Genomic DNA, 57671 nt, shown 5'->3' on the forward strand with positions numbered 1-57671 from the left:
TTCTCGTATGTTGCCGTCTTACAACTTTGTCGGCTTTGAACAGTACGAGCGTCTATTTAACAACGATCGCTGGATCGTTGCCCTGACCAACCTTGGTATTTTTGGTGGTCTGTTTATTATTATCTGTTTGTTCCTTGGCGTTGTATTAGCCATTTTCTTGGATCAAAAGATTCGCGCAGAAGGCGCCATTCGTACTATTTATCTTTACCCAATGGCGATCTCTTTCATCGTAACGGGTACCGCTTGGAAATGGTTGCTTAACCCAACAAACGGCCTTGAAAAAATGATGGTCGACTTTGGTTTTGTTAATTTCAAATTCGATTGGCTGATCAACCCTGACATGGTGGTTTACTGTTTGGTCATCGCTGCGGTATGGCAGGCGTCAGGTTTCGTTATGGCCTTGTTCTTGGCCGGTCTACGCGGTGTCGATGGCGACTTGATCAAAGCAGCGCATTTGGATGGTGCCAGCACCTTTACAACGTACCGTCGCATCATTTTGCCATCACTGAAACCTGTTTTCTTCAGCGCCTTGGTGATTTTGTCTCACATCGCGATTAAGAGTTTTGACCTTGTGGCGGCGTTGACAAACGGTGGCCCTGGCTACTCTTCTGATTTACCAGCCAACTTCATGTATGCCCACACCTTTACTCGTAGCCAAATTGGCTTAGGTTCTGCGTCTGCCATGGTGATGTTGGGTTGCGTACTAGCGATTTTGGTTCCTTATTTGTACTCAGAATTACGAGGTGAACGCCATGAGTAATAACACTGTGGGTCGTAAAACCTCTGGTTTGGATAAAGTATTACGCATTGCTTTGTATACGGTTTTGATCGTGGCGGCGGCGTTTTACTTAATGCCCTTTATCGTTATGTTGTTGACGTCTTTAAAAGACGTAGAAGAAATTCGCACAGGCACCTTGTTGTCTTTGCCTTCTGCATTGCAATTCGACTCTTGGATAAAAGCATGGTCGGACGCGTGTACAGGCAGCAGCTGTGGCGGTATTTCACCTTACTTTATGAACTCGTTTCAAATCGTATTGCCTGCCGTTGCAATTTCTACATTACTTGGTGCCATCAACGGCTATGTTATTTCCCTATGGAAATTCCGTGGTAGCGATTTGTTCTTTGCTGCTTTGTTGGTCGGCTGTTTCATTCCTTTCCAAGTGATCTTGTTGCCAATGGCGCGCACTTTGGGCTGGTTGGGCATTGCCAATACCACAACAGGCTTAGTGTTCGTTCACGTGGTCTACGGTGTGGCTTTTACGACCTTGTTCTTCCGTAACTTTTACCAGTCGATTCCAGGTGAATTGGTGAAAGCGGCACGTCTAGACGGTGCAGGCTTCTTCACTATTTTCTACCGCATTATTTTGCCTGTATCGACGCCGATTATCGTCGTAACGATCATTTGGCAATTTACGCAAATTTGGAATGACTTCTTATTTGGTGTGGCTTTTTCTGGTTTTGATACACAGCCAGTCACGGTTGCCTTGAACAACTTGGTTAACACCAGCTTTGGTGGTAAGGAATACAACGTCGATATGGCCGCTGCCATTATCGCTGCCCTACCTACTTTGGCGGTTTATGTGTTCGCCGGAAAATACTTCGTCCGTGGCTTAACCGCTGGTGCTGTAAAAGGCTAAAAGCGCGTTTAAACAACCGTTTCGGCGGTCTAAAGAACAATAGCACTCGTGCCTTTACACAACACCGCACGGGTGATTAGACAAAATTTGGAGTAATAACATGGCAAACCTAGTCATTGATAATGTTAAAAAACGCTACGGCAACACAGAAATTTTAAAAGGCATTAATATTTCCATCAAAGCGGGTGAATTCCTGATTTTGGTGGGTCCGTCTGGCTGTGGTAAATCCACACTGATGAACTCGATTGCGGGTCTTGAAGACGTGACCGAAGGTCGCATTTTGATCGCGGACAATGACGTAACTTACACCAGTCCAAAAGACCGCGATATCGCGATGGTGTTCCAGTCTTATGCCTTGTACCCAAACATGAGCGTAGCGCAAAACATTTCGTTTGGTTTGGAAATGCGCAAAGTGCCGAAAGAAGAACGTGATGTAGAAGTACAACGCGTTGCAGAATTGCTGCAAATCAACCATTTGTTAGATCGCAAGCCAGCACAATTATCTGGTGGTCAGCGTCAACGTGTTGCCATGGGTCGAGCATTAGCGCGTCGCCCTCAGCTTTACTTGTTTGATGAGCCGCTGTCTAACCTAGACGCTAAATTGCGTGTAGAGATGCGTACAGAGATTAAAAAGCTGCACAAAAAATTAGGCACGACCATCGTTTATGTAACCCATGATCAGATCGAAGCCATGACACTCGCAGACCGCATTGCGGTCATGAAAGATGGCCAAGTTCAGCAGCTTGGAACACCACAAGAAATTTACGACAACCCAGCAAACTTGTTCGTGGCGGGCTTCATGGGCTCTCCAGCGATGAACTTCATTCCTGCGAAAGTGGTTGAGCAAGATGGCGCGCCAATGTTGGAACTGGCCACCAGCACCACCGTTGCTTTGCCATTCCCTAAACCAGAGTCGCTAAAAAACTACGTAGGCAAAACCGTTCTACTGGGCTTGCGTCCAGAAATGATCACCGAGCCTCAACCGCACAAAGAAGGGCAACCTTTTGTGACCACAACGGATGTAGAAGTAGAAGTAACAGAACCCATGGGTGCCGATACCATGATTTTGACGCGTGTTAACGACGCCGAAATCAACTGTCGTTCTAACCCAATGTACCCAGCCGAGCCAGGGTCTATCATCAAAATGATGTTTGATACTTCTAAGGCTGTTGTTTTTGATCAGGAATCGGGCAAACGCCTTGATGTCTAAACCGTTTTTTTCATAACGTTTTGGCTTTTGTAAGCAAGCCTGTGACGGAGACTTTCTCCATCACAGGCTTTTTTTTATCTCAAAATCGCATGATTTTGCACAAATGGTCAAAATTGTTACACCGTCTCTCGAACTTGTCATAAATATAAGATACATTTTGAGAACCGTAATCAAACAAATCACTCCATAGTGAGATTTGGTTATCCATAATCAAAGAACTGCTGACTAATATCATGTAAGGAAAGGAACCATGAAATTTACAACGCGTTTAATCACCAATCTTGCCGTAACGGGCGTCGCTCTTTCAGTGACGGCTTGTTCCATGATGGGGCCACAAAAGCCCGATTGGCAAGAAGACAAAGAATACCGAGTCACTATTTTGCACACCAATGACCACCACGGTCGTTTCTGGCAAAACAACAATGGCGAATACGGCATGGCCGCGCGTAAAACTCTGATCGATAACATTCGTGAAGAAGTCGCATTGGACAACGGTAATTCACTACTGCTGTCTGGCGGCGACATCAACACGGGCGTGCCAGAGTCGGACCTGCAAGACGCAGAGCCTGATTTTCGCGGTATGAACATGCTGAAATACGATGCGATGGCATTGGGTAACCATGAGTTCGACAACCCGCTTGATGTATTGCAAAAACAACAAGATTGGGCAGGTTTTCCATTCCTTTCTGCGAACATCTTGGATGCGAAAACCGGCAAGCCATTGTTTGACGCGTACAAAATATTCCAAGTGGATGACCTTAAAATCGCAGTGGTTGGCTTCACCACAGACGACACAGCGAAACTGGGTAATCCAGAGTTCCTAGAAGGCATCAAAATTGAGTCGCCCATTACGGTGGCGAAAACCTTGATTCCTGAATTACGCAAGAAAGCCGACCTTGTTGTGGCCGTGACGCACATGGGCCATTATCAAGATGGCAATTACGGTGGGAACGCGCCGGGCGATGTGACACTAGCACGCACCGTTCCGGGTATTGATGTGATTGTCGGTGGCCACTCGCAAAACCCTCTTTTCCAACCGGATGAGCAAAACGGCACATTGATTCTTCAAGCGCATGAATGGGGCAAATACGTTGGCCGTCTAGACTTTGTGTACAAAAACGGCGCGATTGTTTGGTCTGAGTACAAACTGATTCCAGTGAACTTGAAGAAAAAAATCACCAATGCAGACGGCAAATCTGAACGCGTCTTCATTGAAGAAGAAATTGCTCAAGACCCCACCATGCTTGCAATGCTAACGCCATTCCAAGAAAAAGGTCAGACTGAACTGAACGTAGAAATCGGTTTTTCAAACACGGACTTTATTGGCGATCGCAGCGTTGTTCGTAATCAAGAAACCAACCTAGGTAACCTGATTTCATTGGCAATGAAAAACAAAGTCAATGCAGACATCGGTGTAATGAACTCCGGTGGTATCCGTGACAATCTAGAAAAAGGCGTCGTGACGTATAAGAGCGTCTTGAAAGTACAGCCATTCGGTAACATGGTGTCTTACGTGGACTTCACTGCCGCTGAGCTAACGGACTACCTTTCTGTGGCGGCGGCAAAACAAGCCGGTACTGGCGCATTTGCTCAGTTCAGTGGTGTGTCTCTGACGCTGAAAGACGATAAAGCCACGAACATCATGGTGAATGGCAAGGCATTAGAAGCGGGTAAAACCTACCGCATTGCGATGAATAACTACACAGCGTCCGGCGGTGATGGCTACCCTAAAATTGTCGATCATCCAAACTACGTCAACTCAGGCTATGTGGATGCCGATGTGTTAGTGGAATACATCCAAAACAACTACCCGTTAGATGGCGCTAAATTCGCACCAACGGGTGCGGTAAAACGTTAATCGCTGTTTCCTAATCAGCAAATAAAAAAAGCCCCAGTAGATTTCTACTGGGGCTTTTTTGACTACAAACCAAATGGAAGGCTTACGGCTTTTTATAGGTTAGCGACCAGGTTAACGGCGTTGGTAGTTTTTCGGACTCTAACTTCACGGTGAACTGCAATTCGTTTTCACTAATTTGCTTCCATGTATTGGTCCGCTTACCTCGTTCTGAGGTGAGCACCACAACCACACCATCGCTCATAGACTGATACGTGCCAGAAATCTCAATCCCTTCATCGTCTTTTTTAATCACCTCTCCGTTGGCACTGGTTGGAATAACATCGGCTATGGCATCATCGCATTGCCATTGAAACTGCTCCGCTTGCCACCCTAATGACCATTGCTGACAAATCTGCGTTTGTTTTTTCAACACAGGTCGCGCCAAGGCACGGATAAAAAAATTCATCTCTTGCGCCACATTCTCGACGGCTTCATCTAACGTAGCTTGTGTGCTGCTCGCATCTTGCAACCGCCACTTTCCAGCCAACGTATTGCTGGATGCATTCGCCCCCGTACTCAGTGTCATCGACAACATAATGCCAGCACAAACACCCGCCCCAATCAGTCTATTCACCTTGCTTCTCCTTATTGTTATTGTGAATAAATAATCGCAGAGTCAAACAGGCTTGTAAGGCGCAAAAACGCGCACAATGACTGACATTTAGCGCCAAACGATGGTACTAGACCTTGTGAGGCGCCATAGGGAAAAGTGTGCTGTGGCTTAAATATTGTGTCGCGAGGTCGCTTTTTACCGGTTTCGAAAAGTAATATCCCTGAAAGCGCGCGCAGCCAATGGCTTCCAAAATGCCTTTTTCTGCATAACTTTCAACCCCTTCCGCCAATACCGACAAATTCATGTGGGCTGCCATGGAAACAATGGTGTTAATAATGACATGGCTGTTGGGATCGCTTGATAGATCACGCACAAAGGACTGGTCTATTTTGAGCTGATCAATGGGAAAATGTTGAAGATAGCGTAACGATGAATACCCCGTTCCAAAATCATCGATCGAAAAACGCACTTGTTGTTCTTTTAACAACCACATTTTTTCAGCCACTGAAGCGATGTTCTCCACCAGCATGCCTTCGGTGATTTCAAAGTCCAACAAGCTCGGGTCAACGTGCGTGTTATCAATCACCTCTTTCACCGTATCGACAAAGCTGTCTTTGGCGAATTGATACGGGCTGATGTTGATCGCAATGCCTCTAAAAGACAACGGCAAACCTTTTTCTTGCCAAACGGTTAACTGCCGACATGCCGTGTCCATGACCCAATACCCTATTTCCTCGATCATGCCCATTTCCTCAGCAATCGGGATAAAGCGATCGGGCGGAACCAAACCCAGCTCGTCATTGCTCCAACGCAACAAGACTTCAAAGCCAATCAGCAAGCCATTTTCATTCACCTGAGGCTGATACACCAAATACAGCTCATCGTTACTCACTGCGCTGTGGAGTGCTTTTTCCAGCAAGGCGCGTTCTGTGACTTGTTGCTGCATTTCTTGTCGGTAGAAACGATACCCGTTGCGGCCACTTTCTTTCGCTTCATACATCGCCGTGTCCGCTTGGCGCAAGACTTGAACGTCGTTCACACCATCCAAAGGAAACAAGCTAATGCCAATACTGGCCGAGATAAACAGATCGGTTTTTTCTAAATGATAGACCTGACAAAGCTGCGCCAGTAATGTTTCTACCAGCGTTGTTGCTCGCCCCCGAGCTTCCTCAGACGTGTTTCCAAAAGAAGGAATCAGCAAAACAAATTCATCGCCACCAATACGCACCGCCACGTCAGAAGCCGACAAGCAAGCGACAATGCGTTTCGCGGCTTCAATCAACAAGGCATCACCAACATGGTGTCCCATGGAATCATTTACATTTTTAAACCGATCCAAATCAATAAACAACAAACCACCAATATGACCATTATTGCGTGCCTCTTTGATGACTTGCCCCATATTCTGGTTGAGGTAGCGTCGATTCGGCAGTCCTGTCAGCGCATCGTAATACGCCAACACACGCACCTGTTCTTGGTCTTTTTTACGCTGCGTAATATCACGAAAAGACGCCAAGAAAAACAGCTCATGATCCAATCGAATGATGTTGCCGCACACTTCAACGGGAAAAGCCTCGCCATTGCTGCGGTGGTATTGTGCTTCAAAGACTTTTGCCTCACCCTGAGAATAATCCGCCCACTCTTTCAACAAACTGGGGGTTTGCTCGGGGTCGATGGCTTGAATGGATAACGTCAACAAGGTGCGATTGTCGTAGCCCAACAGGCGACATGTTTCACTGTTGCTGTCCAAGATTTGGCCTTTGAGATTGGTCAGTAACATACACTCGCTGGATTGATGCAACACCGCTTTAAAATACGCCTCGCTTTTAGCCAGCTCGGTTTCTACTTTTCTGCGTTTGTGCCAAAGCGCCGTAATGGTGCGAGCCAAAATACCCAATTCATCGTCGCGCGAAGTCAGGTTCAGCTGCACTTGCGTTGGGGCTTTATCGACATTTTCCAAAATACTCAATTGCTCAATCAAACGAGAAAGTGGCCGAGACGTCTGCACATAAAACAGCATCAACATAGCCGCCCCCAGCAACAATGCCGAAAATAGCGAGGTCAGGAGTAAGCGAATATTACGACGAAGAAAGCCATTTGCCAGCGCTACCCTGTCGATGGTGACCGTTAACATGCCTACTTGAAAATGAGCGTCGCGATACAGCGGCAAGGTAAAATTCGACGGCAGGTCACTAAAAAGCTGACTGGATAACCCTCGCAAGAAAACCGCGGGCAACGGCTGAAACGCGCTTGCTAACTCGTTCCCTAAGTCATCGTCCAATCTGGCCGTATGAAAATTGTTCGACTTCATGAGTCCTGTTAGAACTTTTTTAGCCAGATCTTCGTCCAACGAATACGCGGCTTCAGTGGCAGAGTCTTTGACAATCTGCAGTGTCGACAACACCTGCTTTTGAATGGTTTGCTTTTCTTCATGCCAATCCGCTACGATCTGAAAAACACTCATCAACAGACTGAGCAACAGCAATAACAACAAAGCCCATTTGGCCTGTTTATAAGAAAGTCGCTTGCGCAGTGCTAACATAATCCCTCACTTGTTTAGGTCTCAATGTCCCGATGAAAATCCATATCGCTGAAAAATGGCGTCTCGTTGTCCGCTCTTATCCAACACATCGAGCCCTTTGTTTAAAATATCGCGCCACTTTTCTGCATCAGGAAAAGCCTTGCTAAAACACACGTCATAATGATCTCGCCCTACGCCTTCAACATCGTAGAAGCTAAGCTGATCAAACACGCCCATGCGCTTCGACGCAAAAATGGCGCTGTCACGTTCCGTCATGAAAATATCTTGATTGCGCCGCAACACCACATTGATACCCTGATCCAACCCAGACACCAAAGAATATGGCAGCTTAGCCCCATTCAAAATATCCGACTGTGCCCAGCCATTCACCGCGGCGACATTGTATTTATGCAATAAAGCCAGTGTTGGGCTTTGGCCATCCAAATGCCCTCGACGCGTCACGAAGGCATTCGCAGAATCACTCAGATGATCAGAAAACAGCGCAAACTTGTCACGAACTGGTAATTGCCGACAAGACACCGCCCCCAGCACCAAACCGGCCTCAACATCACGCATAATGCGCTTCCAGGGCGTGAGTTCAATGCGCACTGTCACACCCTGCGTTGCGTAAGCGGCCCGTAAGACATCCACGTCAAAGCCGTACACATCACCCACGTCCCCAAAGCTCGCTGGGGCAGGCAGTACATTGGAATCAATAATGTGAGGTGGCAAATGTATCGTATGCAACACAATTTCTTCTGCGTGCGCCATCGTCCCAGACGCACACACAGGCAGCAAAACACCAGCAAACAACGCACGACGCACAGTTATCATTAAACCCTATCCGTAATTAAACACTTCGAGTAAACAGCACGCCCAAACACACTGGAGTCATCTGCAATAAACTGACCAAATTTTAACCACAAACCAAAAAAAATCCAGCCGTAGCCAGATTTTTATACAACATAGATTCGTATTGGATTGTTTATTTATTAAACAATGCAGCGCGCTGCGCTTCAATAATTTCCGCAATGCCTTTACGCGCCACAGCCAACATCCCCATCATGTGCTCATCGCTAAACGCCTCGCCTTCGGCCGTGCCTTGAATTTCGATGAAACCACCTTTGTCATTCATAATGACATTCATGTCCGTTTCGGCATTGGAATCTTCAGGGTAATCCAAATCCAATACTGGAACGCCTTTGTAAACGCCCACCGAAATCGCAGCAATTTGCGACACGATTGGATTCTCTTTGACTTTTTTGTTCTCAACCAAGACACGCATCGCGTCTGCCAAGGCAACAAAGCCGCCCGTAATCGACGCGGTACGCGTACCGCCATCAGCTTGAATCACATCACAGTCAATGGTGATGGTATTTTCGCCTAGCTTTTTAAGATCCACTGCCGCACGCAACGAACGACCAATCAAACGCTGAATCTCAACCGTACGGCCGCCTTGTTTACCACGAGCCGCTTCACGATCCATTCGATTGCCCGTAGAACGAGGCAACATACCGTATTCCGCTGTGATCCAACCTTGGCCCTTACCTTTTAAGAAACGAGGCACGCCAGAAACAACAGTCGCAGTACAAATAACCTTAGTATCGCCACACTCAATTAAAACGGAACCTTCCGCGTGCTTAGTAAAATTACGAGTGATTTTAAGGGGACGTAATTGATCTACTGCTCTACCGCTTGGACGCATACTTGCTCTCTCTATCGATTAACCATAAAGCCGCAATTATAACCAACCCGCACAAAATTGCGCCCCCAGCGATAGGAAAACATGACATTTAGCAAACCTGTCGAACCCCGCCTCGTTAGGCTACAATGTCGCCTTTGTTCTTCTCTGAGACCTTTTTTAACAAAGTATTGGCAAGCACAGTAATCGTGCACGGGTCTCTCTATTTATTTTTTATGTAGGTACTTAACATGACAGCAAGCATGACCGCCTTCTCACGCCAAGAAGCCGTATACGATTGGGGCACCATCAGCTGGGAAGTTCGCTCAGTGAATCAACGCTACCTAGAACCCAGCTTCCGTCTACCAGAAAACTTCCGCGAGCTAGAGTTTGCGTTTCGTGATGTGCTGCGTAAAAAATTGAATCGCGGCAAATTGGAGTGCCAACTGCGCTTCCAAGGCGTCGACAAAGCCGCCACCAACTTAACCATTAACCCAAGCAACGCCCAAGCCTTGGCAAACGCCATCGACACCCTCGGCACGTGGTTTAAAGACCTTGATCCAGCCAACCCGCTTGATCTCCTGAAATGGCCAGGCATCCTCAGCGACGAAGGTAGTGACTTTGACCTGATGAAAAAAGCCGTAGTGGAACTCTTTAACAAATCGGTCGACGAACTGATCCAAGTTCGCCTACGCGAAGGGGCACAGCTCAAAGACATCATCGAACAGCGCTTAGACGCCATCGATGCCATCGTCGTAGAAGTACAAGCCAAACTGCCAGAAATCATCGCCGCACAAAAACAAAACCTACTCGACAAACTCGACGCCGCTAAAGTCGACCTAGACCCAATGCGCGTCGAAGCCGAAATCGTCCTACTGGCACAAAAAGCCGACGTCGCCGAAGAACTGGATCGCCTCGCCACCCACACCAAAGAAGTCCGCCGTCAGCTACAACAAAAAGGCCCCATCGGCCGCCGTTTAGACTTTTTAATGCAAGAGCTTAACCGCGAAGCCAACACCCTATCGTCTAAGTCTATTGTGGTAGAAACAACGCAAAGCGCCGTGGAATTGAAAGTCTTGATTGAGCAAATGCGAGAACAGATCCAAAACATCGAATAGTTTTTTAACCCGTCCAAGAATGTCTTAAAAGCCCTGTTATTTGCTTGTAAATACAGGGCTTTTTTATTTCCACCGTCCAAATCGGTTTGCAGATGTCCGTTACCAACTACCTGTTTAGTGGTGGGCAGAATGGTGGGCAGCCCCCTCATTTTGGCTCAATAAGCGTTTTGCGGTGAGCAAATTGGTGAGCAGTAAGTTGCCCAATTTTCGCATTTAACTCGCCACCACAACAGGTTAGCTGCTGATTCAATAAGCAAATCGGTGGTGGGCAGCCATTATTGCCCCCTCCATTATTTCAGCAACTATGGAGTAAACATGGGAAAACTCACAGCAAAACAGGTTATTGCTTACAGCAAAGCCGACCCCAAAAAATATTCAGACGGTGAAGGCCTCTACTTTTGCGTCCGCAAACAGGGCTCGCCTTATTGGATGATCCGCTACACCACAGCCAAAGGAAGACGAGAAGCAACCTTGGGGCAATTTCCTTTAATGTCGTTGGCAGACGCTCGAATTGCCGCCGCTTATTTTCGAAAGGAAGTACGTGACGGCATAGATCCTCTTCTGGAAAAACAGAAAATCGAGTTACCTGACATTGAAACCGTGGATCAACTGTTCCATGACTGGTATCGAACCGATCTGAGTCGACGACTAAAGCATCCCAAGATCCCGTATCGGGTTTACACCAAAGACATAAGCCCTGTCATTGGCATTAAGTGTATTGCTGAGGTGACTGCACGTGACGTGCGCGAAGTATTAGAGCGCATTCGAGAAAGTAACCGCCCTACCATCGCCAACGATACCTTGATGTACATGAAGCAGCTGTTTCGACATGCGATAAAGCTCGACTTAACCCTGAACAACCCAGCCGCAGCATTTACCGTGGACGATGCCGGTGGCGTAGAGTCCAGTAAAGACAGGATGCTCAGCAAAGAGGAAATTCACTACGCTTTTAGCGTGTTTCATACCCATATCAATAGCTTTGGCCGCGACAACTACCTCGCTTGCTGCCTGTTTTTGGTGTTGGGCGTGCGCAAAAGCGAATTGTGTGAAGCCATGTGGCGTGAAATGGATTTAACCACGGGCGTGTGGGATCTACCCAAAGAACGCAGCAAAACCGGCGTGCCGATCAGCATCCCCTTACCGCGCCAAGCCATTGCTTGGTTTAACGAGTTGCAAATCCGCGCTTGTGGCTCGCCTTATGTTTTCCCAGCCAGACGAGCAAGCCATCGTCCGCATATGGGACCAGATACACTGAACCGTGCCATTTCTAAGCTGTTTGGTCGCGAGCCTGGGCGCAAAAAACAGCCACCCAATAAAATGGGCAAACTTGAACACTTCACCGTACACGATTTGCGCCGCACCTTTCGCAGCCTTGCTGCGTCTTTAGGCATTGCAGGCAACGTGGCCGAACGCTGTCTTAATCATAAGCTAAAAGGCGTTGAGGGCATCTACGACCGACACGATTACTTTGAAGAGCGCCGTATTGCCCATCAAACCGTGGCTGATGTGGTTGAACCACTGGTGAACTTTGAGCCCGCTTCACAGCACAACACAGGAGGACGTTAACATGCAACTGATGATGCGACTCGCCCCCATTACCTTTCCAATAGCCATGCTGGCAGGCCTTGGTTGGTGTATTGGCATTGCCCTACTCGAACAGCCTCATGGCATAGGCTACGCACTTACCCGGCATTGCCTGATGGTATTCGTGGTACTCGCTCCTTGGCTGACGTTAAAACTCACGTTCTACGTGATTGTCAGCCTAGGACGTAAACTGGGGATTATCCCGCCTGCACGCCCAACGTACAGTCTAAGTTATGAAGAATCGCTCTATTGGTTCAGAGTATTGGCGTTCTTCGATGGCAAACGCAGCCGTATGCCAAAAAAGCCAATCAGGCGAAATTAGCAAGCCCCCATTTGCTCACTTACTGTGGGCAGTTGGGACAATGGGGCAACACTTGATACCGCAAGCTTTAGAAGGTGAATAAGAGGAATTTAAACCGCCCCAAGGAATGGGGCAATCGGGGCTTGGATTAACAAAATAAGCCACCAAACAGACTTCTCAAACACAGCTTTCAAGCCACTATGGCCGACGCCTCTGCATTTTTGTACACGTCGGTTCTCATGTTAGCGTAACGGTATGCTTCGCAAGTGCGTATCTATGGCTTCAATCATCGACTTGGTAAGCGGTAAATGCGCTTTTTCTTTCGCCCAGATTTCATGAAAGCCTGCCACGGTTTGCTTGGCGGTATCTAACACCAATTTTTCTGGCAACATGGCTTTAGCGGCTAAGTGTGATAACTCATCCAGCGTGAAATCACTGAATTTCTTGCTACGGCTAACCTTTAACGACGCACTATCATCGGGGATATAGGGAATGGTCGAAACAAAGTCATAAGCGGGTGCTATCGATGCGGTGCGCTTGTCTTTGTAAATCACAGACCAGTTCTTCAAATGCATATCGGCATTGCCAATTAGGGTATTGAACACCAATCGACGGGTAAATTCTGCGATGTCCTCGTCTTGCCCTTCGATGCCGATAACCTGAGCAATATTGCGCATACTGGCTTTTTTGTACTTATCTTGAGGATAGACGCCAAACACTTGCGCAAAATCTTCAATATGTACGGCTTGCTCACCTGCACGATCAAAGCGCTTGATCACAAACGCCTGAGCATTTTTAAAAGCATCACCAAATTTACCAATACCATCTGGGATATTAGCAATCTGGTTAATCGGGAGTAACTGCGTTTCTGGCACGTCCATTCCCAGCATTCGAGCCAGTTCCATCATCGAATATTCATTTTCTGGCACAGCTTCAAAGCGAGACGACGGCAATTTCACAATCCAAGAGCCACCTTGACCGGTTGCTGGAATGGTCAAACCACCGTTTGCCTGTTGTACGGCTGAAAACTTCAACTGTACACCCGCTAATGAAAAACGCATTGGAACATCTATTTTCGTTTCTTCGTCAATGTCTTGATGCACATTAGGCGGTAGCGCTTCGCCATCAGCAGGTTCAACCGTGATCGCACCTGCTAAATCTTGTCCTAACACCCACAATAGAAAAAACTCCCGCGCTGGATTCACTCCGGCACGCTCTGCCAGGTAATGACGCATGGTTTCTTCTGGCAAAAGGTTAGAGAAAAACGGAGTTAACTTGGTTTGGGTCGGTTTAAAATTAGTCAGTAAGCCACCCAGTGCATCTTTAAAACCCAGCCCTAACACGGGCCGTGATTCATCATGAATGTACGAATCCATAAAGGCAAAAAGCGTTCTGTCATTGCCCACGTTGGTGATCGTTGCGATGGGTTCGCCATAGAGCAACACGTTGAGCGTAGAAACATGATTAGTCATCGTCGTCTTCCCCTAACTGATATGCCGGTGACATCTGCTCAGCTTCATCGCTGATACCGTTAATACCTTGGCTGCTTCGAATGATCGACTTGATGGCAGGAACTGACTTTTTAGGCGCAACCAATAGCTCTAGGTCGAGTACACGGGCAAGTGCAATTAAACTGGATATTCTTAAATCAACGCCGCCAGACTCGATTTTCGAAATATGACTTTGCGGCACCCCCGAACGCGCGCTTAGCTCTCTCTGGCTAAACCCCTTGCGTACCCGAGCTTCTCGAAGACTTTCTAGTATCTGCTCTGTTACATAGCTCATTTTGATACGCCTTAATGAATCAATTATGAATAATTATATACAAAAACATATCACCGCAATCCCACGAACACAAGAATGATTAGCTATTATGTATCACTAATCACTTCTTGATATACAATTATAGATAAACCGTAACGCGCGCGCTCACTTACTGTGAGCAGATGGGACAATGGGGCAACACCAGATATGCCAAGCTTTATAGGGTGAATAAGAGGAATTTGAACCGCCCCAAGGAATGGGGCAATTGGGGCTATCCAAAGTTTATAATTGGGTTAAACGCTGTTTTGCAAGCGCCCAAGGTAAGCGACGACCTGCTTTTGCCATTTTATCGTAGGCAGCTTGAGCTTCTTCAACTGATAATACACCATGGGTGACGAGCTGCTCGACAACCCATAGCGTACCTTGAACTAATATCGCTTCTTTTTCCGCTGCTTTTCTAAGTGCCATATCCCCAGTTAGCAATGGACACTGTTCTTGTTTCGCCAGTGCAAGCGCAAAGCAATCGTTCATGCTAGGGCCAGCATACTTTTGCCTCAGTTCAAATGAGTACATCATAGACTCAGGGCTTAACTCACCCAACAACAAGCCTAACTTGAGTAAATAGCCATGTTGATCGCTTAACTCTTCGTGGAATAACACATCTGGCACTTTGAACTGGTAAGGCAAATTGAAAAAGACTTCTAATAATTGGCCTTCTTCGAGATCAATGAGAATATTGGCATCACTGACCAACAAATACATTTACACCGCCTCAGCCAACATTTGACGCTGCTTATGCAATGCCATCACTGACATCTGTAACAGCTCAGCGGCTTTCGATTCACTAACAATTCCCTCTGCCAATGCACGATAAACCAACTGCTCAAACAATAATGTCTGTTCTTGTGGATAAGGATTCCCAGGCTCTTGCTTGCGCCAACCGTTTTTTGAGAACTGTATAAATATTTGGCGTTTTTTCTCTTCGGTGATCACACCAAGGTCGGCACTGCGATACAAACAAGCTGCCATGCTTAAGCCATATTCGTGTTTCAGGAAATATAGCTCTTTGGGGTCTACGTTCGAACGTCGCTCTCCTAGATGCTGAAAAAGGCCCACTTCGGGCAATAAAAACGCAGAAGCAAAGCGGTTGCAGGCCATCTCTTCGTCAATGGATTCATCTAGTATGCCATGTAAAACAAGGTGGCCAAGTTCATGCGCCAATGTGAACCGCTGGCGGCAACCAGGCCAATGAGAAGACACAACAACAATTGGCTGCCCTGATATTTTGGCTTGTAACCCATCAAATTTATCGGCTTGGGGTACGTTACTGACAATCACCAGAATACCTTTAGACTCAAGCAAGTCGATTAAGTCTGGTAATGGATTCATACCCAACTGCCAATCAGTACGGACTTTGGTGGCAACCTGTTCTACTGCGTCTAAAGTGCTTACAACAGGAACATCGGGGTGGTAGTTAAAACTCGCTATCGGGAAGTTTGGCCATACATTTTTAAGTGCTAACCAGCGCTCAGCCTGGTCAACCACATCGGACTCAATCTTCTTTAGCAACTTAGCTGAAGCTGAGGCTTTTTTACGATACTCCACCTCACCCAAAGTCACCTGTGCTGGGCGAAAGAAGTATTCAGTACGAACCGACAACGCCGTCGCCAATTTAAGTAAAACTCCCGACGAAGGCATACTCTGGTCGTGCTCGTATTTTTTAACCATGTTGGCACTAATACCAACTTGCTTACCTAAGGCCTGCATCGACAGGCCAGCGGCTGCACGGGCTCGTTTTATGCGCTCTCCAATCATACAGACCTCTGGTTTATAAAAACTAAAATAATTTTAAAAATATAAACCAAGATGGCGTTTTTGTCGATTGGTTTTGCAGGGCAATCATTCGCGTGTTCGCAAACACACTTCCCCATGCCTTTACCCCCATACGCCAAAACCACTATCCGTTTGGCTTTTGGATCGAAACGCCAAACAGGGAAATTAACCCATTTACTGTTTGGCTTCTCGATTGAAATCCAACGCTGCTAAGCCTTGCCGGTACTGGCGAAAAGTAAGGTTTGGCATTTTTAGCACCCTAAACCAACCTCGAACCCAAAGTGCAAACCGTTTGATTTTTTAAACCCAGAATGCAAACGATCGTTTGGCGTCTCGATTTTTTTGCACTAGCCAAATGCCGCCAAACAGCGCCGTATTGGACTATGTATATCAAACAGTTAGCCGCACACAGGCCATCAGGAAAAACCGTTTTGACTGGTTAGTTTGATGGCCATTTCTTTCATCTAATTCACCACCGCGTCTGCACCCGACGACTGAAAATAGACGGCATGACGAACCAACAAGGTGATAAGTGACGTGTTATGGGCAAGTGGTAACGATTGGGATAGAGAATGGATACAGCAGGTAGTCGATTTACTGGTTGGGCATGGCGCGTTTACCCTCTACCCTGCATTAAGCCAGTGCGATAATGCAGCCGAACGCTTAACCCGCTGGCTGACCTTTCAGTTACCACGCGTTAAACAAGCGCATCCTGGCTGCCCCATTCACCAATGGCTAAACAGCATTGGTGCAAAAACGATCTTAGAAAAATGGCAGTACCCCGAGCAATGGCCAAACCTGTATTGGCTACCTTTACCTGAGGTTGATGGGCATGCGCAAGGCGGGTTAGTTCTGTTACCGGCACATTTGTTACCGGTATATGGGGATGACACGATTCAACCAAGAACATTACCAGCAAACACACTGGCCAACGCCTGTATTTTTTGGTGCATCACGCCTTTATCTAAAACAGGAAAGCGCGCTACCTTGCACCCCAAACAGCAAAATCGCGCCTTTTGCCTGCCCAGTTCGCCGGAGCAAATAGGGAAATCATGCACGGGGTTATTACTGCGAGGCTTGAAAAAAGAGCGCCAAAAACGAAACGCCAACATGATCAGCCACCAAATCAACCTAGCGCTGCTGCACCACCTTTGTGGACCGGAGAATGATGTGTGGTTGAAAGCGAGTTTTGGTGCCCTCAATAATGAGGGTACCAACAGCAAAATACTTGGCGAATGCTATTGTCTAAGCAAAGCGCCAAGCCTTAGCGGCACGAAAAGTTGTTAACCTTACTCAGCTTTAGCAAACTGCTGGGTGAAGTAAGCTAATGAATTAGCTTCTTTCACTGAATCATGCGGAATGAGTAAGTACTTCCAAGGCTTGCCACCGTGTTGCGCAAGGTATTCACTGGCATGACTGCACCATTTCACTCCGCTACGTGCTTTTTCGGTGACTTCCTCATTCCAACTGCCATCTTGGTTTTGATGTTGGGTACTTTTAGTTTCAATCATCAATACATAGTCAGCGGTTTCAGCAACGAAATCCGGCACGTATTCAGGGTGCTCACTACCGCGTTTGTAATACATCTTGAATTGGCCTTTGGCGGGCTTAAACCACTTCTCGCAGTCACGCTCCAAGATCACAGCAAAGCGGCGCTCAGTGTCTGAATCAAACTTTTGCAGCGGGTATAAACACCGGCTAAAGCCACCAAAGAGCATTTGCTTGATGCGACTGACATCACGCACGGTATCACGGTAGCTTTGCACCGGCTGGTCTTGCGCTATGGTGTAAGCGCAGTCACGTAAGGTGCTAAAGCCACTGCGTACATCTACGACGTACTCAGTTGCTTCTTCAAAGAAGTGGTTGTTCAGTTGCGCATGGATTAACTTTGCAATAGCATCACTTTGGTTTTGTAGAATGTTCTCAACCACCTCTTCCTCGTTTTCAGCCGCCAGTGTGTTAACTGCTTGAGTAGCTAAATCAAACAACAGTTCAGCTTGCTCGTCGTAAGGAATATCGTCGTAATCGAACAATTTCTTCAAAATATAGTTTTGTTTCACCGGCTCGTAGTTACCCGAATCGCCTTCGCCACGAATGGTTTGGTGATTGTCTTGCAGGCTTTGTTGAATAAGCGTTCTATCAATTGGTTTTAAACCTTTAATGGCAGCAATGTCCAAATCAAACGGGTGATAGCCGGTACGCACTTCACCTGATGGTGAAACAATAATACGCGGAATATCTATGGTGTTATCCACCGTGAGCTTGGTGACTTGCTCAACAATCGCCGCAATATCTACCGATTCTTCAGTAAATAGCTCCCGTTGCTCTTGGGTTAACTGAGCTTTTACTTGTTCGGTGATCTGTGCTTTTACCTCAGTCGTTAACAGCGCTTTGCTGGTTGGCGCATCGGTAGGGCGTGTTTGATATTGCTTAATCACATCCAATGCGGCGCGGGCAACGGTTTGTTGGTTTGGCGTGGTATAAGTAGCTTTAGCTTCTTGCACCTCACGGTTACCGTCTGCACCGGTTGCGGTTACGCCGGAACCAGTAAGTTGCTGCTCTAGGTTCGATTTCACCTGCACACTTTGTTTGGTTACATCGTCTTCTGGGCGATCTAATACGCGTGTTTTCAGGCGCAGTGGGTTATTCGGGTCGTTAGCCTCATCAACAATCTCTTGGAACTTGTCGTGCGCAACAATACTCAGCGTATCAACGGCTTCAACACCAGTGCGTTTGCCATAAGGTAAACGTAAACCACGGCCAATTGATTGTTCAATTAGGGTTCTAGCGTTGGCGGCACGTAGCGGTACGATAGTGTACAGGTTAGTCACGTCCCAGCCTTCTTTAAGCATATTAACGTGAATAACAATTTCAGTGGGTTCATCCACATGCTCAACATTAAGCAGTGCTTGAATGGTTTCTTCTTCTTTTTTGCTGCTATCAACCTGAATTACTTTACCGCGATAGCGCCCTTCAAATACGCTTTCAAGCTTAGTTAGCAGCTCTGCGGCATGGGTGGTATCACGGGCAATCACTAACATAAACGGCTTAACTAACTTGGCATCGTTTTCATGTGCATAAGTGGTTAAATCCACCTTGGTTTGCTCATGCAGGCGAATACCGTCCATTAACTTAATGGTTTCTAGTTCGTCTTTATCATATTGGCTGGCATCAAAGTTACGCTGCGTAACGACAGCAGGCTCTTTTACAAAACCATCATCCATGGCACAGGCTAGTGGGTAGTCAATTACCACATTTTTAAAGTGCACTGGGCCGCGGCTTGATTCTGTAAATGGTGTTGCTGTAAGTTCTAATGCGAATAACGGATTAAGCTCGTTAAGCGCACGCATACCGGCATCGGCACGATAACGGTGCGATTCGTCCATTAACAGTACTAAGTCAGGTAAGTTCGATAAGTACTCAAAGTAGCTCTCGCCTAGGGTTTCGGCCAAGCGTTTAATACGCGGTGCCTTGCCGCCGCGCACCTCGGTATTAATTTTAGCAATGTTAAACACATTAATTCGTACCGAACCAAATAGGTCATTTTGTACCTGAGCGCCACGGCTTTCATAGTTGTCACCGGTGATCACTTCTGGTGGTGCCAGCACAAAATCGGTAATGCCTTTAAATACGTATTTAGGCGAAGCGGGCGAAAAATCGCTGATCAGCTTTTCATAAATGGTCAGGTTAGGGGCCAACACAAAATAATTGCGAATGCCATGTACCTGATACAAATAGGTAATAAACGCCCCCATCAAACGGGTTTTACCTACACCCGTTGCCAAGGCAAAACACAGTGAGGGAAAGTCGCGTTCAAAATCACTGAGTTTAGGAAACTGCGCTTTTAATGTTTCTAATAATTCTGGCACATCGCGTTTTGGGTTCAGTAATTTGTGTTCAGAAGTACTAATCGCCACCGCCAACGCACGTAGCGAGTCTTGCTGCGGCTGGCGTAAACTTAAACGGCCAATAACATTGTTGATGGCGCGTAATTGGTCAGGTTTTAAGCTTGATAAATCCATGGTCATTATAATTATCCTTGTTAACCGTTAATTTTGCACTGCATCGTCATCGACAGACACATCGTCTGTTAAATTAGCCACGTTTAACGAATAATCGTCCTGACCAAATTGGCACTTATCTAAAATGGCTTTTGGCAGTTTTTTCAAGGTTAAATTGGCAAAGCGGCCTGCTTCGCAGCGAAATGCGCCACACATCACCAATAAAGTTCGGTCACTGCCCACTTCCTCAGAAAGTGCTTCTAATTTATCTACCGATAAGCTTTGTGTGGTGACATAAATATGATCGGTCTCGGTTGAGTAACCATGATCCCACCAATCCACTTCTGAAGGCGCATAGGTAAATCCTTCCAGCTTGCAAACCGCTTCGGCGAGCATTTCCGGGTTGTACTCTTTATTGATCACTTCTAAACCAAATTTGTCTTTCACAATTAAAGACGGCGCAAGTTTGTAATAACGGAAACCGCCACCACCTTGCCAGTTTACAGCTTTAGAAATACCACCTTGATCGTCACCATCAATCACTTTTTGTAAGCGCGGGATAATATGGGTATGGCAATGATCACCTAACTCAACCATAATCCAACGGCGACCCATTTTATGGGCAACGGCACCAGTTGTGCCTGAACCAGCGAAGGAGTCCAGTACAATATCCCCTGGCTTTGTTGTCATCTCAATACAGCGCTTAATAAGCTTCTCTGGCTTTTTTCCATTTTTAAACGTTACGTCACCTTCTCTCGCAATACCATTCCATGGAATATCTAGCCATAAATTTGTTAGAGGCTTCGCAGGGACAAGCTCACCTTCAACTTCCTTCATTTTGTTTGAGTAAAAATAGATCTGGCGTCCGTTCAGAATATAAACATCATCGTAGTCATCTCGGGGAAATTTATATACAACTCCAGGATTAGACTTAGACTCATCCCGCATTTCAACTATTGCTCTTCCCGCAGCATTACTTATAGCAGTTGCTTGGTAGACTGAATCCGAGTTTTTGTTTGCAAATTCAGCGACCAATACTTCAAAATCCAGCTTACCTATGGCCTTTCTTGCTGCTCTGGCATCCTCATATCCATGATTTTGGGCAACTATCTCGACTAGAGAGCAGCTTTCCCAATCAGAATAATTCTCTTCAATATTTTTGATATATTTACCATAAGATGCGTCGTATTCAGCTTTTATATATTGTTGCTCGTATTGATAACTCTGCCTATCTCGGCAGTACATAAGAATATATTCGGTTTGAGAATATGGAGAAGGGTTAACAGTTTTGTGGCCAGATGGGTCTGATGTTTTAACTACCATCATATTAAGGAAGTTTCTTCTTTCAAATACTTCGTCCATTAAAATACGAAGATAAGCCATTTCTTTATCATCTATTTGAACGAAAATAACTCCCTCTTTATGCAAAAGAGATCTTAGTATTAGCATCCTGTCTTTCATCAAAGACAACCACGTTGAGTGCTCTAATCCATCATCATAATGCTCGAACGCTGCGCCAGTATTATACGGAGGGTCTATATAAATACACTTTACCTGACCAGCATACTCTTGCTCTAACGCTTTTAACGCCAAGAGGTTGTCGCCAAAAATCAGCTTGTTATCAAAAATATCGTTGCCGGTGACTTTTTGGCTGGCGTGATAAGACTTGCTTGGGTCTTCTAATAAAATGCGCGGCTCTAACTTTTTGCGCTCGTTTTTGCCTATCCAGGTCAGTTCTAATTTGGTTTTGCTCATGTGTTCTATGCTCTTATTTTGTGTTCGTTACTTAGCGTTTTTATTCCAGCGCAATCGCTACGCTGGCTGTACTTGGCGATTACTCGCTTGAGCGTTTTGCCTTTGCTGGCGCTGCGCTTGCTCGGCTAAGTAACTGAATAAATTCTGGTTGTGTGGGTCATTCGCTTGAAGGCGTTCTTGTTTTGCTAACACTGCCGGGCTTTCTGCCAAGTTTAAATAGCTGATCCACACCGTTTGCATTAAACGTGCGGTATCGCCTAAGCGTTTGAAGTACGCGTGTGGTGCACTGCCTAATGCTAATGTCGTAAAACTATCAAAAAATTGCTGTCGAAGCTCATCAAAGGTACGGCTGATTAAGCGTTCAAATTCAGCTGGCTCGGTAATTTCTGGGGCAGTAATAGCGCTTTTAAACTGCGCCATTACTAGCGTAGTTATGCAGTAGGTAAAATGGCGATAGACCAATTTTTCTGGGCTTGGGTTACTGCGCTCCGCGGCAGTGCATAAGCCTTGTATCGCCAAGTAGCAATTCACCGCGTTAATGGCGACAGCGCCTTGCAAATCTGCACTAAAAATGGCTTGGTACTCGGCACTTTCTTGGTTAGTAAATCTGCTTGGCTCTGCCTTTAACTGATAAGGCACACGTACATCACCTTGCATACAAGCCAATGCTTTTGCCAAGGTGTCGATAGTGATGCTGCGAATACCCACTGCTGCGCTTTGTTGTGGGCGATAGAGGTATTCGACACCGAACATTTTCATCTCTTGGCGTAAACGTTCTTGGGTATCGTCCAGCGCTGCAAAGTTGGCTAAATCAACCGGGTTTTGTAGGTTACGCGCTTTGGTTACTTGTTTGTGAAATGCATCGTTACCCGTGTTAATAATGGTTACCATCACTTGGGCTTGGCTAATATCAGCCTCTGGATTTTCACGCATAAACTGCGCAGCACTGGCGATGGTTTGTGCTCCGTTAACGACAGATAGGCCTAGTATCTGAATGTTTCGTGGGCCACCTTTGTTCTGCAGGCGCTTGGGTTCTACATGGTTTCCCACCATTGTGATGCCATTGTTTAAAAAGAAAAAATCTTGTGGGTTAGCCAGTAGTGTTTGCTTGATAGCGCTGTTGACCCCACGACGCCCAGCACCAATGAAATAGCGAATATTTTTCTCGTAAAGTGCTTTGCCATGCTTATTGTGTAAACTGACTAGATCATTCACTTTGGCTACACCAAACACAGCATTTCGAGGCTCGTTGGTCGTTGTGCATTTATAAACAGCTACTTTTTCATTTACTGCAGAGATAGCTTGCTCTGCACGCAAAGCTTCTTCAACATCCTGTGCGGAAAACTCATCAACCTGCACTTGTAATTGCGCTTCACCGCGCTCAACTAATGCAGCAAGCTTGCGTTGCATTTCATTGTTTGCTGTGCCCGCTATACCACTCCCAGTGTATGCAATCAGCACTTGTATGCTATCGCACTCATCTAGCGCGTTTTCTATATAGTCACGGCGATTATTGAAGTTTTGGTTAAAGGCTTGAAAGTTCTTATCTAATAATAACTCAACCCCTGTCGTCAGGGACTGCGCTTCAGGCAGGAGAAATTGCTCACGTGATTTAAACTTTGATTGCACGATAAATAAAGTTCGTGAGCCTTCTTCAAAGTAAATCGCGTCTATGCCTTGATCGTTGTAGTCGTCTAACACGGATTGCGCAGCTAACTTTGCATCAATGCCAAAACGTGTTTGCAGTACATAAGCGCTGAACGCACGTGCAATTTGTTTTTCAGGTAAGTCTTCTCGTCCGCCTTGCCCAAGCAATGGCGGTAAATGCGGAACAAAACGCTGCTGAAGCAGTTCTTTTAGGGGTGCAAGAAATTGTGGTTGTAATGCTGCCAAGTGAGTTGTCCTTATTTTTATTGCCAAATTTGCCGCGCTCGCCAGTCGGCTGGAAAGCCCATGCGGTCAATGTCTATTTGGTGATGGTTAATCAATTGGATGAGTCGTTGCTTCCAGTGGTGTTCACCACTGATCACATCCATGAGGTAACCCAACATTACCAAGGTGTTATAAATTTTTCGCAAACGCCGGTCGCTATCGGGCAGGTTTTGCAAGCTTTGAATCAGTGCCAGTTCACCATGGCGTGGCAGTACCGTGGTTTTAATAAAATCACGATTCCACAGCCTAGAATGGTGGGCACTTAAATTACGCACTAGCGACAAATGTTCACAGAATGAGGTAAGGGTTTTTTCATCTAGGCCGTAGCTTTTACTTATTACTTGGCGGTCAGCACGCAGCTTGATATTGCTGTACCAACGGGAAAGTTGCCCCATGGTTAACAGCTCAACACAGGCCCAAATAGGCGGTAGTGGCTCTTGGTATTTTTGCGTAAGGTGTTTAATAAACTCTTCGCGACTGCGCTTTACCTCACCCGTGAGTTTGCCAAGGCTGCTGGCGTATTCTAATAAGTCACCAAAAAGCTCTGGTTTTAAATGAGGGTGCGCCGTTTGGTATTTTTGGCTCAACTGATACGCAATTTGTGTGCGCAATGACACCTCAAAACGTTCTATGGCATCTAGCACCAACAAACGTAGCTCACGGTCGAACACATATAGGTTTAGGATTTGTTCAAACTGGGTGCCTGCGATAAACGTATGGTTGGCGTGATCTTGCTCATAAGGCAAACAATAAGCCGCAAACCGATAGTAATTGAGCTGTGCCAGATAAAACTCGGCTTTGGGGACATCACTGATCACTAGGCCACGTTGTTGCAACAAGCGTACTTGATCGCTAAAGCTTGTAGGGGGCTTGGTAAAAGCGACTTTAGGGACTGGTTTGCGGCTCATTTGACCTCCCATGCAACAGAAGATCGAATTTTGCGGGCCCCAGAAACGAGTAACCCCTCACAGGGCGCTGATCTGACGGGTAGCGGGAGGGGTGTTGTTGCAGTGATCATAGCCCCAAACTGAAAAAAGTCAATGCTGGCGTTGAAATTGATTGTCATCATTGAACCGTCCACCCAATGGTAAATAGGGTCTCTTGGTTGGTTTTTTTATTCAGTTTTCCTTCTAGGCTTTCGATTAACTGTTCGCGCTTTTCGTCCACTTCATCTTGTTTATCAAACAGTTCTCGGCGGCTTTTATTGCGCTGACTTTCTAACTGGCGCTGCTGTTTTTGCAGAGCAAGTTTCTCTTCTAGGGTTGGGGCTATTTTGGCTTCGCGACGTACTTGCTTGATTTGCTTATCAAGCTCTTTTATAGATTGTTCAAGCCCTTCTTTTAAATCGTCTGCCCATGAGTCTAACTTGTTCACCTCTTGTTCGAAGAAGCTGAGATTGCGATCGTTAACTTGCTTTTCGATGCTAAGTCTCGACTGCTGTAACGCTTGCTGCAGCGCATTTTGATGGCCAGGATATAAGGCGGCAAGTTCTTGTTCACTGACTTCACTTTGCACACAGGCACTGAGCTGCATCAGTTTTTGCACGACTTCGCTTGGTAGCAAGTTGCCATGTTCGTCTTGCGCGGCGAACAGTAAATGGTCCTCGCTACGCTCTAATGATTCGACACTGAATTTTTGCAGGCTTAGTACACCTGACGAACCCACTAAGGGTTCTAGCATACTGATTTTTGTTTGGTGGTTGCTGTAATCAAAAATTACGCTGGCAATAGGTAATTCACGTTGAAGCGCATTGCCGATCACCCATTCACCCAGCGGGTGGGTGATACGATATACATGGGCATTGGCTAGTTTACCAGTTTCAATACTGCCGCTTTGCTGTCCTCGGCGTACAAGTTGGTAGATACCCGCAGGAGCCTGATTGATGCTCTGATTAAGCGTAAAACTATGATTGCCTGGGTCGATATCTGCGATAGCAGCAAGCTCATGCGTACTGAGTTGCCAGAACCAACGGCCTACTTTATCGAGGCGTTGCTGCGCGGCATCAAGCTGAATTTTGAGTAAATCGTGAATATCTTCATCGAAGTTTTCCAACAGGAGCTGCTGGGTCTCACGCATTTTTTGGTTAATGTCGGCTTCTAGTTCTTTTTGCAGTTGATCAAACGCTGCTTCTATTTCTGCCGGTTGTCGACAAGTCTCGTATATATTTTGGATGCGTTTTTCAAAATCAATACCAGATTCGATACTGCCTAGCACATCGTCCGATGCACCAAACACGCCATCGAACAGATGGAATTTTTCGGTCAGTAACTCTAAAACGCGCTGATCGGCTTTGTTGGCTTCGTTGAGGAAGTTAATCACCACAACATCAAATTGCTGTCCATAGCGGTGACAACGGCCAATACGTTGCTCTACCCGTTGTGGGTTCCATGGTAAGTCATAGTTAATCAGTAACGAACAGAACTGTAAGTTAACCCCTTCTGCAGCCGCTTCGGTTGCGATCATAACTTCGGCATGATGGCGGAAGTAATCAATTAGGGCGGTACGGCGGTCAATTTGCGGTGAACCACTGACTTTATCGCTACCTTGGTTTTCAGCTAACCACTGCTGATAAACTTTGGTTGCTTCTGGATGGTTATTGCTGCCACTAAAGGTGACTAATTTATCAGCAAAGCCATTCGCTTCGAGGAAGCGAGCTAGGTATTCTTGCGTGCGTTTCGATTCAGTAAAAATAATGACTTTGCGTGGCGCACCCATCTCCTCCATTTTGGAAAAACCCTGATTAAGCGCTGTTAGCAAGGCTTGGGTTTTACTGTCGGTGGTAATGGATTTAGCTTGCTCGATATAATGCCCAAGCTCGGCTATTTCAGCATTGAGTAACTCAAAGTCAATATCACTCTCAGGGGTATTGCTTTGTGTTTCTTCAACATACTCGCTGTACTCTTCTCCTAAATCATCACTTTCAACAAGCTCACTGATAATATCGAGATCCGATTTAGCCTGTACTTTCAAGTCAACCAATCGGCGCTTTATGGTTTCGAGTGTGTTAAGCACTGCGTGCGAACTAGATGCTAATAGCTTTCTTAGTATAAGGCCGGTTAAATGACGTTGGCTCTTTGGTAGAGCATAGCTCTCGTCCTTTTCTAATAAGGCACTAATACCTTCGTAAAGCGCCATTTCAGCACTAGAGGGTGTAAAAGGTACGGTGAGTGTTTGACGTTGGGTATAGGGGACATATTCGAGTACATCTTTTCGCAAGGTACGCTGAATAAACCCGGTAAGTCGTTTCTTTAAATGCCCTAGTGCATTTTCGTTATTGACAAAGTGTTGTTTGAAGCTTCGCTCATCGCCGAAGATTTGATCGTCGATGATGGTTGAAAGCCCATACAATTCCATGAGCGAGTTTTGTAAAGGTGTGGCGGTAAGTAATAGCTTTTTACTGCCATCTAATGCTCGGCGTAGCGTTTGCCCCATTTTATTGCTGCTACGATGCGCATTGCGTAGTTTGTGCGCTTCGTCGATGACTACAATATCCCACGGTTCTAGCATTAGCTGCGTTTCCATTCGGGCAGCATAGTGATAAGACATAATAGAAACGCAGTGATTAGCTAGCGGGTTAGTTTGACCATTGTTAACACTATTGCGCCACGTTTTTGCATCAAGCACTTGCGTTGGCAAGTTAAACTTATCGCCCAATTCCTGCGCCCACTGGCGTCTCAATGACGCTGGGCAGACAATTAATATGCGACGTTTACGCTCTGCCCAATATTGTGACAGCACTAAGCCTGCTTCAATGGTTTTCCCTAAGCCCACTTCATCGGCTAGAACAACACCTTTACTAAGAGGATTATTCAAAGCAAAAAGTGCCGCATGAATTTGGTGCGGATTAAGATCAACACTGGCATCAAAAAGGGATTGAGACAGTTTATCGACGCCATTTTCAGCATGACGAATGGTTAATTCCTGCGCAAAGTATTTTGCTTGATAATCAGTTATTACCATCCAACACCCCTTTTCCTTGAGCTGCTTGCGTACTGATCCATTCTTCGAGGTCGGATTGTTTAAAGCGCCAGGCATTTCCAACTTTAAAAGCAGGAATTTTATGTGCTGCTGCTAGCCGGTAAACAGTTCTCTCGTTTACCTTTAAATACTCAGCTACTTCTTTAATTGTCAGAACGGTATCAGTCATTTTCACTCGGTCACTTTGAAAAGTGCGTCAATTATCTAATGCGAGTGTCAAAATAGTACAAATAAGTACATGAATCAATCTTATTCGGCACTTACCGGAGCTCCTTGGCTTTAATCCTCATCAATTTTAGGTACACAACCAGTACACTAGCGGTATTGTCCGCCTCAGACTTTATACCTCGCCCAGCTCTTGGGTTGACTGGCGGTGCACGGCAAGGCGACAAGCCCTCACAGGATTCATCGCCTTTTTAGTCATCCAAGATGCTGCCTTTCACGCAGTACATACGTGGGCGGGTGTTGTCGGGCAGGCTGACTTTGCGCTGTGGGCGGTTGCCATCGGGGATTAGGTAGCCTGAGGCCATCAGTGCTTTAGCGGCGCGATCTGGGCTGAGGCCTTCGGTGGCTTCACGCCAGCCAGTTGGGTAAAACAGGTAGAGGGTTTGTGGGCCAGTAGTATCAAGCCAACCTGCACGCTGGCGTACTTGACTGCTGTAACCGATTTGTTTAGGTGTAAAGCGGCTTTCGCCATGCTGCTCAATAAAGCTGCGCACCTGGCGAATGGCTTGTTGGTCTTCATTAGCAGCCACACCACCGCGGGCGAGTATCCATTGGTTAAGCTGGCTTAAACAGGCTGCTTCGACACTTTGAGCTGGCCAATCGAGTACTTTGGCTTGAATGGCTAACAGGCTTGCGCTGGCCAGTAAGGCAAATTTTTCGGCAACTCGGCGCACTTGGCCGTCTGCTTCAGGTGGCAAGCTGGTTAAAAAGCGTTGGCGTACGTTTTGGAAAACGGGTCGCACCTGCGCACTGTGCTGCGTTAAATACCGTAACCAGTCCAAGGCCAAACTGCCGTAATGTTGGCGACTTTGCTGTTTTAGGTGATCGGCTAAATCGGCGGCGTTCATACCATGACTATGGTTAAACACGCCCATTTGCGCTCCAGCATCGGCACTGAGATCAATCACGCGCACTTGCTGCCCTGCTTTTACACGCTTGCCGATACTGGCAAGATGGCTTTCGAGCGTCACTTCACCAGTAGATAAAAACACCAAACGCCAACGCGCGGGTAAGCGCATTTCACCGTATTTGCCTGCACGGGTTTTACCTTGGCCATTGGCAAGCATATAAGCGACATCGCCTGCCTCTTTTGGGTCAACTTCGCCCATTTCATCGAGCGCCAGCAAAGCATCGTTATGCGCTAACGCTGTGCCTTCTAAACCGTTGGCCGTGGCGCGCCAACTGTGGCGCAGCTGATTAGGCTCGCCCCACACCGATAATGCCGGATACAACGCTGCGGTTTTACCAGTACTGCTGGCACCATAGAGGTGTAAACCAAAACCATCCACCCCACACAAGTGCAACAAAGGTGCAGCCAGTGCAGCACAAACGCCAACAATTAATAGCGGGTTATCCAGACAATAACAGCCAACGTGCTGCCGCCAACTGTCGCTACTGCCTTGTTGAATAAAGCCTTCTATCGGGTGCATGGTTTGCAGCACCATGCGCGGGTTATTGCTGTGTTCGCTTGGGTAAAAGGTGAGGCGCGGATGCACATAAGCGTGATGATGCCAGCCAATGCAGTTCACGCTAATGGCCTTTTGCGTGGCCAGTTCGCCCATTTGTTGAATAAACAGCGAGAGCAACTGCCGCGCTTTGACGCTGTTGCTTAGGCGCATGCCTCGGCTGAGTAATATCCGGCGGTACTCGCTGCCGTCTCCGGCTAAGAGTTCTGCGGGCATGGCCCAATAGCGATGGCGATTGTCATCGTCTAACCAGTGCAATAAATAGCCGTAGTTCTCCCCTTGCGGATCGCGGGTGCGGGCGGCCACTTGCAGCCAAGAGCAGATTTTAACTGGGCTATCTTGCCCTGCTGGTTGCATCACCAGCCAGTTTTGCGCGTTATAGGCAAAACCAGCCGGTAATGTTGGCATGTTGTTATTCATCTCACTTGCAGGTAACGGGGTTGATGCTGATGGTTTATCCGCGGCCATAAGCAGCACCGATACGGCGGGTTTCAATCCACTGGTCGATATCGCTTTCTAACCAGCCCACCGCACGCGCGCCAATACGAATGGAACGGGGAAATTCACCGTTGGCCATCAAGGCATAAATGGTGCTGCGGCCAAAGCCTGTTTTGGCCTTTACCTCGGGCAAGCGCAAAATCCGCTGCTGACGCGCTGGGTGTGTTGATGTGGTGGATGATTGTGTAGTTGGGTTCATCGTTTGCTTCCTCACTGATCTGTTAAGTTCAGTTAGGAGTTTGCCAGTACTAAACGGACGCAGTAGGCAGATAAATGCCCAGATCGTGCAGCTTTCTGAGGGTACAAGTAGCTACTTGCCCCAGTTTGTAGATAGTGCCCAAAACAATAAATGCTCTGTGGGCAGAGTTAGTGCGTGGCTAAGTGGCGTGAACTAAGGCTTTGCCCAAACTGCCCCAAAAGCCCAAGGGATGGCGTACTGCTTTGAAGTTTCCTACTCAAAACTCGGTTTTGGTGAGTCGTATGGATGGAGTGTTTATATGTCGAGTGTATCGACACACAAGAAAGACATGTCGAAAAAACAGTAAAAAATCGACATGACCAGTTCAGATCTTGGCTCACTTTACTTCGAGAGATTGGCAATTTATTGCTTTACAACTTGAAGATAAAAGTGAAACTATAATTTCACTAAATTAATATTTAAGAAAATATAGTTTCACTATGGATACTGTCGAGCCAAAATCAAAACGCACTGCGGTCATATTCCCTAGACAAAGGAAGATGTTAAACATCTTGGGAGAAAACTTAACATTGGCGATGAAGAGACGCGGCATTACTCAAGAAATGATGCATAGTAGGACAGGGGTTTCTAAGCCAACACTACGTAAAATATCAAAAGGTGATCCTTCCGTTTCACTTGGTCACTACGTTAAGGTTTTGGCAGTCCTAGGCTTGTTAGACGACCTAACCAAGGTTGCCCGTGATGACGAGCTGGGAAGAAAGCTGCAAGACATCCAATTGCTGAATAAAAAATAAGTGCAGCAGTAGCCCATATCCACATGACTAAAACTTGGCCAGCAAGGTCAGCTTCAGAGAAGAAAGATAGCTATTAAAGGGCTGTTTTATACTCAATAAGAACCAAATTACACTTTTATGCGCATAAAAATGTATAATTCCACACTTTTCTGCGCGTTAAAGTGTAGACTGAGTTATACTACAGGCAGTTAACAGTCTTAATTGGCGGGAAATGACAATGCAGCGCAACTTACTAAACGCCCTAATAGCATGGAAAAATCAACCGGTGCGCAAGCCATTATTGATCGATGGTGCAAGACAAACAGGTAAAACCTATCTGCTACAAGAGATATTTGGGAACACCTTTGCCAACATCCTTCGTATCGACTTCCTTGAAAACCCTGCCTACAAAGAAGCGTTCGATGGCTCTCTGTCACCTGACGAGCTAGTAATGAACATTGAGTTGTTAACCAACCAAGCGTTCAACCCAGAAACCGATCTGCTGATATTAGATGAAATTGGCGAATGTGAACGTGCCGTTACCTCACTAAAGTACTTTGCTGAAAAAGCACCGTCCTATTTTGTCGCTGCCAGCGGCTCGAATATTGGTTTGCTCAACACCTTCCCTGTGGGCAAGGTAGAACAATACAATTTACGACCACTGACCTTCCAAGAATTTATTTACGCATCCAACGAGCAAGCGCTGATCAAAGCGTTTGATAGTCAAGCAAGCACACCGGCAGTACACACCAAATTGATGGACAAACTCACTGACTACTTTTTTACTGGTGGTATGCCGGAAGCCGTTTCTGCTTGGTATCAGTATAAGGATTCAAGCATTCTAGAGCGTGTTGAAAAAGTCACAAAAATTCATGCCGATTTAGTGGAAGGTTATCGCCGCGATTTTGGTAAGTACGCGGGCAAGGTCGACGCCACACTGATTGAATCGGTATTTAATAGCATTCCAGCCCAGCTATCACTTGTCAGCGATGAGTCGGTTAAACGCTTTAAATTTAAGCATGTGCATGAGCGTAAATCTCGTTATAGCGATTTTGAAACCGCGATCCATTGGCTTAACTGCTGCCGCTTAGCTTTGCCAAACTACCCTATTGAAGGATTGCCGAAATCTCCGTTAGCGGCCTATAAAAAAGAAAATATGGTGAAACTGTTTCTGTTTGATGTGGGCCTGCTTAATCATATGCTCGGCAGCAGTTATAAAGAAATTAAGCAACAAAACTATGAATACAAAGGTTATGTGGCTGAAAACTTTGTGCAACAAGAGCTCACTGCCATTGGCGTTGACCCAAGCTATTCATGGAATGACGCCCGCGCCGAAATCGAATTTATTTTGGCGACCGATGAAGGCGATATCGTCCCTGTAGAGGTCAAAAGTGGTAAACGTACAAGAGCAAAATCGTTGGCATCCTACGTTGAAAAATGTACTCCAAGTAAAACCTTTAAGTTAACGGGTACACAAGGCTCATCCGCATTAGAGCAAACCAATATCGTGATGCCTTTGTATTTCACGCAGTATTTACCACAGAGATGGTAAAAGCGCGTTGCTTAGACCCCGAGGTCTACACAAAGTGACTTCATAGGTAACAATTTGTAGACCTTTGGTGGGCTTACAACCTTTCAACCAACCCTCAATCGGTTTTTTGCTAACGTCATTTGGCCAGCCTATCGCCTCATCGTTTAAAGCAAATCACTCAAGCGATTTAACAGTGCTTTACGGCTATTATTCGCCACAACAAAGCGCTTAAAACGTTGTTCGAACACCGCTTCATCCGCTTTGAACTGATAGGCCTCACAAAGCTGATGCAAATAGCGTGATGCCGCATCATAACCACTGGCGCAAGTTCGATCCGCTTGCTCTTGTGCTTGCTGCCAGTAGTGCTCACGCCGATTGTAAACATCCGTCAACGCTTTTTCTTTTTCTGCTTTTTCGATGGCTAATTTTTTTGCGAGTGCTGCGGCTTGCTCTTGCTGTAATTGACTTTGCGCTTGCTCAATGAAAGGAGAAATGACGGCGGAGGTTAACCAGTATTGATAGATCTCGTCTGTGTTGACAGGTTCTTTTCGCGTCAGCGCTAAGGCTTGGTGACGGGTTAGCTGGCCTTGCTCAAACAACGTGCGTAATAGCGTGTCTTTCTCTGCTTGCGAGAGATTATGGATCCACGCATCAAGCGTAAGCTGAGTTTGTTTGGCTTGGTGACTGGGTTGTTCGCTCAGCACCATGGCGAGCGCCTTAACCAATGCTAAGGGAATATCATACAGCGCAGCAAACGCCTGCTCCTCTTCACTGAGGTGCTCAAAATCGAATTGAATTAACGGCACTCGCTCAACACCATCATTAAAATCAAACGCTTTGAGCCACATAAAGTACACAAGGCGCCAATCCCCTTGCATTAACCCGCCGCGTAAAGCGGCTAAATGCTGGAAAAAGTCGTCAGCATGCTCATCGTCAAAATACTCATCATACTCCTCAAGGGAAAAAATCAGCAACTGCCACTCATCGTTTTCGTGAACATGAAGTCCATCACTTGAAAAGCCAAGTAACGCATCTGGAAGCGTTCCTGCTGGTAGCTTGATGTAGGCATCGATTGAGCCCCAATCGGCATAGTAAAAACCGATATCAAAGTATTTTAACATCAGCTCAAAAGGCTCTGCCTTTAAGTCACTGTAGGTGTAATACACCTGAAAGGACGTAGCGCTGATCTCGGCACGGCTTGAAATGGCCCTGAGTGCTTGACGTGCTTTAGCATCTAAATACCCATCCAGACGCTCAAATTTATAGTATTGATATTCGCTCACGATGACCTTGCTATTTATTTATGGTGAATTGAAAAGTTTGTTTCAATAAAGGCAGTACCTGTACCGTCCTACCAACAGATTCCGTGTTTAAAAAACTTCTTGGATCAAGGGTCACAAATCCCCAAAACTGTAAAAATCGCTCAATAAACCGTGATTCGATGAGTATGCTTAAGTTTCTTTCCGGCGAGAAGTAATCATCTGCTGGGAAACCCTGTAGTAAATCTGGGAAAGCCACTTTCACCTCTTCAACCAGCAGATCTACACTACTGTGGCTTTGAATACGCCACAGCATAAACAGCCAAAAGGTTCGCAAGTCGGCATCAAACTCAAAACCGTCCAAATAGCCCCAGTTATATTTGCTGATGGCGGCTGCTAACATAGGTTTAAAAAATGCTTGTATACCTAACACCTGATACTGCTTTTGCACTGATTTTTTCACATGGTAGCGGCCGCTACGTCGATAAATAATACCGCTAATTTCGGCAAGCACTCGGGTGTAGTGCAAAGCATTAAACTTGTCTTCGTTGCTGCCCGCAAACTCGCTGATACTAATGTTACGTTCGAATTGAGCAACGGCAAATTCGGGCAATAACTCACTGGCCTGTTTGACTAATTTAGTCGGTAAGTTGCCTTTAGTTGTGGCTTTGAAGGAGCCTTCTTGCGCCATGGCATCATCAAGAATGAGCGCTAGATAACGCATCACAGGGCTGGCAGAAAGAGAGTCGGGAGTGCTGATTGTCACCCACTGTAATTGATCAAAAGGCGCATAAAGCCAATTGGCCATTTGCGTTGGCGTTACGCCACAAAAATCGGGATGAGGTTGATTATTTCGATCCTGCACTTTGTGTTGCAAAGCTGCGTTGAGTTCATCAAGGCTCAAATTTGGGTTCATGGCCAGCATAGCTTCAACATCATCGAAAACTTGGGCATGTTGCTTGGAAACGCTGCTCATACAACAATGTTTAAATTTTTTACCACTACCACAATGGCAAGGATCGTTTCGGCCGAGCTTCATTGTTATCCCTTCTTATTGTTATAGAAAAAGCGCTGCGTTTTCTAGTTTGCGCTGATCCAGTGTTTTAGTAATCCCAGCTACTGTTGTTTTACTGATCCCTTGTTGCTGTGCAAGATAAGTAAATTGGCTGATGGCTTCTGCGACTTCTTCAATAACTTGCTTTGCATCATTCCAATTCGCAAAGCCAGCACTAGTAGCAAGTTTTTGCATCACCTTAAGCGATGGCGCTTTGCCATAACCGCCGAACGCAGTGGCGTGTTCGTTGAATGGATGCGGGCTGTAGGTAACATCGTAAAAAGGGGCAGGGTTCCATTGACCGTCATCCGCTTGCAAAAACGCCCAGTTTTTACTGTGGTCGTCTTGATTAGACGACAGCAGGTTAAAAACGGCACGGCGAAATTGCAGTTGTCCAGCCGCTGGCGATTTACACAACTGACGGCTGGCTTTAATTAAATCAATGTAATCTAAACTTGGCGTTCGAAAGTCTGCATCCAGTAGCCCGCAAGCGCTGTGCATATGCAATCGACCTGCACTGCGCTTTCTGCCTAAGTCGGCCTGTTCAGTGACATAATCAAAACGCTTAAGCGCTAACCAGGCAGGCGCACCGCTGGTAGGTGGTGCTTCAATGAGTTGCCATAGCGGTGGTTGACACTTAGCAAGTTCTGCCATTTGTAAATAAACCGCCTCACACAAACCTTCTTCATGCCCGAGCGCGAGATTTTTCGAGGTAAACTTAATCAGCCAAGCCTCATCTCTAGGCTGAGCAAAGGTTCGACAATGCTGAGTTTCCCCTGCAGGCATATAAATCTGCGCCTTGGGCCTTGCTCCACCCGAACTACCACCGGCGACTAATGCGGCCAACACCTGTTGCGTATGCCCATCTAACTCATCGTGATTTTCATCCATATAATCTGACATTGAAGCATCGAACAGCGTTTGTGCTTCTAAGCCCAAGGTTGCTAAATCAATGTCCGCGTATGTCGTGGCTGAAAACTCAGACACCGGTGAAAAAGACAATGCTCCCATGCCTTTATCACCGACAAAGGCCAGTCTATCCATCGCCGTTAATTGATTAGGCAGGATGCCCTTTTGCCGGAAAATACGATCTTGTAACAGCATGCCCCAGCCATCGGGTAAACAATCTCCAAATACGCCATGTACACCTTGGTGCGGCGCTTTAGGAGCGACTTGAACTTGCGCGTTCGCATGCAAGGTAAAAGGTGATAAGTTGCCAAACTGCTGCAAATAGCTGTCTGCATACTGGAAAAAAACGCCTTGCCGATTCTGCGCCAAGACCCCTACTGCAACCTGCTCACCTGAACTTAAGGTGCGAGTCACGGCGAGTTTTTGAATGGGTTTAAAACTCATCTTTTAGCACCTCATCAATACTAGAGGGCATAGTGACCCGTTCTTTGCTAGGTTGTGTGAGTTGATAGAGCCTCTCTAGCGAATCAAGGGTCTGCCATAGCAACAGCAATTGGCGAAATGAAATTTGCCCGGTCAGCTCAAATTTCTTAATGGTGGCCGCAGGTACGCAGCTTCGCTCAGCAAGCGCCGCTCGTGACAGCTTTGCCTGCTTTCGTAACTCACGTAAATAAGCCGCATAGGCGTGGCTTACATCGGTATCATCAAGTAAGGTAAATTTCATCCGCAAAGGCCAAATGGATACAGTCATATCCATTATAGCGAAATAAAACAGAAAGTGGATATTATTGTATCCATTATTAAATAAAGTGTTGAAAAAATTACTCGATAAAGCCCTTCAAAACTGCTATGTTTTAGCTCTAACAGCAGCATAAAAACGACACTGTTTTTCCATTGCTAACCACTAAGATTTAGTAAAAGCCATAGGCAAGTGGTGGGCAGTTTGGTGGGCAAACAGGCATTTTTGAACGGTTTCTTTTCGGTAACTTATTGATTTTTTGAGGGTCTAGACCGCTACTCAATGAGCAGATCCAGAATATTGAGTAACCCAAAAAACTAGAGATGACGCCATGCTAGATAAAGCGAACCTAACCCAAGCGGTAAAGCAGCTGATGCCTGATGTCAGGCTGATTTACTTGTTCGGTTCACAAGCCGATGGCAGCGCTACACCCTCTAGTGATATCGACATCGCCGTGCTACTGGATAAAAAATGGATTCAGTGGCACGCTTCGATCTAGAACAAACGTTAGCAATCGAGTTCAATCAAGATGTAGATTTAGTTGATCTGCTAATGGCTTCGACACAGACTACACCAGCCAAGATTCCATTATTCTAAATCTACAGCGCGCCTGCGAAGCCAGCATTGATGCTGCCAATATAATCAACAAACAACACCAAACCGGCATTCCACAGAGTTGCCGCGACAGCTTTGAGCTACTAAAAAAAGCAGGCTTGATCTCTGCGCCACTGGCCTTAAACCTCCAGAAAATGGTCGATCTTCGCAATGTCGCGGTTCACGACTATCAAACGCTTAATATAGACATCGTCAAACATATCGTGGAACACAGATTAGGAAACTTTGAAGACTCTATTGCAGAAATATAAATGCTTTAATCTAATCCTCCTTTTATTCCTGCGGTTTATTAATGTCTCGACGTAATGCCTTTAATTCGTGTTGGAGCTGCTGCATTTGCTCTAGTAACTGTTGCTGGGTAGCCTTTTCCGCATCTATCTCGTCTTTGTGTTCATCATCATGCATGGTTTGTACAGCATTAACGATGACGGCGATGAATAGGTTCAGCATGGTGAAGGTGGCGATCAGGATAAAAGGCACAAAGAACGCCCAAGCATAAGGAAAAGCTTCCATGACAGGCCGCGCAATCCCCATTGACCAGCTTTCTAGGGTCATCACTTGGAACAAGGTATACAGCGAAGCACCTAGGCTACCAAACCATTCAGGAAACGCCTCACCAAACAGCTTAGTCACCATGACCGCAGCCACGTAATACACCAGCCCCAACACCATGGCGATAGACAACATACCGTTCAGGGATTTGATCAAGGCACCGACTATTTTTCGCATCGATGGCACAAAGGTCAGTACACGTAATACTCGCAATACTCTGAGCGCACGCAGCACAGCAAACGGGCCACTGGCTGGAACTAAGGCGATCCCCACGACAATAAAGTCGAAGACATTCCAACCGTCTTTGAAAAAGGCAAAGCGATGCACAAACAAGCGGATACTCAACTCAGCCACAAATACGGCGAGAATGGCTTTGTCCAAGGCGATTAAAAACGGACCAACAGCAGCCATGATATCTGACGAGGTTTCTAACCCTAGAATCACCGCATTAACTAAAATCAATGCCAGCAAGATACGCTGTACCGTGATGTTTTCAATAAACGCTTTTGAACGCTGACGAATTGAATTCGCAGGCACAAACAGTGTACTGGACATGCGCCACCTCAATGCTAGATTATCCCAAGAGTGGGTTAAATTGACGCCATTCTATGCCAGAGCTAGGATAGGTCAATCTCTTTTGGTGTAAATACATGGGCCTGTTTAAGGATTTTTCCATAAGATTTTTCGTCAGAAAGAAAGAACAAAAATGGGTAAACCCCTTTATCCTAAGTTAAATCAAAATAGTGAGTCATTTCTTACAAAATTTTTTGGTAGTGTGTAAAAACTCCAAACAAAAAGAGGTTTGAACATGAAGTTTCCATTATTAGTCATTGCCGTAACACTGGCCTTATCTGGCTGCGCAAATACTTGGGAAGGCGTGAAAGAAGACTCCTCAAAAGCGTACAACAGCACGAAAGAAACGATTCATGAAGCGACTGAATAAGTCGATTTTATAAGTCATGACCGTATTTTAAAGCCCACTTTTACGCTATGTAAAAGTGGGCTTTTTCATAATCTACAGAACAAGCATGGTTTCATAAAGCAGCTGTTCAATACTTTGTCGACTGTCCATCACAGCAATCAGTACAACCTTGCTCGCCTCTTCATCGAATAAGATTTAATTGTCGTTTTAAACACTGGCGTAGCGACAACTTGGAAAGACTTAGACATCAAATGCTTCGTCCAAGGACAACTCGCCCTTTTGGTTCAAACTACGCTCAGAAAGGTTGATCAGCTTAAGCAAAGCAATGGTTTTTTGCTGCTCATAGTAAGCCTGCGAGGCCTGCACAACATACACCTCTTTACCGTTCTGAGTGACGTGCAAAGGATCATCTAAAGAGAGATTATTCGCGTTTGCTTTTAGGTATGACACAGTTTGAATATTCATAAAAAGCTCCATAAGACTAATATATAGATCATTTATAGACCGATAATTTGCTTAAGCCTACACCACGTTTTCTCTAGCACTCTGGCAAAAATAGATTAATTCGCCTTGATATAGTCTAAGATTATAAATTTTATAAAATTAATAGCTTATATCGAATTCAAAGTTACCAAAATGATCACTATTATAAGACTTACAACTCAGCCTTGTACGCAGCGATTCAGTTACGCTGGCCGTTAAGGCGAAAAAACCGACTTCTGAAGTGACCCCCAATAGTTGGACTATCCAATTACTGGGGGTCTTTTTATGTCTAAATACAACAGAGCGTTTAAGTTAAAATTAGCCACACTTGCTCAATATGAAAGTTCAAGAGAACTCGGTCGTAAATTCGGAGTGTCATCAGGACAAATCCGTTACTGGTCATTAGTTTTTCAAATACATGGCGTTGAAAGTTTTCGTCATGAAGGCCATCCTTATTCATCTCACTTCAAGTTAAACGCAGTGAAGTCCATGCAAGCAAATAAATGGTCTCTTGCTTACTGCTGTGCGTACTTTGATTTATCTTCTCCAGGTATTTTATTTCAATGGCGATCCCTTTATTCTCGTGAAGGTACTCTACGACTTACTTCACGAAAAAAAGGCATGCCCAACATGAACAATACTTCGACGACGCCAACTCCCTCAGAACAAATGACCGAAAAAGAACTGAGAGAAGAATTAGAGTATTTGCGTGCTGAGAATGCCGTTTTAAAAAAGTTAGAAGCCTTGGCTCAAGCCAAAAAGAAAAAAGCAAAGAAAAGACTCTAGTAGTCAATGAGCTCAAGGCAGAATTTAACTTATCTTGTTTGCTTAAAGTGACAGGGTTACCTAGAAGCGTTTATTACTATCATCGTAAAATGCTAGCTGTTGTTGGGCCTGAGGCTGGGCTAAAGGCGCAAATACAAGCTATTTACCATCAACACAAAGGTCGATATGGATACCGTAGAATCACACTGGCATTACGTTCAGCAGGTACTCTTATTAACCATAAGCGAGTTCAACGCCTTATGAATGAACTAGGGCTCAAATCAAAAGTTCGACCGAAGCGATATAGATCTTATAAAGGGCATGTAGGAAGAATAGCTCCAAATCTCGTTAATAGAGAATTTGTGGCAAATAGGCCTAACCAGAAATGGGTAACGGATGTCACTGAATTTAAAGTGGGAGACAAGAAGGTTTACCTGTCTCCTATTATTGATCTTTTTAACCGAGAAGTAGTGAGCTATGAAGTACGTCAATCGGTGAAGCTCTCCTTAGTCACAGATATGTTGAAGAGCGCGACAGATAAATTAAAATCGCATGAGAAGCCCATTGTTCACTCAGATCAAGGTTGGCAATATCAGAATCGACAGTATCAAAACCAGCTTAGAGAAAAGGGATTAATACAAAGTATGTCACGCAAAGGAAACTGTTTGGATAATGCCGTTGCAGAGAGCTTTTTCGGCATACTGAAGACAGAAATGTTCCACAATAACGTGTTTAGAAATGCCGATGATCTTATTGAGAAAATCAAAGAATACATCGATTACTATAACAACGAGCGAATTAAACAGAAACTAAAAGGCCTGAGTCCGATTGAATATCGAAATCAGGCCTTGCTAGCTGCTTAGAAATGAGTCCAACTTTATGGGGTCACTTCACTTTCTGGTCGGTTTTTTCATATCTAGGCTTAGGTGTCATTTTTTACTTATCCCCCGATCCTTCACTCTCAACCTTTTTGACCATTTTATCGAAGTCACTTTCAAATAACCGATCCTGTACGACTCGATACTTCTCAAATTCTGATTCTGCAAAGTCTTTGGCGATTTTTGCGCTGATTGATCCGGCATTAGTCAAAATATCTCTATCGTCAAACTCTAAGAACATATCCAACCGCTTCGACCAATCTTCCATCGTCATGGGGATATTACGCCTTGCACGACTTTCCGCTAAATCAAGATACGCGTTGACGATTAACCCTAACGACTGAAGCTCATCCTGACTGAGATAATTTTTAGCTACGCCCACATCGGTTTTTAACACCTTTCCTTCTGGCCCTTTCGCCCAATGAGTCAGTCCCATATTTGGCTTATTGCTATCGGCTCTCGCTTTGATCAACTCGGCGGCAGTCTGTCCATGAATCGCAAAATACAGTTTGTTTTGCACTGTCGCAAAAAAGGATTGAGTCGTTGGCGCATTTTTATTGTAATCAACACTGGTTGCGTAAATATCGGTGATCTTCTGATAAAAACGTCGTTCAGAAAGGCGAATTTCACGAATTTCTTCCAGCAAGCGCTCAAAGTAATCTTCACCCAGAAAGCTTCCGTTCTCCATGCGCTCTTTATCGATCACATAACCCTTGATAGAAAACTCTCGCAACACCTGAGTCGCCCACTGACGAAACTGAGTCGCTCGCACAGAATTCACGCGATAACCGACAGAGATAATGGCGTCTAGATTGTAAAAATCTATATTTCGATTTACCTCACGGCTGCCCTCAACTTGAACTATCCGGAATTTCCGGATGGTTGCCTCTTGATCAAGCTCTCTTAGTGAGTAGATATTTTTTAAGTGTTCACTGACCGTTCGCACATCAACGTCGAACAACTCAGCGATCAGCTTTTGAGAAAGCCAAATAGTGTCTTCTTCATAACGGGCCTCGATGCTCTTCTCACCAGATTGTCCAGTAAAAATCAAAAACTCAGCCGTGCTATTACGGATTAACTTGGTAGTCATTGGCCTTTCACTCTCTTACATTGCGTTTCAAAAACACTTTCTACCCCACCGCCAGTTTAGCCGCTTGCTTCCACATAAAGTTTGGCATGGCTTGTTGTAATCGCCATGTGATACTCATTGGTTGGCTGCCAGTATGAGAAATATAATCCACTTCGCCAAAATTCACGAAACTCATTGTACGACCATTTTCATCTTTGCTTTGTTCACGTACAAATAGGAAAACACGCTTACCATTTTCATTCTGTTCGACATAGCTAAGCCCTTTTCCTCTATCTGGTCGCGCGCTATTTTGCGACTGCCAGTGAAATAAGTGCTCGTTAATTGCATAGTCGTGATACATGGTAGTAGGAGAAAATTGCTTTTCATTTTTATTCAGTGTGACAAACAAAATCTCTACATTGTCTTCTTTGATTTCTAACACACCTTCACGAGCAGGCGAGCGCTTTTCAAATGTTGACGCGCCAAAGCCGACCAAAATTTGCTCTCGAGTATAGCGAGCGTGTGACGTTAGCGGATTAGATATCATGTCTAACATAGGCAATTCTTGATGCTGAATACGGTTGATCAAAATCGTCAACACATCAACAAGCTCAGCTCGTAAATGCACATTTTCAAGCGCTTTCAGACTCACTTGCAGCGAAGAAAAACCCAGCTCAACACCACTTTTTTGCCAAAAATCATAATGGCACATGAGCGCCATCCGTTGATCCATGTCGTCGCTCAATACAAACTTGTTCTGACATAAGTCACGTAGAAAACTCAAATAGCGATAAGAGTCACAGACAAGAAATCGAGTATCAATTGCCCGTTTATAAATCGTGTGTAGCTCTATGCTCTTCAATTCTTGGACCTGATTAACGTTTGCTTCGTTTACTAAAGTGGCCCAGCTGTCTTTCTTATAAATATCTTCCAGGTCGATTTGAGGGTGCATTTTGAGAAAATTGGCTAATGATAAATCCAATGTGAAATCTTGCTCAAATTGGCGAATCATGCCCAATAATCGTGAACGACTCACGCTGGCTTGACGAATATTTTGCAGCACCATTTCTTGGGTGCGTTTCGTCAGCTCAATTCGACAACCTAACGGCGCTTGTGGGAAGCCCTGTTTAATCTCTTCACTAATCGCTCGATTACTTTTACCAACTAACGCTCTGAACTTACTGGCAAAATCGTACTCTGGACGAGAGTTACCGACAAAATCCAAAACGGTGCAACATTCTTTACCATTAGCCAAGCGTAAACCACGACCTAACTGCTGTAAGAAAATGGTGAGACTTTCCGTCGGTCGTAAAAACAACAAGGTATCGACTTCTGGAATATCGACCCCTTCATTGAAAATATCGACGACACACAACACATTAATTTCACCGGACCGAATTGCCTGTTGCTTCTGCTGACGCTCATTACTGTTATCACTGGTCAGTACGTCCGCCTTAACGCCTTTTAACAGTAATTGTCGCACCATGTAATTCGCATGATCGCGACTCACACAAAAGGCCAATGCCTTCATTTGATGGAGATCTGTGACGATTTCCTGCAAACTCAGCAATATTTTATCAAAACGTGCTTGGTTATGTGTGTATAGGTTTGTCAGCTGAGCAATATCATAACGACCACGGCTCCACGAGATATTGCGCAGATCAGTCTCGTCATCTATCCCAAAGTATTGAAAAGGAGAAAGGTGACGTTGATTTATCGCTTCAGGCAAACGCAATTCAGCAGCAATAACCCCACCAAAATCGCCTAAAATATCACCACCATCATGACGCTCCGGTGTCGCTGTCAGTCCTAGCAAAATATTCGGTTGAAAGTAGTGTAATACTTTACGATAACTCGTTGCCGCGATGTGATGAACTTCATCAATCACGATGTAGTCGTAAAAGTCTGCGGTTAAGCTTAGCGACTCTAATTGGTTATTAAGGGTCTGAATAGAAACAAACAGTTGACGATAATGTTCTGGTGTATGACCGCTAACCCATAGTTCACCAAACGACCCATTTCGCAAAACACCTCTGTAAGCCGAACGTGCTTGTTTTAGAATTTCTTCACGATGCGCAATAAATAAAAAGTTAGCTGTTGGTTTCGTTTTTAAAAACTGCGCAAAATCAAACGCTGAAATCAGCGTTTTCCCTGTTCCCGTAGCGGCTACAACAAGGTTTCTAAAACGTTGATGAACACTGCGCTCAACGGCTAACTGCTCTAAAATTTCGAGTTGATGTGGAAATGGTGTGATGTCGAAAAAATGCGACTGACTAGCATCACTATCGCCTCGCTGCTGCTTCAAAGCCCGTTTCAATTTCGCAGAGCTGGTAGCGTCACCACTAAACGCTTCAAACTCATTAGATGCCCAATAGGTCTCAAAGGTACTCAATGATTTATTAATGATGTGCGGGATTTCTTGGGACGTGATTTTTAAATTCCATTCAAGACCACTGGTGAGCGCGGAATGGGACAAATTTGAAGACCCAATATAGCCCGTATGAAAGCCAGTATCACGCAAGAACAGATAACTCTTCGCATGAAGCCGCTCTCGCTCAGTGTTGTAACTTAGCTTCACTTTGGTATTAGGCAGACTGGCTAAATACTCAACCGCTTTAGCGTCAGTAGCACCCATATAGGACGTCGTAATGATTTTTAACTCGCGACCGCTTCGGGTAAATTCTTCAAGCTCTCTTCGAAAAATGCGAATCCCAGCCCATTTAATAAAAGATACTAACCAGTAGATTTTATCGGCAGAAAGGATTTCTCGTTTCAACTCAGATTCAAGAGATAAGCCAGCGTTGCTGCCACAAAAAAGTTCACTTTGAGTCAACCCTGTCAGAGGAAAAATATCTTTTACATATTGCTTCAAGTTAGCAGCAACAGGGTTTTCTAACTCATATAAAGCAGTAAGTATTCTACCTTGGCAATCCAGTAGATTTTCATCAATAAAATCATCATCTTGCAGTCGCTCTTTGAGCCACAGCATTAGCTGATTCGCAAAGTAGATTTGTTCCTGTAGCTGATCATCACCAGACGGAATAGAGTTCACGGCAAACTCTAAAATACGGCTCAAAAATCGGGAAAGCCAAACACCCGCTTCGCTGGCTTCAAGCTGACGTTCGCCAATGTAAAAAGTTTGCTTATCTAATCGCGAAGAGATCAGCTGAGTAATTAACTGCTCATAAATGCCAACTTGCTGCATGAGTAATTCAGAATCCTTTGATTAAGATGTATATGTCTAAAACGATTAGATCAAACAGATTTACAAAAGGAAGCCATGCTTCCTTAAACGATCATACGTATTAAAAACCACGGAGTTAATAGCAATCCCTCGCCATAGTTAAGCAAAGTCTGTTTTATATCAAACCTCCGTCACGCACGCTTTTGGCCTAGCACCGCCTAACGATGAGCCAGGAGAAATCAACATTTTTAGCCAGCGATAATATTCATCGCTCTCAATATTGTCGTCTTTTTCTATTTGGAGAGCGACATATTCCAACTCGCGTAGAGAGGCCATAGGCGGTGCAGCAAACTCGCTGTTGTTATCTAAAAAGTCTGTCGAACCAGTGAGTCGACTCGTTGTCCGTAAGCCTTTGTTAAATTCAATGGCGGCTCGTCGCTGCATGAGAATGCGACCCCAACGATCCGGCGATGAATCCAAAAATGCGCGGAAGTTTTTATCAGGTGAATCGTTATGCAGTTCACCATCATGAAGCGTTAGCAGTGGATCTATCTGTAAGCGGTAATCCGATGCTAGAAAGGCTTTATCGTAAGCAAAGCTAAACACACCACCTCGGCTGCTTTCTGCGAACGTCAGCTGCCCCTCTAACAAAGGCGGGTCGATAGGCATCCAATGGGCATAAACATCCACCACTCGACGGCTCATTTCCTGCCCTCCAGTAGCTTAATGTTTTGCAGCTTAACGCCTACTTCGTCATGGGCAGCCAGTGTCGAGAAATTGTCCTCCATACCAAGCACGGCCATGACTTTAATATAAGTACCAATCGCCACGCCCGGATCACCCGCAAAGACTTTGTTCACTGTTTTGTTATCAAACCCTGTACGGTCACAAATCAATTGCTTGGTAAAGCCTCGTCGCTTAGCCGCCAACAACAAATCTTCACCGAACACACGCAAGACCTTGAGTTGCTTGGGAAATAACACTCGGTGCATGTCTCTCTTAGGCATTTTATTTATCCCTATTTAAAAGCAGGACTGTATTCCTATATTTTAAACCATTATAGGAATACAGTCCTATCTTGATGAGCCTGCCCGCACATCCAAAATGTTGTATCAGTTCATTCCCCCAACAAGCCTTTATTGTCTTGCCAACAAGCCTCCAGTTGTTTTTCTATCAGACGCACGGTATCTGGTTTCACACTTAAAGATAAAACAACCAAAAAACTCTTTTCACCCTGCCTACCGCTCAGCAGAAAAGGCGTTTTTCAACGCATCAAAAAGCCACTGAGAGGCAATACCGCGTCGCGCCCCTTTCATGAATACCAAATCCACAGGCACAGACCATGGTTTGTAGTCGAAGGCGACGTCGATCTTGTGTATGTCACCTTGTTTGATCAGTGGGTCGACTAAGGCGACGGGCAAATACGCCCAACCGATTTGCTGTTGAACCAGTTCGAGCACAGCGTGGTAGCTTGTACACCACCACGCATTAGGCGTCATACTAATAAGCACTTGTGACTCTCGCTTTTGCTTACCCCTAACAGCCACCTGACGAAAAGGAGCAAGGTCGGATTCAGACAGAACTTTTTGTGTCGCTAGGGGAAAAAGAGGATGGCACACCGCCACAAAGTCCACGCCGCCGACGTAACAAAAGTCCACTTTTTTGTTCACCTCCACTTCAGAAAACATTACGCCAATGTCCATGTCGCCGTTAACAACGGCATCGATAATATCCGTTGATGCGATCGACATAACATCCAGCTGTACCAGCGGGAATTCGCGAGCAAACTGCGCCAAAACAGCCGAGACGTGAGGCGCAAACAATGCATCATCTACCGCTACGGTCAGGTGGCTTTCTTCATGGCGAAGTATGGATTCGGCAATCTTTTCAAACTCATGCGACTGCGCTAATAAGGCTTTCGCGCTGCGCAGTAAGCGCTCCCCTTCTGGCGTTAGGGTTGGGCTGCGCGAGGTTCTGTCAAACAGCTCTACCCCCAAATCCAGCTCTAGGTTGCTAATGCCATGACTCACGGCCGATTGAACTTTGCCCAAACGTCTGGCGCACGCGGAAAACGACCCGAGCTCGGCAGACAACACCAGCATATTAATTTGCTCTAGACTCAACATATGAATAATTTCGATAGTTATTAACTTTTATACATCATATTTATTGATAGTCTAGCGCGCAAATACATTGTCTTCGAAAATAAGGAGAAAGGCATGAGTTGGGTATATTTGTTGTTGGCTGGGTTGACGGAAATCGGTTGGCCAGTTGGCCTAAAAATGGCGCAATCAGGTTGCTCAAAAATATTAGGCATAGCCATGGCGATTGGTTTTATGGCTGTCAGTGGTACCTTGCTGTGGTTAGCGCAAAAAGAAATCCCTATGGGAACCGCGTACGCTGTATGGACAGGCATTGGAGCGTCCGGAACCTTTTTACTAGGTATTTGGTTTTATGGCGATCCGACATCCTTGCTTCGCTACATGGGCGTGTTACTGATTATCCTTGGCGTGGTGGTGTTAAAGTTTGCCCACTAACGTCCCCAACGCTCTATCCGATACTGCCTTGGGGATTTGCCCAGCGCTTTTTTAAAAAAGGTAATAAAGGCACTGACTGAGTCGTAGCCCAGTTCTTCGGATATGGTTTGAATGGGCAGGTTGATGGCAAGTTTTTGTAACGCGAGCACAATGTGCAGTTGGCTGCGCCATTGACCGAACGTCAGCTGCACATGACGCTTTATCATACGGGCTAACGTTCGCTCGCTCATGGCGAAATCGTTGGCCCACTCCCCTAGTGTGCGTTTCTCGTGTGGTTTTGCAATCAATGCAAGCGCAAGGCGATGCAGCGTTGGCTCATCTGGAATAGGGAAATCAAACTCTTCTCGTTCTTGCTTCACAAGCTGATCAAGCAGCACAGTCACCAGCCTGTCTGTCGCTGAATCCGGCGAATAGTTGGGAGCTTGTGTAGCAAGGTAGGTAGTGAGTTCTCGTAACAATGGCGTGACTGTGATGGTGCACGCTGACTCAGGCATCGCCAAGTTAGCCGAATCTGCAAACAACATACACACATCCGCGCGGGGCGAAATCTGATTACGGTGCATAACCATGCTGGGAATCCATACCGCGCAACGAGGTGGAACCAACCACATTTTGTCATTAATAAAGCTGGTCACAACGCCAGTTAAGGGCATCACAAGCTGGCCTTTTTGATGATTATGCCAAGGTGTCTCTTCGATGTGTGGTGCGGATTCTGAACGCAACACCAGAACTCGCTGCGGATAGGAATCGGCAAAGTGTAAATCTGTCACAAGACGAGATGACAATTTGTCTGGATTTAGCAATTTACTGTCCAAATGACCAAATTAAGTTAGAAGATTAGCACCTATAATACGCGCTCAACAACCCACCTTGATGTCGACTGTTAGTGGAATATTCATGAAATCATTACAACGCTTAGCGCAACATGACGCTGCGTATTTATTATTATTTATTTTTTTAGTCGCACTGAGTTTGCGTGGTCCGGTTACTGGGCTACCGCCATTATTAGAACGAATTAGTTTGGATTTGTCATTGAGCAGCTCCCAATTGGGGTTGCTCACTAGCTTGCCTTTATTGGCGTTTGCGGTGTTTGCCCCAGTGGCGTCTTGGCTAACGCGGCACTTTCGCATTGAACGCATTTTGGCGTCAGGCGTGGGTCTCATTGCCCTGGGTATGATGATCCGAACGTTTGGTTCAATCAGCACTTTGTACCTTGGTGCCGTGTTGATTGGTGCAGGGATCGCGATTGGCAATGTGCTGCTGCCCAGTTTGCTGAAACGTGAATTCCCCCAGTATGTGGTTCAGCTGACGGCGATATACGTGTTGATGATGAGCATTGGTGGTTTTTTGATGTCGAGTTTTGCGGTCCCTTTGAGCGTGTACGCAGAACAGTCGCCTTTCGATTTGCCCATATCAGGCTGGTCATTTGCATTAGCGTGCCAAAGTGCGCTGATTATATTGCCTTTGGTGGTGTGGTTTAGCTGCAAAATAACCCAGCACCAAGCGCCACAAGACAGTCAAATTGATACCGCGTCCAGTGTCTGGCGCTCGCTGACAGCGTGGCAAGTGGCTGGTTTCTTAGCGGTGAATTCGTTGTTGAATTACATTGTGGTGGCGTGGGTGCCAGCCATTTTGATGAGCCACAATTACAGCGATTCTACTGCGGGCTTGTATCAAGGTTATTTGCAATTAGCGGGGGCGCTGCCGTCGCTTATTTTGGCGCCATTTATCAATAAGTTAGGCAGTCACCGACGACTTTGTTTGTTCTCGACGGGCTTGACCTTGGTGAGTCTATCCGGTTTTTTGTTTGTGCCAAGTTGGTCGGCCCTATGGTGTGTATCGTTTGGTTTTGGCATCAGCATGGGGTTTATTTTGGGCTTGTCATTTGTGAGTTTACGAACCCACAGCCCAAAACAAGCAGCGGCTCTGTCGGGTATGGCGCAGTTGATTGGGTATACATTGGCCGCAATTGGGCCGGTGATGATAGGCGCACTGTTCGACTGGCATCAATCTTGGACATTGCCCTTGTTTGTGATGTTAGCGATTTGTTTCGTGTGGTTAGTGTTAGGCTGGATCGCAAGCCCTAAGCCAAAACAATAAGCCGCCACTTATCCCATTTGGTTTGGCAAAAAATCCCAGATCAGTTCTCTTCTTCTGTGATTTTTTGCTCCAATGGAACAGTCAACGTGAACGTTGTGCCAACACCCACCTCGGACTCAACGTCAATGTGACCTTTCATCAGCACGCTCACCCATTGGCTAACCAGGTGAAGGCCCAACCCTGTGTGTTTATTCGTACGCCCTGTTGTGGCAAATGGATCAAAAATACGTTTTTTCATTTCAGGGGAAATACCACGACCGTTGTCTTTGAGCATAAGCACCAAATTGTCGGCGTCCTGTTTCGCAGTGAGCGTGATCAACCCTTTGTCCAATCGCTGAAATCCGTGGTCTAGCGCATTGTCGATCAAGTTCTGCAGTATTTGCGACATGATTCCCGGAAAACCCAACATTTTGATATTTTGCGGTACATCGATGTGTACTTTAATCTCTGGACGTTTTTTTAGCACAGGCTTGTAAGTGAACATAATGTCACTCACAACATTGTGAAAAAAGAAGGTTTGGGTTTCCTGCGCCATTCTATCTGACACAATACGTTTGAAGCTTGATACCACCTCCAGTGCTCGAAGAAGGTTTTTTTCGGCAATAGAAAGCGAATTGTTCATGCCTTCCGCTGCTTTTTTAGAGAGTAAATCCGACTCTTTATCCAGCCAAATTTTGCACGACGACAACGCCATTCTGACGCCGCCCAACGGTGTGTGCATTTCATGAGCCAGCCCTGCGACCATTAGCCCTAACGACGATAGCTTGCTGGTCTCGACCAATTCATCCTGCAAATCCACGAGTCGTGAATTGGTCAAACGCAGCTGCTGGTTTGCCAGCTCGGCTTGCTCTTTTTCTTGCTGAACCAATTTCAACAATCGATAGGTTTCGAATTGCGCTACGATTTGACGCCACACCAGCCAAGCAATCATCAAAAAACTGATACTCGCAATGACCACAATGGTCGCAAGCATCGTCCTTTGCCATAGAGCGAATACTTCAGCGTGAGACTGGGCGACAAAATACAGTAACGGTACTTTTGTCCCCTCTTTCACCACTTCTTCTTCGTCTATATGTAGTTTTAGCAACCCCCATAATCGGTTGTCGTCGAAGATTCTTTCCAATCCATCGATGGCGTTTATTTCTTGCCAAATCTCAGGAAAGTGAGTCGCTATGTTAAATCGCGCATCTTGCGGGTAAAGAATGCCGCCCCATTCAAGGCTTTTGTTGGACGACAGCATCCAGAATCCATTCGCATCCAATATTTCCAAATTCACGCCATCTCCGCTGAACGAACGCATCAGCTCAAATAGCTTTGTCAGGTCATAATTGACCACCAGAATGCCGGGCATATTCCCGTCTATACGAACCACCCCACGAACCGTTGGTTGAAAGGGTCGCACAATTTCTTGATTTTCTATGTTGAGGTCAAGTGACGAGATGTAAACGGTGTTGTCTCCAACACGAGGGGCGTTTTTCACATAGCCTCGATCCGATTTGTCTTGCAGCTGAGACTCTGAAACACGGGTGATCACACCATCTTGGGCATTAATACGAACTAACTCCTGACCATTTGGCGCGATCCAGCGCACTTGTGAAATCAAGCGAGACGTCTGCGCAAAGCGACTAAATTCATCCGCAACTCGCACCTTCCAATCGTCACCCGATTCAATCGGATCGGACGCTGGAGCCTGTTGAGATATCAGGCGGGCATTCACACTGTTGCGTAGTAGTAAGGTCACACGCTTAATATGGCCAATTTCTCGACTAAAAGCGCTCGCGCTACGTGACAACACCTCCGATTCAGTCCAAGCAAGCTGACTGATTTTATTGTCTAAAAAGTAACGGTAGCTGCCAAAACTCAGTACAGAGATGAACACAGCAATGGCAGACATGCATATAAATATTTGCGTTTTCTTGCGTCCGAAATACTTTTTTAGTGTCATCGAATTATTGGCCAGATTGAACCCAGTGAATGGTATTTTCCAAAGACATTGGCTTAGCAAACAAATAGCCTTGGCCGTTCTCACAACCTAGGCTTAGCAAATGCGCTTTTTGTTGTTCGGTCTCAATGCCTTCTGCAATAACACTCAAGCCCAATATATTGCCCAATTCAATAATCATTTTCAGGATTTCAAAATCTTTTTCTGATTCTTCCATTTGCCACACAAAACTGTGGTCCACTTTTAACGTCGATACTGACAAAGTAGACAAATACGCTAGGGAAGAATACCCCGTGCCAAAGTCGTCAATATTCGTGTGCACGCCCAATGCTTTTAGCGCCGATAAATGCCTGTTTATGGTGGCTTTTTCATTAATCAATTGCGATTCCGTAATCTCTAATTCGATCAATTCAGCAGGTGCCTGCTCTTCTTCAAGAATCGTTTTAAAATTAGAAAAATAGTCTGGGCGGATAATTTCATTGCCCGCCACGTTCACCGAAATGGGCACATTGATACCAATCCCTTTAAGCGCCTTAATTGCTCGGCACGACTGACGCAACATTTGCCGATCTAACTTATCAATCAATCCACTGCTTTCGGCCAAAGAAATAAACAGCTCTGGTGAGATAAAGCCGCGCGTCTTGTGTTCCCATCGCGCTAACGCTTCGAAGCCAATTAAGGCATTGTCTTTCAGGCTCACTTTGGGCTGGAAATACGGCACTATTTCATTGTTTAGAATCGCCTCTCGTAAATCTTGCAGTAACTCATAACGGCCAAACATGGCAGAGGCCAATTCATTGCAAAAGGCCAAATACGCCACACCATCGTATTTCGCCCTTGCCAACGTACTTTTTCCTACGCTGATCAGTTGCTCTGGATTATAAGAGGAGAATTCGGAAAACTTCACTGAACTGATGGTCAAATCAAGCGAATGTGTGGCCTTTTCGACCTTAATATTGGTATGTATGATGCGCTCTAAGGAGGACTCGTTATAGTCTTGGTTGTCGTAGACAACCAACATCAGGGTATCCCGTTCCAACAAAGCAATATCAGCGGTTTTATCAAAAAATTCATTTAGGTGATCATAAAGCGACAAAATAAGCTGGTCGCAATATTTGGCTCCAAGCACTGATTCGGTGTACGCCAAATCATCCACGTACACCATTAACAACGTGGCTTTTTCTCGCTCCCAAGACAGCATGTTACGAATCTCACGTAACAGCCAGTTTTTGTTGTAAAGCCCTAAAATAGGGTCAACGTAAGCTAGCTCAGTAAGCTTGTTATGCAACGCCACATTCCGAAACCCTGCACCGATATTTTCACAAAAAATTTGCAACAGGTTAATTTCATTTGCAGCCAGTGCTCGATTCAACTTCACAACGACCATGTATTCTCGTTCATCCAATTCTTTATTCGAGAAATACAACACCGAAAAGCCTTCTAGGAAAACATGACCCTTCTGCTTGCTCGCTTGTTCAACGACCCCTTTAAGAATCTCTTCTTTGCTGGCAACCGACAACAAATCTCGGTGCACATACGATGAAAACTCCCCACTGGCTGCCACAATTCGAGCGTGCTCAATCAGATCGTCTTCGGTGTGAAGAAAACAGACAATGCCGCCACTGTTTATATTTAGAAGTTGCCCTACCTCTTCTAGAATGGAGTGCGTGTATTCAACGATGTCGCTTTTTGAGGCGATTCTTTGACTGGAAGCCAATAGCAGTTGCATACCATGGCGTGCTTCCTTCATGTCGGAAAGGTGTTCCCACGTACGCAAATTACTCAGTACGATGGTTTGTAAATGCGACTGAGTCAGGTCTGCTTTGCACCAATAATCGTCAATATCATACTGATCAATTAAATCATCTACTGGCGCCATACCTGGCTGACCAGTAAGCAATACAATTCGCACCAGATCGTTCCCAATGACTTCTCTGATAGTGCGAATTAAACGCAAACCCGCCACATCGGTCTCCATCACCACATCTAAAAACATGACCGATATATCTGGATTTGCCGCGATGACAGTGGCGGCATCCGCCGCAGAAGAGGCGGTCAAAAACTCAACCTCTTTATTGTCGTAGTTCAACGCGCTTAAACCGTTAAGCAAGGCTTCTTGATAGTCTTGATCGTCTTCTACAGACAAGATTTTGCAATAGTGTCTGGACGTAGGCGTCAGCAGTGTTGGATTGTCATTAGAGGGTAAATCCATCTTAGTTTCCCTTCCATTTTTAACTTGCGGTGTAAATTAGAACGATGATTACATTCCGTTAAGAGTAGTGATATTTTTGCAAATATCTTCAATATTTAAGAAAGTTTTTGTAACCACGCATTCTCTTCAATTTGTATGACGTTATAAAGAATACACGCTATTGTCTTTACCAAGAACACACATTTGCTTCGTAGGTTTGTGATATAGTAAAACGTTGAAAAAGACATCGACAGGCGGATTAAAAAAACCCCATGGACAAACATAAAGGCAATTTATTCATTTTATCTGCGCCTTCTGGTGCCGGTAAATCGACCTTATACAAGGCGCTATTGAGTCAAGACAGCCAGGTGCGAATTTCTATTTCTCATACCACTCGCGCAGCAAGAACCGGCGAAGAACACGGTCGAGAATACTATTTCACAGACGTTGAAGACTTTTTAGATATGATTGCGGAAGATGCCTTCTTCGAACACGCCCAAGTGTTTGATAACTATTACGGCACATCAAAGGCATCGATTTTCACCATGCTTGAAGACGGCTTGGATGTTATTTTAGAAATTGATTGGCAAGGGGCGCGTCAAGTTCGACAACTTTACCCTGACGCCATGGGGATTTTCATTCTGCCACCGTCGCTGGCCTCTCTTGAAGAGCGTTTACGTGGTCGAGGAACCGACGCAGATGACGTCATCCAAAGACGCATGAGCAAAGCCGTTAATGAAATGTCGCATTACGATGAATACGATTTTGTGATCGTCAATGACGACTTCGATACCGCCTTGTCACAATTACAGTCCATTTTCACCGCAATGCGCTCGAAAACCACTGTAATGAAAGAAAAAAATACCATTCTTATAAATGATCTCTTGTCATTGTAAGAAGCCGTTAAGTAGAATTACCCTTGGAAAAATAGATAACCGAACACAGAGGTCAAAATGGCTCGAGTTACCGTAGAAGATTGTTTAGAAAATGTTGATAACCGCTTTGAACTAGTGATGGTCGCGTCAAAACGCGCTCGTCAACTTGCCACTGGCGGCGAAGACGCAAAAGTGCCTTTAGAAGGCGACAAAGTTACTGTTGTTGCACTACGTGAAATCGCAGATAACCTGATCAACGCCAAGAATGTTGATCAGCAAAAGCGCCCATTGCACGAGTTTTAATCTCTATGGTGTCGCTCAGATCACAACAGTCGCACTTCCTTTTTGCCCTAGTGAGGTGAGCGATGTATACCATTGAAGAGTTAGCACTGACCTTGAGTCAGTATTTGCCTTACGAGCAAGTCTCGAAGGTAAAACGTGCCTACTATTACGCCGAACAAGCCCACGATGGCCAACGACGTAAAAGTGGCGAGCCCTATGTCACCCATCCTCTCGCTGTCGCCGAAATTCTATCGGAACTTCGAATGGATTGTGATGGACTGACTGCGGCGCTTCTGCACGACGTTATTGAAGACACTGGCATCAGCCGCGAAGCACTCACCGAGCAATTTGGAGAAGGTGTAGCAGGCTTGGTCGATGGTGTGAGCAAACTGACTCACTTAGAATTCAATAGCCAAATTGAGAAACAAGCCCATAACTTCCAAAAAATGGCCATGGCCATGGCCGATGACATTCGCGTCATTTTGGTTAAGTTAGCGGACAGATTGCACAACATGCGCACACTTGATGCCATGCCTGCCCACAAAAAACGCCGTATTGCCCGTGAAACATTAGACATTTATGCGCCTATTGCAAACCGCCTGGGTATGTACAACGTTCGGGTAGATTTAGAATCCCTTGCCTTTCAAGCTTACTACCCAATGCGCGCACGCATGCTTCAACGTGCCATCCACAAAAAATATGGCCAGCAGCGCATTAAAGACACCCAAAAGCTGGAAGACACCATTCGATCGGAACTCGCGGCAGACTACATAGAAGCCAGTATCAGCGTTCGTGAAAAACACATTTACAGCATTTATCAAAAGATGGACAAGAAGCGTCGGTCTTTAGATGAAATCATGGATGTGATGGGCGTGCGCATCGTCACCGATCGACACGACAGCTGTTATCGAATCCTCGGCGTGATTCATGCGCTGTTCAAACCGATTGAAGGTCGATTCAAAGATTACATTGCGGTTCCAAAATCCAATGGTTACCAATCTCTTCATACGACGGTACTAGGCACCAACGGCATTCCAATGGAAGTCCAGATACGCACAGAAGAAATGGATTTGGTGGCCAATAACGGCATTGCGGCCCATTGGGCATACAAGGTCGGCGGCACATCTAGCATGCCTAGCAACCATGACCGCGCGACAAAATGGGTAAAAAGCTTGCTGGAAATCCAGCAAAAAGCACGCAACCCCGTCGAATTTGTCGACAACGTGAAAAGCGATTTATTCCCAGACGAAGTGTATGTTTTCACACCGAATGGGCAAATTATTGAATTGCCTTCTGGTGCAACCCCCGTTGATTTTGCCTATGGCGTGCACACCGAGATCGGCAACACCTGTATCTCTTGCCGAATTAACCGCCGTCTTGCACCACTAAGTACACAGCTAGAAAGTGGCCAAACGGTTGAAATCATTACCGCGAAAAACGCTCAGCCAAATGTCGCTTGGTTAAGTTTTGCAATTACCGGCAAAGCGCGTACAAATATTCGTCATTATCTAAAAGACAAACAACGCGAGAATGCCATATCGATTGGTCATCGCTTGCTCACTCGTTCGTTAAATGCGTTTAAAACCAACATTGAAGAGCTGACTACCGAGCAAATTTCACAAGTATTGGCCACGCACCAACTGAGCTCGCTGGATGATCTATTAGAGTCCATCGGCAAGGGTCGTCATGTGGGCTATCTTGTGGCGCGTGAGCTGTTCCCGAACATAGATGAAGACACCTTAATCACGCCAAAATCGTTTAAGGTTAATGGCTCTGAAGGCATGCTCATTTCCTATGCGAAATGTTGTGCACCCATTCCTGGCGACCCCATTGTGGGCTATGTTCAGGTCGATAAAGGCATTATTATTCATCATCTCAACTGCCCTAACGTTCAGGATCATCTTTCTAATCCAGAGCGTTTTATTCATATGTCATGGGGCAAAGAGATCGAAGAAGAGCTGCACATCAGCTTGATCGTGACTTACATTAATGAACGCGGTGCGGTTGCTAAGATTGCCAGCTCGATCAGTGATACGGATTTCCAAGTGTCCAATTTGGACATTATTGAACGTGGTCGAGTCAGTCGCTTACGATTGAACATTACCATTTCCAGCCGCGTTGGCCTCGCCGATGTTATGCGCCGCATCAAAGCGGTTCGATGTGTGGAAAAGGTCAGCCGAGAAACCATTGTTGGGCGCTAAGTTCATCTACCTTTACTGTTAAATGATCTTCTAAAATAGGATACGTATTTATGTCAAAGCAAGTCATTCACACTGAAAACGCACCAGCGGCAATTGGACCATATTCTCAAGCGGTTCGCGCAGGCAACACAGTGTATCTGTCTGGCCAAATCCCTTTGGTGCCAGAAACCATGGAAGTCATCAGCGAAGACATCGTGGAGCAAACCACTCAGGTTTTCAAAAACCTACAAGCCGTGTGTGAAGCCGCTGGTGGCTCTCTAGAAAACGTAGTGAAGTTCAACATTTTTATGACGGACTTGGGTAACTTCGCAACGGTTAACGAAGTCATGACTCAGTTCGTTAAGCAACCTTACCCAGCTCGTGCAGCAATGGGTGTTCGCGCGTTGCCAAAAGGCGTACAAGTGGAAATCGAAGGTATCATGGTGTTAGAAGACTAAACGCTTCGCTCTGATACTGACCACAAAAAAAGAGGCCGAGGCCTCTTTTTTTGTGGCTGACATTCCTCGCAATGGCTATTTTTTCAGTGCGCGAAACGCATCGAGCAAGCCATGATAACCCGCGACATAACTTGGATACCGCAAGCGCCACCCTTGTGAGAAAAGGTATTGGCCTTGAATGCGCTTTCCTGACGTGGGCACAAAGCCTTCGCCATTGCTC

General features: G+C 45.7%; 50 protein-coding genes and 2 pseudogenes (2 of these 52 only partly in view). 21 read left to right on the forward strand and 31 right to left on the reverse strand.

The features are described from left to right. The 4 genes from AABA11_RS16015 to ushA all read left to right on the forward strand — a co-directional run. On the forward strand, positions 1-760 hold the 3' portion of the coding sequence (locus AABA11_RS16015; protein ID WP_338269424.1) for a carbohydrate ABC transporter permease. Its footprint begins 170 nt before the window's first position; the window shows 760 of its 930 coding nt (coding positions 171-930); its start codon lies off the left edge, out of view; the stop codon is at positions 758-760. Next, a complete protein-coding gene (locus AABA11_RS16020) occupies positions 753-1637 on the forward strand; it encodes a carbohydrate ABC transporter permease (protein ID WP_338269425.1) in 885 nt (294 codons plus the stop codon). The genes AABA11_RS16015 and AABA11_RS16020 overlap by 8 nt, the downstream gene beginning before the upstream one ends. A gap of 100 nt (positions 1638-1737) precedes the next feature. Further along, positions 1738-2847: an ABC transporter ATP-binding protein gene (locus AABA11_RS16025; RefSeq protein ID WP_338269426.1), complete on the forward strand. Its 1110-nt coding sequence runs from the start codon at positions 1738-1740 to the stop codon at positions 2845-2847. Between the two features lie 250 nt (positions 2848-3097). Further along, a complete protein-coding gene (gene ushA / locus AABA11_RS16030) occupies positions 3098-4705 on the forward strand; it encodes a bifunctional UDP-sugar hydrolase/5'-nucleotidase UshA (RefSeq protein WP_338269428.1) in 1608 nt (535 codons plus the stop codon). 82 nt (positions 4706-4787) lie between these two features. Here the strand turns inward: ushA and AABA11_RS16035 are convergent, their stop codons facing one another. From AABA11_RS16035 to rph, 4 genes are all read right to left on the reverse strand, one after another. Next, a complete protein-coding gene (locus AABA11_RS16035) occupies positions 4788-5318 on the reverse strand; it encodes a hypothetical protein (RefSeq protein ID WP_338269430.1) in 531 nt (176 codons plus the stop codon). Positions 5319-5424: 106 nt separating this feature from the next. Beyond that, on the reverse strand, positions 5425-7839 hold the full coding sequence (locus AABA11_RS16040) for a putative bifunctional diguanylate cyclase/phosphodiesterase (protein ID WP_265727489.1): 2415 nt from the start codon (positions 7837-7839) through the stop codon (positions 5425-5427). A 21-nt stretch (positions 7840-7860) separates the two neighbouring features. Next, the gene (locus AABA11_RS16045) at positions 7861-8652 is read right to left on the reverse strand and encodes a substrate-binding periplasmic protein (protein ID WP_338269432.1); all 792 of its coding nucleotides are present in this window, start codon (positions 8650-8652) and stop codon (positions 7861-7863) included. Between the two features lie 151 nt (positions 8653-8803). After that, on the reverse strand, positions 8804-9523 hold the full coding sequence (rph, locus tag AABA11_RS16050) for a ribonuclease PH (protein WP_265727487.1): 720 nt from the start codon (positions 9521-9523) through the stop codon (positions 8804-8806). Positions 9524-9750: 227 nt separating this feature from the next. Here rph and AABA11_RS16055 point away from each other — a divergent pair, with 227 nt between their 5' ends. From AABA11_RS16055 to AABA11_RS16065, 3 genes are all read left to right on the forward strand, one after another. Next, positions 9751-10617: a YicC/YloC family endoribonuclease gene (locus AABA11_RS16055; protein WP_338269435.1), complete on the forward strand. Its 867-nt coding sequence runs from the start codon at positions 9751-9753 to the stop codon at positions 10615-10617. A 315-nt stretch (positions 10618-10932) separates the two neighbouring features. Further along, complete coding sequence (locus AABA11_RS16060) at positions 10933-12183, forward strand: tyrosine-type recombinase/integrase (RefSeq protein ID WP_338269438.1); 1251 nt, start codon at positions 10933-10935, stop codon at positions 12181-12183. A 1-nt stretch (position 12184) separates the two neighbouring features. Then, positions 12185-12523 (forward strand): hypothetical protein, encoded by a 339-nt coding sequence (locus tag AABA11_RS16065; protein ID WP_338269440.1) that lies wholly within the window; start codon positions 12185-12187, stop codon positions 12521-12523. Between the two features lie 221 nt (positions 12524-12744). Here the strand turns inward: AABA11_RS16065 and AABA11_RS16070 are convergent, their stop codons facing one another. The 4 genes from AABA11_RS16070 to AABA11_RS16085 form a co-directional block, all read right to left on the reverse strand. Further along, entirely contained in the window at positions 12745-13974 is a 1230-nt protein-coding gene (locus tag AABA11_RS16070) for a type II toxin-antitoxin system HipA family toxin (protein ID WP_338269442.1), read from the reverse strand. Then, the gene (locus AABA11_RS16075) at positions 13967-14287 is read right to left on the reverse strand and encodes a helix-turn-helix domain-containing protein (protein ID WP_092593979.1); all 321 of its coding nucleotides are present in this window, start codon (positions 14285-14287) and stop codon (positions 13967-13969) included. The genes AABA11_RS16070 and AABA11_RS16075 overlap by 8 nt, the downstream gene beginning before the upstream one ends. Before the next feature lie 261 nt (positions 14288-14548). Then, positions 14549-15028 carry a PIN domain-containing protein gene (locus AABA11_RS16080; protein WP_338269446.1) on the reverse strand — a complete coding sequence of 160 codons (480 nt, stop codon included), beginning with the start codon at positions 15026-15028 and terminating at the stop codon, positions 14549-14551. Continuing rightward, on the reverse strand, positions 15029-16081 hold the full coding sequence (locus tag AABA11_RS16085) for a helix-turn-helix domain-containing protein (RefSeq protein WP_338269447.1): 1053 nt from the start codon (positions 16079-16081) through the stop codon (positions 15029-15031). It lies immediately after the preceding gene. Positions 16082-16636: 555 nt separating this feature from the next. Here AABA11_RS16085 and AABA11_RS16090 point away from each other — a divergent pair. After that, positions 16637-17386, forward strand: a complete 750-nt coding sequence (locus tag AABA11_RS16090; RefSeq protein ID WP_338269448.1) for a hypothetical protein — start codon at positions 16637-16639, stop codon at positions 17384-17386. Between the two features lie 2 nt (positions 17387-17388). Here the strand turns inward: AABA11_RS16090 and AABA11_RS16095 are convergent, their stop codons facing one another. The 8 genes from AABA11_RS16095 to AABA11_RS16130 form a co-directional block, all read right to left on the reverse strand. Next, on the reverse strand, positions 17389-20127 hold the full coding sequence (locus tag AABA11_RS16095) for a DEAD/DEAH box helicase (protein WP_338269450.1): 2739 nt from the start codon (positions 20125-20127) through the stop codon (positions 17389-17391). Positions 20128-20148: 21 nt separating this feature from the next. Continuing rightward, entirely contained in the window at positions 20149-21855 is a 1707-nt protein-coding gene (locus AABA11_RS16100) for a site-specific DNA-methyltransferase (protein ID WP_338269452.1), read from the reverse strand. A gap of 57 nt (positions 21856-21912) precedes the next feature. Further along, positions 21913-23748 carry an AIPR family protein gene (locus AABA11_RS16105; protein ID WP_338269454.1) on the reverse strand — a complete coding sequence of 612 codons (1836 nt, stop codon included), beginning with the start codon at positions 23746-23748 and terminating at the stop codon, positions 21913-21915. A gap of 17 nt (positions 23749-23765) precedes the next feature. Further along, on the reverse strand, positions 23766-24695 hold the full coding sequence (locus AABA11_RS16110) for an Abi family protein (RefSeq protein ID WP_338269456.1): 930 nt from the start codon (positions 24693-24695) through the stop codon (positions 23766-23768). Positions 24696-24852: 157 nt separating this feature from the next. After that, positions 24853-27747: an SNF2-related protein gene (locus AABA11_RS16115; RefSeq protein ID WP_338269459.1), complete on the reverse strand. Its 2895-nt coding sequence runs from the start codon at positions 27745-27747 to the stop codon at positions 24853-24855. After that, positions 27734-27934 (reverse strand): methylation-associated defense system helix-turn-helix domain-containing protein MAD1, encoded by a 201-nt coding sequence (mads1, locus tag AABA11_RS16120; protein ID WP_054113027.1) that lies wholly within the window; start codon positions 27932-27934, stop codon positions 27734-27736. Before mads1 ends, AABA11_RS16115 begins: the two co-directional genes overlap by 14 nt. A gap of 247 nt (positions 27935-28181) precedes the next feature. Next, complete coding sequence (locus AABA11_RS16125; protein WP_338269462.1) at positions 28182-29924, reverse strand: DUF927 domain-containing protein; 1743 nt, start codon at positions 29922-29924, stop codon at positions 28182-28184. After that, complete coding sequence (locus AABA11_RS16130; RefSeq protein ID WP_007146785.1) at positions 29911-30153, reverse strand: helix-turn-helix transcriptional regulator; 243 nt, start codon at positions 30151-30153, stop codon at positions 29911-29913. The genes AABA11_RS16125 and AABA11_RS16130 overlap by 14 nt, the downstream gene beginning before the upstream one ends. A gap of 539 nt (positions 30154-30692) precedes the next feature. On the opposite strand from AABA11_RS16130, the gene AABA11_RS16135 reads away from it, so the two are divergent. Next, positions 30693-30947 carry a helix-turn-helix domain-containing protein gene (locus tag AABA11_RS16135; protein WP_338269469.1) on the forward strand — a complete coding sequence of 85 codons (255 nt, stop codon included), beginning with the start codon at positions 30693-30695 and terminating at the stop codon, positions 30945-30947. 217 nt (positions 30948-31164) lie between these two features. Beyond that, complete coding sequence (locus AABA11_RS16140) at positions 31165-32478, forward strand: ATP-binding protein (RefSeq protein WP_338269703.1); 1314 nt, start codon at positions 31165-31167, stop codon at positions 32476-32478. 143 nt (positions 32479-32621) lie between these two features. Here AABA11_RS16140 and AABA11_RS16145 read toward each other — a convergent pair whose 3' ends face one another. Genes AABA11_RS16145 through AABA11_RS16160 form a run of 4 tightly spaced genes read right to left on the reverse strand, consistent with a single transcriptional unit; the run spans position 32622 to position 36436 of the window. Beyond that, entirely contained in the window at positions 32622-33740 is a 1119-nt protein-coding gene (locus AABA11_RS16145; protein ID WP_338269471.1) for a hypothetical protein, read from the reverse strand. Between the two features lie 10 nt (positions 33741-33750). After that, the gene (locus tag AABA11_RS16150; protein ID WP_338269473.1) at positions 33751-34755 is read right to left on the reverse strand and encodes a YecA family protein; all 1005 of its coding nucleotides are present in this window, start codon (positions 34753-34755) and stop codon (positions 33751-33753) included. An 18-nt stretch (positions 34756-34773) separates the two neighbouring features. After that, positions 34774-36123: a type II toxin-antitoxin system HipA family toxin gene (locus tag AABA11_RS16155; RefSeq protein WP_338269475.1), complete on the reverse strand. Its 1350-nt coding sequence runs from the start codon at positions 36121-36123 to the stop codon at positions 34774-34776. Next, positions 36113-36436, reverse strand: coding sequence for a helix-turn-helix domain-containing protein (locus AABA11_RS16160; protein ID WP_001926636.1), 324 nt, complete (start codon positions 36434-36436; stop codon positions 36113-36115). Before AABA11_RS16160 ends, AABA11_RS16155 begins: the two co-directional genes overlap by 11 nt. Positions 36437-36749: 313 nt before the next feature. On the opposite strand from AABA11_RS16160, the gene AABA11_RS16165 reads away from it, so the two are divergent. Further along, complete coding sequence (locus tag AABA11_RS16165) at positions 36750-36917, forward strand: nucleotidyltransferase domain-containing protein (RefSeq protein ID WP_338269480.1); 168 nt, start codon at positions 36750-36752, stop codon at positions 36915-36917. Positions 36918-36981: 64 nt separating this feature from the next. Further along, a pseudogene (gene hepT / locus AABA11_RS16700) lies at positions 36982-37284 on the forward strand (type VII toxin-antitoxin system HepT family RNase toxin); the annotation flags it as partial. Between the two features lie 22 nt (positions 37285-37306). Here the strand turns inward: hepT and AABA11_RS16170 are convergent. Beyond that, positions 37307-38140 (reverse strand): ion transporter, encoded by an 834-nt coding sequence (locus AABA11_RS16170; RefSeq protein WP_338269482.1) that lies wholly within the window; start codon positions 38138-38140, stop codon positions 37307-37309. A 253-nt stretch (positions 38141-38393) separates the two neighbouring features. Here AABA11_RS16170 and AABA11_RS16175 point away from each other — a divergent pair, with 253 nt between their 5' ends. Then, positions 38394-38528: a hypothetical protein gene (locus AABA11_RS16175; RefSeq protein WP_265727483.1), complete on the forward strand. Its 135-nt coding sequence runs from the start codon at positions 38394-38396 to the stop codon at positions 38526-38528. 219 nt (positions 38529-38747) lie between these two features. Here AABA11_RS16175 and AABA11_RS16180 read toward each other — a convergent pair whose 3' ends face one another. Then, entirely contained in the window at positions 38748-38972 is a 225-nt protein-coding gene (locus AABA11_RS16180; protein ID WP_338269485.1) for a hypothetical protein, read from the reverse strand. Positions 38973-39275: 303 nt separating this feature from the next. Between AABA11_RS16180 and AABA11_RS16185 the strand changes: the two genes are divergently transcribed. Continuing rightward, positions 39276-39776, forward strand: a complete 501-nt coding sequence (locus tag AABA11_RS16185; RefSeq protein ID WP_338269487.1) for a hypothetical protein — start codon at positions 39276-39278, stop codon at positions 39774-39776. Further along, positions 39776-40618: pseudogene (locus AABA11_RS16190) on the forward strand (IS3 family transposase); the annotation flags it as partial. The gene AABA11_RS16185 and the pseudogene AABA11_RS16190, both read left to right, overlap by 1 nt. Before the next feature lie 73 nt (positions 40619-40691). On the opposite strand, the gene AABA11_RS16195 reads toward AABA11_RS16190, so the two are convergent. The 5 genes from AABA11_RS16195 to AABA11_RS16215 all read right to left on the reverse strand — a co-directional run bounded on the left by AABA11_RS16195 (position 40692) and on the right by AABA11_RS16215 (position 47012). Then, positions 40692-41723: a virulence RhuM family protein gene (locus AABA11_RS16195; protein ID WP_338269489.1), complete on the reverse strand. Its 1032-nt coding sequence runs from the start codon at positions 41721-41723 to the stop codon at positions 40692-40694. Between the two features lie 40 nt (positions 41724-41763). Then, positions 41764-44907, reverse strand: coding sequence for a DEAD/DEAH box helicase (locus AABA11_RS16200; protein WP_338269491.1), 3144 nt, complete (start codon positions 44905-44907; stop codon positions 41764-41766). Between the two features lie 159 nt (positions 44908-45066). Further along, positions 45067-45591 (reverse strand): hypothetical protein, encoded by a 525-nt coding sequence (locus AABA11_RS16205; RefSeq protein WP_338269493.1) that lies wholly within the window; start codon positions 45589-45591, stop codon positions 45067-45069. Next, complete coding sequence (locus tag AABA11_RS16210; protein ID WP_265219567.1) at positions 45588-45893, reverse strand: transcriptional regulator; 306 nt, start codon at positions 45891-45893, stop codon at positions 45588-45590. The genes AABA11_RS16205 and AABA11_RS16210 overlap by 4 nt, the downstream gene beginning before the upstream one ends. 231 nt (positions 45894-46124) lie before the next feature. Further along, a complete protein-coding gene (locus AABA11_RS16215) occupies positions 46125-47012 on the reverse strand; it encodes a LysR family transcriptional regulator (protein ID WP_338269496.1) in 888 nt (295 codons plus the stop codon). A gap of 93 nt (positions 47013-47105) precedes the next feature. Between AABA11_RS16215 and AABA11_RS16220 the strand changes: the two genes are divergently transcribed. Then, entirely contained in the window at positions 47106-47423 is a 318-nt protein-coding gene (locus AABA11_RS16220; RefSeq protein WP_338269497.1) for a DMT family transporter, read from the forward strand. Here AABA11_RS16220 and AABA11_RS16225 read toward each other — a convergent pair. Then, positions 47420-48226 (reverse strand): AraC family transcriptional regulator, encoded by an 807-nt coding sequence (locus AABA11_RS16225; RefSeq protein WP_265727474.1) that lies wholly within the window; start codon positions 48224-48226, stop codon positions 47420-47422. The two genes, AABA11_RS16220 and AABA11_RS16225, sit on opposite strands and share 4 nt — an antisense overlap. A gap of 94 nt (positions 48227-48320) precedes the next feature. On the opposite strand from AABA11_RS16225, the gene AABA11_RS16230 reads away from it, so the two are divergent. Continuing rightward, a complete protein-coding gene (locus tag AABA11_RS16230) occupies positions 48321-49523 on the forward strand; it encodes an MFS transporter (RefSeq protein WP_338269500.1) in 1203 nt (400 codons plus the stop codon). Between the two features lie 40 nt (positions 49524-49563). Here the strand turns inward: AABA11_RS16230 and AABA11_RS16235 are convergent, their stop codons facing one another. Both AABA11_RS16235 and AABA11_RS16240 read right to left on the reverse strand, forming a co-directional pair. Then, positions 49564-51468, reverse strand: a complete 1905-nt coding sequence (locus tag AABA11_RS16235) for a sensor histidine kinase (protein ID WP_338269501.1) — start codon at positions 51466-51468, stop codon at positions 49564-49566. Between the two features lie 4 nt (positions 51469-51472). Next, the gene (locus AABA11_RS16240) at positions 51473-53677 is read right to left on the reverse strand and encodes an EAL domain-containing protein (RefSeq protein ID WP_338269503.1); all 2205 of its coding nucleotides are present in this window, start codon (positions 53675-53677) and stop codon (positions 51473-51475) included. A 251-nt stretch (positions 53678-53928) separates the two neighbouring features. Between AABA11_RS16240 and gmk the strand changes: the two genes are divergently transcribed. The 4 genes from gmk to AABA11_RS16260 all read left to right on the forward strand — a co-directional run bounded on the left by gmk (position 53929) and on the right by AABA11_RS16260 (position 57451). Then, positions 53929-54552: a guanylate kinase gene (gene gmk, locus AABA11_RS16245; protein WP_265727470.1), complete on the forward strand. Its 624-nt coding sequence runs from the start codon at positions 53929-53931 to the stop codon at positions 54550-54552. Positions 54553-54609: 57 nt separating this feature from the next. Continuing rightward, complete coding sequence (gene rpoZ, locus AABA11_RS16250; protein ID WP_265727469.1) at positions 54610-54834, forward strand: DNA-directed RNA polymerase subunit omega; 225 nt, start codon at positions 54610-54612, stop codon at positions 54832-54834. Between the two features lie 62 nt (positions 54835-54896). Further along, positions 54897-57014: a RelA/SpoT family protein gene (locus AABA11_RS16255; RefSeq protein WP_338269504.1), complete on the forward strand. Its 2118-nt coding sequence runs from the start codon at positions 54897-54899 to the stop codon at positions 57012-57014. Between the two features lie 50 nt (positions 57015-57064). Then, positions 57065-57451 (forward strand): RidA family protein, encoded by a 387-nt coding sequence (locus AABA11_RS16260; protein WP_024024215.1) that lies wholly within the window; start codon positions 57065-57067, stop codon positions 57449-57451. A 75-nt stretch (positions 57452-57526) separates the two neighbouring features. On the opposite strand, the gene AABA11_RS16265 is transcribed toward AABA11_RS16260, so the two are convergent. Beyond that, positions 57527-57671, reverse strand: the 3' portion of a protein-coding gene (locus AABA11_RS16265; RefSeq protein ID WP_265727467.1) for an NAD-dependent epimerase/dehydratase family protein. Its footprint extends 701 nt past the window's final position; 145 of the gene's 846 nt are visible here — the last part of the coding sequence; its start codon lies beyond the right edge, outside the window — the gene reads right to left on this strand; it ends in the stop codon at positions 57527-57529.

It is taken from the genome of Marinomonas pontica, from assembly GCF_036322735.1.
GTDB classification, from domain to species: domain Bacteria; phylum Pseudomonadota; class Gammaproteobacteria; order Pseudomonadales; family Marinomonadaceae; genus Marinomonas; species Marinomonas pontica.

What these genes read in the sequence shown, in the direction of transcription:
- AABA11_RS16020 (WP_338269425.1), top strand. Translation starts at nt 753, where the DNA reads ATGAGTAATAACACTGTGGGTCGTAAAACCTCTGGTTTGGATAAAGTA.
- AABA11_RS16025 (WP_338269426.1), top strand. Translation starts at nt 1,738, where the DNA reads ATGGCAAACCTAGTCATTGATAATGTTAAAAAACGCTACGGCAACACA.
- ushA (WP_338269428.1), top strand. Translation starts at nt 3,098, where the DNA reads ATGAAATTTACAACGCGTTTAATCACCAATCTTGCCGTAACGGGCGTC.
- AABA11_RS16040 (WP_265727489.1), bottom strand. Translation starts at nt 7,839, where the DNA reads ATGTTAGCACTGCGCAAGCGACTTTCTTATAAACAGGCCAAATGGGCT.
- AABA11_RS16045 (WP_338269432.1), bottom strand. Translation starts at nt 8,652, where the DNA reads ATGATAACTGTGCGTCGTGCGTTGTTTGCTGGTGTTTTGCTGCCTGTG.
- rph (WP_265727487.1), bottom strand. Translation starts at nt 9,523, where the DNA reads ATGCGTCCAAGCGGTAGAGCAGTAGATCAATTACGTCCCCTTAAAATC.
- AABA11_RS16055 (WP_338269435.1), top strand. Translation starts at nt 9,751, where the DNA reads ATGACAGCAAGCATGACCGCCTTCTCACGCCAAGAAGCCGTATACGAT.
- AABA11_RS16060 (WP_338269438.1), top strand. Translation starts at nt 10,933, where the DNA reads ATGGGAAAACTCACAGCAAAACAGGTTATTGCTTACAGCAAAGCCGAC.
- AABA11_RS16065 (WP_338269440.1), top strand. Translation starts at nt 12,185, where the DNA reads ATGCAACTGATGATGCGACTCGCCCCCATTACCTTTCCAATAGCCATG.
- AABA11_RS16070 (WP_338269442.1), bottom strand. Translation starts at nt 13,974, where the DNA reads ATGACTAATCATGTTTCTACGCTCAACGTGTTGCTCTATGGCGAACCC.
- AABA11_RS16075 (WP_092593979.1), bottom strand. Translation starts at nt 14,287, where the DNA reads ATGAGCTATGTAACAGAGCAGATACTAGAAAGTCTTCGAGAAGCTCGG.
- AABA11_RS16080 (WP_338269446.1), bottom strand. Translation starts at nt 15,028, where the DNA reads ATGTATTTGTTGGTCAGTGATGCCAATATTCTCATTGATCTCGAAGAA.
- AABA11_RS16085 (WP_338269447.1), bottom strand. Translation starts at nt 16,081, where the DNA reads ATGATTGGAGAGCGCATAAAACGAGCCCGTGCAGCCGCTGGCCTGTCG.
- AABA11_RS16095 (WP_338269450.1), bottom strand. Translation starts at nt 20,127, where the DNA reads ATGACCATGGATTTATCAAGCTTAAAACCTGACCAATTACGCGCCATC.
- AABA11_RS16100 (WP_338269452.1), bottom strand. Translation starts at nt 21,855, where the DNA reads ATGAGCAAAACCAAATTAGAACTGACCTGGATAGGCAAAAACGAGCGC.
- AABA11_RS16110 (WP_338269456.1), bottom strand. Translation starts at nt 24,695, where the DNA reads ATGAGCCGCAAACCAGTCCCTAAAGTCGCTTTTACCAAGCCCCCTACA.
- AABA11_RS16115 (WP_338269459.1), bottom strand. Translation starts at nt 27,747, where the DNA reads ATGGTAATAACTGATTATCAAGCAAAATACTTTGCGCAGGAATTAACC.
- mads1 (WP_054113027.1), bottom strand. Translation starts at nt 27,934, where the DNA reads ATGACTGATACCGTTCTGACAATTAAAGAAGTAGCTGAGTATTTAAAG.
- AABA11_RS16125 (WP_338269462.1), bottom strand. Translation starts at nt 29,924, where the DNA reads ATGGCCGCGGATAAACCATCAGCATCAACCCCGTTACCTGCAAGTGAG.
- AABA11_RS16130 (WP_007146785.1), bottom strand. Translation starts at nt 30,153, where the DNA reads ATGAACCCAACTACACAATCATCCACCACATCAACACACCCAGCGCGT.
- AABA11_RS16135 (WP_338269469.1), top strand. Translation starts at nt 30,693, where the DNA reads ATGTTAAACATCTTGGGAGAAAACTTAACATTGGCGATGAAGAGACGC.
- AABA11_RS16140 (WP_338269703.1), top strand. Translation starts at nt 31,165, where the DNA reads ATGCAGCGCAACTTACTAAACGCCCTAATAGCATGGAAAAATCAACCG.
- AABA11_RS16150 (WP_338269473.1), bottom strand. Translation starts at nt 34,755, where the DNA reads ATGAAGCTCGGCCGAAACGATCCTTGCCATTGTGGTAGTGGTAAAAAA.
- AABA11_RS16155 (WP_338269475.1), bottom strand. Translation starts at nt 36,123, where the DNA reads ATGAGTTTTAAACCCATTCAAAAACTCGCCGTGACTCGCACCTTAAGT.
- AABA11_RS16160 (WP_001926636.1), bottom strand. Translation starts at nt 36,436, where the DNA reads ATGGATATGACTGTATCCATTTGGCCTTTGCGGATGAAATTTACCTTA.
- AABA11_RS16165 (WP_338269480.1), top strand. Translation starts at nt 36,750, where the DNA reads ATGCTAGATAAAGCGAACCTAACCCAAGCGGTAAAGCAGCTGATGCCT.
- AABA11_RS16170 (WP_338269482.1), bottom strand. Translation starts at nt 38,140, where the DNA reads ATGTCCAGTACACTGTTTGTGCCTGCGAATTCAATTCGTCAGCGTTCA.
- AABA11_RS16175 (WP_265727483.1), top strand. Translation starts at nt 38,394, where the DNA reads ATGAAGTTTCCATTATTAGTCATTGCCGTAACACTGGCCTTATCTGGC.
- AABA11_RS16180 (WP_338269485.1), bottom strand. Translation starts at nt 38,972, where the DNA reads ATGAATATTCAAACTGTGTCATACCTAAAAGCAAACGCGAATAATCTC.
- AABA11_RS16185 (WP_338269487.1), top strand. Translation starts at nt 39,276, where the DNA reads ATGTCTAAATACAACAGAGCGTTTAAGTTAAAATTAGCCACACTTGCT.
- AABA11_RS16195 (WP_338269489.1), bottom strand. Translation starts at nt 41,723, where the DNA reads ATGACTACCAAGTTAATCCGTAATAGCACGGCTGAGTTTTTGATTTTT.
- AABA11_RS16200 (WP_338269491.1), bottom strand. Translation starts at nt 44,907, where the DNA reads ATGCAGCAAGTTGGCATTTATGAGCAGTTAATTACTCAGCTGATCTCT.
- AABA11_RS16205 (WP_338269493.1), bottom strand. Translation starts at nt 45,591, where the DNA reads ATGAGCCGTCGAGTGGTGGATGTTTATGCCCATTGGATGCCTATCGAC.
- AABA11_RS16210 (WP_265219567.1), bottom strand. Translation starts at nt 45,893, where the DNA reads ATGCCTAAGAGAGACATGCACCGAGTGTTATTTCCCAAGCAACTCAAG.
- AABA11_RS16215 (WP_338269496.1), bottom strand. Translation starts at nt 47,012, where the DNA reads ATGTTGAGTCTAGAGCAAATTAATATGCTGGTGTTGTCTGCCGAGCTC.
- AABA11_RS16220 (WP_338269497.1), top strand. Translation starts at nt 47,106, where the DNA reads ATGAGTTGGGTATATTTGTTGTTGGCTGGGTTGACGGAAATCGGTTGG.
- AABA11_RS16230 (WP_338269500.1), top strand. Translation starts at nt 48,321, where the DNA reads ATGAAATCATTACAACGCTTAGCGCAACATGACGCTGCGTATTTATTA.
- AABA11_RS16235 (WP_338269501.1), bottom strand. Translation starts at nt 51,468, where the DNA reads ATGACACTAAAAAAGTATTTCGGACGCAAGAAAACGCAAATATTTATA.
- AABA11_RS16240 (WP_338269503.1), bottom strand. Translation starts at nt 53,677, where the DNA reads ATGGATTTACCCTCTAATGACAATCCAACACTGCTGACGCCTACGTCC.
- gmk (WP_265727470.1), top strand. Translation starts at nt 53,929, where the DNA reads ATGGACAAACATAAAGGCAATTTATTCATTTTATCTGCGCCTTCTGGT.
- rpoZ (WP_265727469.1), top strand. Translation starts at nt 54,610, where the DNA reads ATGGCTCGAGTTACCGTAGAAGATTGTTTAGAAAATGTTGATAACCGC.
- AABA11_RS16255 (WP_338269504.1), top strand. Translation starts at nt 54,897, where the DNA reads ATGTATACCATTGAAGAGTTAGCACTGACCTTGAGTCAGTATTTGCCT.
- AABA11_RS16260 (WP_024024215.1), top strand. Translation starts at nt 57,065, where the DNA reads ATGTCAAAGCAAGTCATTCACACTGAAAACGCACCAGCGGCAATTGGA.